Source organism: Pontibacter coccineus, from assembly GCF_030546575.1.
Lineage (GTDB): Bacteria > Bacteroidota > Bacteroidia > Cytophagales > Hymenobacteraceae > Pontibacter > Pontibacter coccineus.
This window is the reverse complement of sequence record NZ_JAUOTN010000011.1, coordinates 1-57,671: the sequence shown is the minus strand read 5'-3', so window position 1 is coordinate 57,671 and position 57,671 is coordinate 1. Positions and strand designations below refer to the sequence as shown.

General features: G+C 51.7%; 46 protein-coding genes (1 of these 46 running past the window's edge). 15 read left to right on the top strand and 31 right to left on the bottom strand.

Annotated features, from left to right (window positions below):
• The 6 genes from Q4E40_RS19790 to Q4E40_RS19765 form a co-directional block, all read right to left on the bottom strand.
• Window positions 1-139, bottom strand: the beginning of a protein-coding gene (locus tag Q4E40_RS19790; protein ID WP_303414853.1) for a SusC/RagA family TonB-linked outer membrane protein. It extends 3,074 nt beyond the left edge of the window; only the first 139 of its 3,213 coding nucleotides appear in the window; it begins with the start codon at window positions 137-139; its stop codon lies off the left edge, out of view.
• A 1,045-nt stretch (window positions 140-1,184) separates the two neighbouring features.
• Window positions 1,185-2,606: a SusD/RagB family nutrient-binding outer membrane lipoprotein gene (locus Q4E40_RS19785; protein ID WP_303414850.1), complete on the bottom strand. Its 1,422-nt coding sequence runs from the start codon at window positions 2,604-2,606 to the stop codon at window positions 1,185-1,187.
• A gap of 11 nt (window positions 2,607-2,617) precedes the next feature.
• The gene (locus Q4E40_RS19780; protein WP_303414847.1) at window positions 2,618-5,827 is read right to left on the bottom strand and encodes a SusC/RagA family TonB-linked outer membrane protein; all 3,210 of its coding nucleotides are present in this window, start codon (window positions 5,825-5,827) and stop codon (window positions 2,618-2,620) included.
• Between the two features lie 551 nt (window positions 5,828-6,378).
• On the bottom strand, window positions 6,379-8,532 hold the full coding sequence (feoB, locus tag Q4E40_RS19775) for a ferrous iron transport protein B (protein ID WP_303414845.1): 2,154 nt from the start codon (window positions 8,530-8,532) through the stop codon (window positions 6,379-6,381).
• A 12-nt stretch (window positions 8,533-8,544) separates the two neighbouring features.
• Entirely contained in the window at window positions 8,545-8,793 is a 249-nt protein-coding gene (locus tag Q4E40_RS19770) for a FeoA family protein (protein ID WP_303414841.1), read from the bottom strand.
• 683 nt (window positions 8,794-9,476) lie between these two features.
• Window positions 9,477-11,927 (bottom strand): bifunctional UDP-N-acetylmuramoyl-tripeptide:D-alanyl-D-alanine ligase/alanine racemase, encoded by a 2,451-nt coding sequence (locus tag Q4E40_RS19765; protein WP_303414839.1) that lies wholly within the window; start codon window positions 11,925-11,927, stop codon window positions 9,477-9,479.
• Between the two features lie 162 nt (window positions 11,928-12,089).
• On the opposite strand from Q4E40_RS19765, the gene Q4E40_RS19760 reads away from it, so the two are divergent.
• Window positions 12,090-13,040 (top strand): EamA family transporter, encoded by a 951-nt coding sequence (locus Q4E40_RS19760; protein ID WP_303414837.1) that lies wholly within the window; start codon window positions 12,090-12,092, stop codon window positions 13,038-13,040.
• A gap of 118 nt (window positions 13,041-13,158) precedes the next feature.
• Here Q4E40_RS19760 and Q4E40_RS19755 read toward each other — a convergent pair whose 3' ends face one another.
• The 3 genes from Q4E40_RS19755 to Q4E40_RS19745 all read right to left on the bottom strand — a co-directional run bounded on the left by Q4E40_RS19755 (window position 13,159) and on the right by Q4E40_RS19745 (window position 17,133).
• Window positions 13,159-13,473 (bottom strand): hypothetical protein, encoded by a 315-nt coding sequence (locus Q4E40_RS19755; protein WP_303414835.1) that lies wholly within the window; start codon window positions 13,471-13,473, stop codon window positions 13,159-13,161.
• Between the two features lie 89 nt (window positions 13,474-13,562).
• Complete coding sequence (locus Q4E40_RS19750; RefSeq protein WP_303414833.1) at window positions 13,563-16,148, bottom strand: DUF5686 and carboxypeptidase regulatory-like domain-containing protein; 2,586 nt, start codon at window positions 16,146-16,148, stop codon at window positions 13,563-13,565.
• Between the two features lie 142 nt (window positions 16,149-16,290).
• Window positions 16,291-17,133 carry a DMT family transporter gene (locus Q4E40_RS19745; protein WP_303414831.1) on the bottom strand — a complete coding sequence of 281 codons (843 nt, stop codon included), beginning with the start codon at window positions 17,131-17,133 and terminating at the stop codon, window positions 16,291-16,293.
• Window positions 17,134-17,294: 161 nt separating this feature from the next.
• On the opposite strand from Q4E40_RS19745, the gene Q4E40_RS19740 reads away from it, so the two are divergent.
• A complete protein-coding gene (locus tag Q4E40_RS19740; protein WP_303414829.1) occupies window positions 17,295-17,777 on the top strand; it encodes a regulatory protein RecX in 483 nt (160 codons plus the stop codon).
• A gap of 386 nt (window positions 17,778-18,163) precedes the next feature.
• Here Q4E40_RS19740 and Q4E40_RS19735 read toward each other — a convergent pair whose 3' ends face one another.
• The 7 genes from Q4E40_RS19735 to Q4E40_RS19705 all read right to left on the bottom strand — a co-directional run bounded on the left by Q4E40_RS19735 (window position 18,164) and on the right by Q4E40_RS19705 (window position 26,563).
• On the bottom strand, window positions 18,164-18,805 hold the full coding sequence (locus Q4E40_RS19735) for a DUF4230 domain-containing protein (RefSeq protein ID WP_303414826.1): 642 nt from the start codon (window positions 18,803-18,805) through the stop codon (window positions 18,164-18,166).
• 54 nt (window positions 18,806-18,859) lie between these two features.
• A complete protein-coding gene (locus Q4E40_RS19730) occupies window positions 18,860-19,759 on the bottom strand; it encodes a 1-aminocyclopropane-1-carboxylate deaminase/D-cysteine desulfhydrase (RefSeq protein WP_303414824.1) in 900 nt (299 codons plus the stop codon).
• Window positions 19,760-19,804: 45 nt separating this feature from the next.
• Entirely contained in the window at window positions 19,805-22,249 is a 2,445-nt protein-coding gene (locus tag Q4E40_RS19725) for a YfhO family protein (RefSeq protein ID WP_303414821.1), read from the bottom strand.
• Between the two features lie 206 nt (window positions 22,250-22,455).
• The gene (locus Q4E40_RS19720) at window positions 22,456-22,725 is read right to left on the bottom strand and encodes a DUF4834 family protein (RefSeq protein WP_303414819.1); all 270 of its coding nucleotides are present in this window, start codon (window positions 22,723-22,725) and stop codon (window positions 22,456-22,458) included.
• A 227-nt stretch (window positions 22,726-22,952) separates the two neighbouring features.
• Complete coding sequence (gene carB, locus Q4E40_RS19715) at window positions 22,953-25,766, bottom strand: carbamoyl-phosphate synthase large subunit (RefSeq protein WP_303414817.1); 2,814 nt, start codon at window positions 25,764-25,766, stop codon at window positions 22,953-22,955.
• A gap of 133 nt (window positions 25,767-25,899) precedes the next feature.
• A complete protein-coding gene (locus Q4E40_RS19710; RefSeq protein WP_303414815.1) occupies window positions 25,900-26,100 on the bottom strand; it encodes a helix-turn-helix transcriptional regulator in 201 nt (66 codons plus the stop codon).
• Complete coding sequence (locus Q4E40_RS19705) at window positions 26,090-26,563, bottom strand: hypothetical protein (RefSeq protein WP_303414813.1); 474 nt, start codon at window positions 26,561-26,563, stop codon at window positions 26,090-26,092. Before Q4E40_RS19705 ends, Q4E40_RS19710 begins: the two co-directional genes overlap by 11 nt.
• A 288-nt stretch (window positions 26,564-26,851) precedes the next feature.
• Between Q4E40_RS19705 and Q4E40_RS19700 the strand changes: the two genes are divergently transcribed.
• From Q4E40_RS19700 to Q4E40_RS19680, 5 genes are all read left to right on the top strand, one after another.
• Window positions 26,852-27,073 carry a hypothetical protein gene (locus tag Q4E40_RS19700; RefSeq protein WP_303414812.1) on the top strand — a complete coding sequence of 74 codons (222 nt, stop codon included), beginning with the start codon at window positions 26,852-26,854 and terminating at the stop codon, window positions 27,071-27,073.
• 264 nt (window positions 27,074-27,337) lie between these two features.
• The gene (locus tag Q4E40_RS19695) at window positions 27,338-27,736 is read left to right on the top strand and encodes a hypothetical protein (RefSeq protein WP_303414811.1); all 399 of its coding nucleotides are present in this window, start codon (window positions 27,338-27,340) and stop codon (window positions 27,734-27,736) included.
• A 171-nt stretch (window positions 27,737-27,907) separates the two neighbouring features.
• Window positions 27,908-29,272 (top strand): lysophospholipid acyltransferase family protein, encoded by a 1,365-nt coding sequence (locus Q4E40_RS19690; protein WP_303414810.1) that lies wholly within the window; start codon window positions 27,908-27,910, stop codon window positions 29,270-29,272.
• A 175-nt stretch (window positions 29,273-29,447) separates the two neighbouring features.
• The gene (locus Q4E40_RS19685) at window positions 29,448-29,927 is read left to right on the top strand and encodes a hypothetical protein (protein ID WP_303414806.1); all 480 of its coding nucleotides are present in this window, start codon (window positions 29,448-29,450) and stop codon (window positions 29,925-29,927) included.
• Window positions 29,928-30,019: 92 nt separating this feature from the next.
• A complete protein-coding gene (locus Q4E40_RS19680; RefSeq protein ID WP_303414804.1) occupies window positions 30,020-31,534 on the top strand; it encodes an HTTM domain-containing protein in 1,515 nt (504 codons plus the stop codon).
• Between the two features lie 45 nt (window positions 31,535-31,579).
• Here the strand turns inward: Q4E40_RS19680 and Q4E40_RS19675 are convergent, their stop codons facing one another.
• From Q4E40_RS19675 to Q4E40_RS19660, 4 genes are all read right to left on the bottom strand, one after another.
• Window positions 31,580-32,026, bottom strand: a complete 447-nt coding sequence (locus Q4E40_RS19675) for a hypothetical protein (RefSeq protein WP_303414801.1) — start codon at window positions 32,024-32,026, stop codon at window positions 31,580-31,582.
• A 138-nt stretch (window positions 32,027-32,164) separates the two neighbouring features.
• On the bottom strand, window positions 32,165-32,611 hold the full coding sequence (locus Q4E40_RS19670) for a hypothetical protein (RefSeq protein ID WP_303414797.1): 447 nt from the start codon (window positions 32,609-32,611) through the stop codon (window positions 32,165-32,167).
• A gap of 264 nt (window positions 32,612-32,875) precedes the next feature.
• The gene (locus Q4E40_RS19665; protein WP_303414794.1) at window positions 32,876-34,135 is read right to left on the bottom strand and encodes a zinc dependent phospholipase C family protein; all 1,260 of its coding nucleotides are present in this window, start codon (window positions 34,133-34,135) and stop codon (window positions 32,876-32,878) included.
• Between the two features lie 65 nt (window positions 34,136-34,200).
• Entirely contained in the window at window positions 34,201-34,992 is a 792-nt protein-coding gene (locus Q4E40_RS19660) for a phosphatase PAP2 family protein (RefSeq protein ID WP_303414791.1), read from the bottom strand.
• Between the two features lie 139 nt (window positions 34,993-35,131).
• On the opposite strand from Q4E40_RS19660, the gene Q4E40_RS19655 reads away from it, so the two are divergent.
• On the top strand, window positions 35,132-35,692 hold the full coding sequence (locus Q4E40_RS19655) for a DUF4864 domain-containing protein (RefSeq protein ID WP_303414788.1): 561 nt from the start codon (window positions 35,132-35,134) through the stop codon (window positions 35,690-35,692).
• Between the two features lie 28 nt (window positions 35,693-35,720).
• Here Q4E40_RS19655 and Q4E40_RS19650 read toward each other — a convergent pair whose 3' ends face one another.
• Window positions 35,721-36,200 carry a GNAT family N-acetyltransferase gene (locus tag Q4E40_RS19650; RefSeq protein WP_303414785.1) on the bottom strand — a complete coding sequence of 160 codons (480 nt, stop codon included), beginning with the start codon at window positions 36,198-36,200 and terminating at the stop codon, window positions 35,721-35,723.
• 91 nt (window positions 36,201-36,291) lie between these two features.
• A complete protein-coding gene (locus tag Q4E40_RS19645; protein ID WP_303414782.1) occupies window positions 36,292-36,786 on the bottom strand; it encodes a CHRD domain-containing protein in 495 nt (164 codons plus the stop codon).
• A gap of 163 nt (window positions 36,787-36,949) precedes the next feature.
• Here Q4E40_RS19645 and Q4E40_RS19640 point away from each other — a divergent pair, with 163 nt between their 5' ends.
• Window positions 36,950-37,540 carry a membrane-associated protein gene (locus Q4E40_RS19640; protein ID WP_303414779.1) on the top strand — a complete coding sequence of 197 codons (591 nt, stop codon included), beginning with the start codon at window positions 36,950-36,952 and terminating at the stop codon, window positions 37,538-37,540.
• A gap of 723 nt (window positions 37,541-38,263) precedes the next feature.
• Here the strand turns inward: Q4E40_RS19640 and Q4E40_RS19635 are convergent.
• The 4 genes from Q4E40_RS19635 to Q4E40_RS19620 all read right to left on the bottom strand — a co-directional run bounded on the left by Q4E40_RS19635 (window position 38,264) and on the right by Q4E40_RS19620 (window position 42,996).
• Window positions 38,264-39,361, bottom strand: a complete 1,098-nt coding sequence (locus tag Q4E40_RS19635; protein ID WP_303414776.1) for an efflux RND transporter periplasmic adaptor subunit — start codon at window positions 39,359-39,361, stop codon at window positions 38,264-38,266.
• A gap of 41 nt (window positions 39,362-39,402) precedes the next feature.
• Complete coding sequence (locus Q4E40_RS19630; RefSeq protein WP_303414774.1) at window positions 39,403-40,653, bottom strand: ABC transporter permease; 1,251 nt, start codon at window positions 40,651-40,653, stop codon at window positions 39,403-39,405.
• Between the two features lie 333 nt (window positions 40,654-40,986).
• Window positions 40,987-42,231 carry an ABC transporter permease gene (locus Q4E40_RS19625; protein WP_303414772.1) on the bottom strand — a complete coding sequence of 415 codons (1,245 nt, stop codon included), beginning with the start codon at window positions 42,229-42,231 and terminating at the stop codon, window positions 40,987-40,989.
• Window positions 42,232-42,276: 45 nt separating this feature from the next.
• The gene (locus Q4E40_RS19620) at window positions 42,277-42,996 is read right to left on the bottom strand and encodes an ABC transporter ATP-binding protein (RefSeq protein ID WP_303414770.1); all 720 of its coding nucleotides are present in this window, start codon (window positions 42,994-42,996) and stop codon (window positions 42,277-42,279) included.
• A gap of 309 nt (window positions 42,997-43,305) precedes the next feature.
• Here Q4E40_RS19620 and Q4E40_RS19615 point away from each other — a divergent pair, with 309 nt between their 5' ends.
• Complete coding sequence (locus Q4E40_RS19615) at window positions 43,306-43,878, top strand: hypothetical protein (RefSeq protein ID WP_303414768.1); 573 nt, start codon at window positions 43,306-43,308, stop codon at window positions 43,876-43,878.
• On the opposite strand, the gene Q4E40_RS19610 is transcribed toward Q4E40_RS19615, so the two are convergent.
• From Q4E40_RS19610 to Q4E40_RS19590, 5 genes are all read right to left on the bottom strand, one after another.
• Window positions 43,875-44,654: a pentapeptide repeat-containing protein gene (locus Q4E40_RS19610; protein ID WP_303414765.1), complete on the bottom strand. Its 780-nt coding sequence runs from the start codon at window positions 44,652-44,654 to the stop codon at window positions 43,875-43,877. The two genes, Q4E40_RS19615 and Q4E40_RS19610, sit on opposite strands and share 4 nt — an antisense overlap.
• A gap of 85 nt (window positions 44,655-44,739) precedes the next feature.
• Window positions 44,740-44,949 carry a hypothetical protein gene (locus Q4E40_RS19605; protein ID WP_303414762.1) on the bottom strand — a complete coding sequence of 70 codons (210 nt, stop codon included), beginning with the start codon at window positions 44,947-44,949 and terminating at the stop codon, window positions 44,740-44,742.
• Between the two features lie 140 nt (window positions 44,950-45,089).
• A complete protein-coding gene (gene lpdA / locus Q4E40_RS19600) occupies window positions 45,090-46,493 on the bottom strand; it encodes a dihydrolipoyl dehydrogenase (RefSeq protein WP_303414760.1) in 1,404 nt (467 codons plus the stop codon).
• Window positions 46,494-46,742: 249 nt separating this feature from the next.
• Window positions 46,743-48,326 (bottom strand): 2-oxoglutarate dehydrogenase complex dihydrolipoyllysine-residue succinyltransferase, encoded by a 1,584-nt coding sequence (gene odhB / locus Q4E40_RS19595; RefSeq protein ID WP_303414758.1) that lies wholly within the window; start codon window positions 48,324-48,326, stop codon window positions 46,743-46,745.
• A gap of 95 nt (window positions 48,327-48,421) precedes the next feature.
• A complete protein-coding gene (locus Q4E40_RS19590) occupies window positions 48,422-51,178 on the bottom strand; it encodes a 2-oxoglutarate dehydrogenase E1 component (RefSeq protein ID WP_303414756.1) in 2,757 nt (918 codons plus the stop codon).
• 275 nt (window positions 51,179-51,453) lie between these two features.
• Here Q4E40_RS19590 and Q4E40_RS19585 point away from each other — a divergent pair, with 275 nt between their 5' ends.
• From Q4E40_RS19585 to aspA, 5 genes are all read left to right on the top strand, one after another.
• Window positions 51,454-51,933 (top strand): very short patch repair endonuclease, encoded by a 480-nt coding sequence (locus Q4E40_RS19585; RefSeq protein ID WP_303414754.1) that lies wholly within the window; start codon window positions 51,454-51,456, stop codon window positions 51,931-51,933.
• A gap of 77 nt (window positions 51,934-52,010) precedes the next feature.
• Entirely contained in the window at window positions 52,011-53,738 is a 1,728-nt protein-coding gene (locus Q4E40_RS19580) for a M28 family metallopeptidase (RefSeq protein ID WP_303414753.1), read from the top strand.
• A gap of 328 nt (window positions 53,739-54,066) precedes the next feature.
• Complete coding sequence (locus Q4E40_RS19575) at window positions 54,067-54,297, top strand: hypothetical protein (protein ID WP_303414751.1); 231 nt, start codon at window positions 54,067-54,069, stop codon at window positions 54,295-54,297.
• 129 nt (window positions 54,298-54,426) lie between these two features.
• The gene (locus tag Q4E40_RS19570; protein ID WP_303414749.1) at window positions 54,427-55,611 is read left to right on the top strand and encodes a ribonuclease D; all 1,185 of its coding nucleotides are present in this window, start codon (window positions 54,427-54,429) and stop codon (window positions 55,609-55,611) included.
• 25 nt (window positions 55,612-55,636) lie between these two features.
• Window positions 55,637-57,046 carry an aspartate ammonia-lyase gene (aspA, locus tag Q4E40_RS19565; protein ID WP_303414747.1) on the top strand — a complete coding sequence of 470 codons (1,410 nt, stop codon included), beginning with the start codon at window positions 55,637-55,639 and terminating at the stop codon, window positions 57,044-57,046.
• Window positions 57,047-57,671 lie beyond the last annotated feature (625 nt).

Below are 57,671 nucleotides of genomic sequence, written 5' to 3'. Positions count from 1 at the left end.
TCACCAGGACTGTAACCCCTGGCAGCGGCTGTTTGGTAGTAGCGTCTGTCACCGTACCGGTGATCGCCCTGACTTGAGCCATAGCCTCATGGATAAAGGCCGACACAAGCAGCAGGCATAGCATTAGAATTTTTTTCATTGCGCTGTTTGTTTAGGTAAGAATTAAATCAAAATAGTTAAGGTGTTATTTATATCACTGGGCTGGCTAGCAGCTTCAGTCTGTTTGTTTTATATTAAATATTGAGCAAATGCTCACTCTATCTGTTAATCACCTCCTTCATCTATCTATTCCCTTCGCTTCTGAGATTTGATACTGGCCAATGATGCTGATAAAGAGCTTCTGTAACAGGTATGTGTGCTGACTTATCTAAAATGCCGGAACCGACATATCCAAGGGACAAGAGCACGACCCTCAACAGAAAAATCATCCGCAACAAATCATTGCATCAGACACCAGGAAAACTAAATTATATTAAATTATTTATCAAAATAAGGATATAACTGTCGTTAGGGCAGACGGTATAAGCCTGCAAACGACAGTCAGATAGCCTTAAAAGCAGGCTATGTTAATCGATAAATACTTAGGAAGCCGCTAGCTTTGCTGAAATTGGAAAGCGGCAGTAGGGCAAAAATAACTCTGAGAATAGTAGAGGTCTTTTCATTGTTTTAAATTGTTTAAGGTGAGAGATGCTCAATTTTAAAGAATGTTTTCGGCTTTCACAAATATTTAGTGCGTTTTTTGACCTCGAAAGCAAATCTTAAGAATTTTCACTGCGACTCCTAGGCACTTAATATAAGCTGAATCCGAGCAAAACGGCAAAAGCTCCTCCTTATACGGACATGTATTGGAAAAGATAAATTTATTCAATACTATAGTAGAAAAATTAAATTTTTAAACATAAGGCATACAAAATCAAGATTTTAGCTCTCTTCATATCAGGTATGACAACTTGATGAAGCTGACCTCCCTGCTAAGTTTCCTGTTTTAGTCGCAAAAAGCCAGCATTATCCTATGAGTAACCTCCGCCTTTCAACAGAAATCTCGACTTCCACAGCCTATTTAATCAAAGCCGACAATCTATAATTTGATATTTAGCTGGCTATAAAAGAAAAATGCCCCCGAACCCGGGGGCATTTTTCAATAGGTAAACTACTACTATAATAATCAGTCATGCATTAGTCCATCAATTCACATCCCAGAACAGCTTCGTGGAGCTTTCGTCTCCTCCTATAGCTGATGCCGCCGCTTCGCGGTTGTTCGGGTTCAGCGTCTGTTCATTAACAGGGTAGATCAATCTTGTTGGCACGATCAATCCTTCTACCGGAGGTGTCAGGGTTGGGGCATCCAATCTTCTCCAACTCAACCAGGCCTCATAACCGCGGTTAAAAAAGGCAATCCAGGCTTGTGTGCCAATCTTTTGTCTCCAGTCACCGGGAGCGGTCGCGTAGTTAACGGCAGGCTGAGCCAGATAGGCGGCTGCCTCGGCTTCTGTTCCTCCCCAGTACAGGATGGATGCCCTGATAGCTGCACTGTAATGTTCAGCGGCAGACCCGGCAATAAATCCTCTTTCTACAGCTTCAGCCAGCAGGAACTCTACCTCGGCATAATCCAGCAGCACACCCGGGAAATCAAGTGCGGCTATTTTCTCACTTACGGTGGAGTTTGCTTCATAATCGTTCGCAAAGCCAACTCGACCGCCTATAAACTGCCCATCAACATCTGTAAAGTACTGCGGTCTCCTGGGGTCATTCAGTGCATTCATCACATCAACCAGTGTACTGGATGCTATAAAGTCTTCCCTCGCTGAAAGTGGACCTTTGACGTTATCCGAAATAGGGTTGTTGTTCGGAGTTGCAGCCGTGTAGGGGAATAAGGCATTGTCCGCATTACTTGTGAACACATTTGGCGCAGCTTCTGCTACAAGCGTTCCGGCTTTAGCTGCGTCAACATCGGCTATCACCATGGCTAGCCGCAACTTCAGAGAGTTGCCAAACTTCACCCATTGCGCCATATCTCCATTATAAAGCACATCTCCCTCATCAAACCCGGGTTCCTCAACATTGATCAGTCCAAGCGCCATATCAAGACGTTCCAGTATATCGTTGTAAATCGCCTGGTCGTCATCGTATACCGGCTGCGTATTAGTCGGATCAAGCGCCTCGGTATAGGGGATATCACCGAAAGAAGTCACCAGAATAGACCAGGCGTATACCTCCATAATCTCAATTTGAGCCAACTGGTTGTTTTTCAGTACTGGGTCTATCGTCTCATTGGCAACTACCAGCCTTTTAGACTCTTTCAGGTCGGCCAGCACGTCCCGGTAAAGCGCATTCCAGAAGTTTTGCGGAATCAAACGACCCGTCATGTTATACCTGGGCTCCTCTACGTATTGCGTTGTAGCCCAGTGCTGCACATACAACCTGATGTTGTTCGTGTTAACGTTCGGAGTTGTCAGCACATCCGTCAGGCCCAGCAACGCGTTGGTAAACAGTGTGGCAGGCGGGACATCGGTTGCCCGCTTGCTGTCAATATTATATTCATCCAGGTCGTCTACGCACGCTGCCATAAACACCAGCGAGAATAAGCATATGATAAGTTTTTTCATCTCTCGATAGTTTAGAAATTAAATCTGACGTTAAATCCGTAGTTTCTGAAGGCAGGGTATGCGCCAGACTGATACCCCCTGGATGCGTTGCCCGAACTCAAGCCTTCTTCCGGATCAGAGTAATCCATGTTTTTGTGGATGATCCACAAGTTTCGGCCGATCAACTGTAGATCAACTCCTTTGATAAAGCCGAGGTTTTCCATTAGGGACTGTGGCAGTGCATAGGAAAGGGCAACTTCTCTCAACTTCACGAAACTACCGTCGAACACGTACATGGCCCTTGGGGCCTCTATACCACCGGCAGCATATCCAAAGGGAGTGGCTCCATTACCGTCTGTGTTCTCTGCGTAGACATCGTTAGGAGTACCATCCTCTTTCACGCCGGGCAGCAGTACACCACCGCCTTCAGCTACCGGAAGACGAGAAGGGTTTCCTTTGTCGTTCAAGCCGGCAGAATTCGGGTACAGACCTGTCGCCTCACCATACCATTGGTCAAGCGAGAACACATCTCCTCCGTGGCGCACATCAACCAAGAAGCCAAGCGTCACACCTTTAAAGGTCAGCGTGTTGTTAACCCCACCCGTCCAATCCGGGTTCGGATCACCAATAATGTCAGACGCGTTACCAGAGTTTATGTAGTACCCGTCGGAGTTGACGGTTTTTTGTCCGTTCGTGTAGACGAAGTCAGTGCCCCTAATCACACCAAATGGATGGCCAACAGCAGCGTTGAGCGACACACCTCCCTGGAAAGTGGCAAGCGGGATATTCTGAACATCCTGGTACAGGCTTTTGACTTCACTTCGGTTACGGGCGAAGTTGATGTTGATGTTCCATGAGAAGTCTCCTGTCTGAACCGGCGTTGCAAAGGCGGCTACCTCAAATCCTTTGTTTTCCACTTCCCCGGCGTTCACCCACTGCGCTGTGTAGCCCGTGGCACCCGTAGTAGACACGTTGATGATTTGGTCTACCGTGCTGGAGCGGTAATAAGTAAAGTCGAACCCAAACAGGCTATTGAAGAAGTCTGCCTCAATACCAGCCTCAAAGCTCTTGGTTCTCTCTGGCTTCAGGTTCTCGTTGTTTTTGGTATTCGGGATCGAGAAGAGTGGAATGGAGCCCAGTCCGGTTGGCTGTGTGTACACATCGAATATACTAAATGCCGGCGCACTGTTACCTACCTCTGCATAGTTTACTCTAAGTTTACCACCTGACAGCCACGGCAATTGAAGCAGATTAGAGAACACCACGTTACCTGCTATTGAAGGATAGAAGTAAGAGTTGTCTCCTTCCGGCAGTGTTGTAGATTTATCCCGACGGGCAGAAAGCTCCAGGAAGTAGGTTTCCATGAAGCCGATGTTGGCATTCGCAAAAATGCCGTCAACACCCACTCGCTCAAAGTTTTCAATAGGAGCCGTGATGGGGCTAACTGAGTTTGACAACGTGTACAGCCTCGGTACAACAAGGCCACCGTTGGTAGTTGCTCTGATATCTCTGAGTCGGTTTCTGCGCAGGTTGGTTCCAATCAAACCATTCAGGCTAATAGCCTCCGTAATATCCCTGTTGAAGTTTAGGAAGAGGTCATAATTGGTTTCGTTGAATTCTCTGTCATATCGCTCAAACTCGCTCACGTCAGCACTTCCTACGGCTACACGCTCTTCCTGCATATCTGTGGTCGTGTTATAAGTTACTCTGCCCAATAAGTTTAACCAGTCCGTAAACCTGTAGGTGGCAGATGCATAACCATAGAAGTTATCTCTGGCGTCATTAGAGTAGTTCTCGAATCTGGTCCAGTAGGGGTTATCAGAGTAAATAGGACCTGTATTTGCCGCATTCCAGTTCCAAGTAATGTTCTGACGGTTTCTGAAGTAAGCAGCTTCCTGCTCTTCAATATCTACGTTGGTCTGCCACCACTGCCTGAACTGCTGGTTAGGGTTACGACCCTGGTAACCTGTGCCATACCTACCCACACCTACTGTTCGCGAATAGTTGGCAGAAGCACTTACCGATAGCTTTTCAGTTGCCTCAAAAGTACCCGTAAAGTTGAACAGGTCTTTATCTAGCGTTGCGTTGGGCAGGTTTCCTTTAATATCGTTTCGGGTATAGCCTACATTGAAAGTAGTTTTATCGCCACCGCCACTCACCATGATACTCTGGTTAGAGTTCACGCCGGTCTCATAAAAATCACGGGGGTCATTTGCAGCAGCTACCCAAGGTCTTGTTTTGCCAAAGTTCGGGTGAAGCGGATCAATAGCGTCCCATTGGTATACCTGCAGGTTCGGGTCAAATCTCGGACCATAGGAAGCATCATCCTGAAAACGAACTACCGGCGCAACCCCACTGCCTAAGTCAGCTGATGTACGGAAGCCCTGGAAGTAGCCCGCCCCATACTCTTTCTGGTAGTCAACATAAGTGTTCCTGTCCATTGTGCTCCAGGTAACACCACTATTCACCGTAATATTCAGGCTGTTCTTTGCGCCTTTTTTGGTGGTGATCATGATAACGCCGTTGGCCGCGCGCGAACCATACAATGCTGTTGCGGCAGCGCCCTTCAGTACGTTCACAGACTCAATGTTATCAGGGTTCAAGTCCGCGGCAGCGTTACCAAAGTCGGTACCGGTCCTACCAGATTGCTGGTCGGCTGTGTTGGTGTTGGCATTACTTACCGGCACACCGTCAATCACAAACAGTGCCTGGTTGTTGCCTGTAATGGACTTGTTACCACGGATGATCACGTTGGTAGAGCCACCCATGGTGTTGTTGGAACGGATGTCCAGACCAGCCACCTTACCTGAGAGGGAGTTCACAAAGTCGGCAGGTCTTGTACGTGTTATCTGTTCACCACTCACCTGCTGGGCGGAGTATGCCAGCTCATTCTTGTTTCGCTCGATACCCAAAGCTGTCACCACTACCTCGCCCAGTTGTTCTGCGGCCAGCGGGAGTGCTACATTAATAGAAGTAGCGTCTCCAATGGGACGCTCAGTAGTACGGTAACCGATAAAACGGAATTCTAAGGTAGTGGCGCCGTCTGGCACCGTTATAGAGTAGTTTCCCTCGGTACTTGTGGCAGTACCTACGGTTGTTCCCTTCACCAGTACCGCTACCCCTGGTAAAGGCTGATTTGTGGAAGCGTCTGTTACATTGCCGGTAATGACCCTCCCTTGGGCCAGCACCTGTAGCTGCAATGCAAAGATCAGTAAGAAGCTTATTGCTAGAAGTTTTTTCATCGCTTTCTGGATTTAGTAAAAATCGGAGTATGGCTGGCTTATAGAACTATAGCCAATTATCCAGCGCCAGGAGGGCGTCTGTTCAGAAGAAGGTAGATGAGGATTCCCGGTGCCGTCAGGCAGCCGTTCAGTTGTAGGCGTATTATGCCGGAGCCAGAGTGGCATCCGTGAAGTGAAGAAATTTAAGCGATTGCAGCTAATCAGACCCTTTTAAGATAGCTTGCCAGGAACCCACCACACTCGGCCGCTGCATTTATTCCTGCGCCATATGTTATACCTATAGTGCAGAATATTTGTTATAACAATTTTAATTTAATTCTAAAGTTTTTAGCTACAGCGCAAATATTAAAAGCCAAATAATACAAAACCAAGGACAACTCACTTACTTTTATGATTTTGCGAAGCTAGCGCTCACACTACCAAATCAGCGGCGCCTAATATGACACTCTTTTAGACACCAGGCGGAGCAGACAAAAGCACTCCTTCAGGTATGGAAACAAAAAGCCCGCTCCTTTCGGGAACGGGCTTTGCAATTATTGGCAGGCTTGTAATTAACTCATCAACTGGAAAACGGCGAAGGCGGATACGTACGCAAGTCCCGTCATGTAAACCAGCTGCGCCAGTGGCCACATCCAGCTCTTTGTTTCGCGGCGCACAATGGCCAGCGTACTGATGCACTGCATGGCAAAGGCGTAGAAAATCAAGAGCGAGAAAGCACGTGCCGGCGTGAAGAACGGATTGCCATCGGCGTCCTTCTCTGACATCAGCTTGTCTTTGATCGTAGTCACGTTTTCTTCTTCGCCTATACTGTAGATCGTCGAGATCGTGCCTACAAACACCTCGCGGGCAGCAAAGGAGGTCAGCAGGGCTATACCTATCTTCCAGTCGTAGCCCAACGGACGGATGGCCGGCTCGATGGCATGACCGAATCTGCCCGCATAGCTCGACTCCAGTTGGTAAGAGGAGATCAGGTTATCGGTTTGCACGTCGCTCAGGCCTTTTACTTCGGCTTCGGCTACAGCGCGCTCCTCGGCGCGCTCGAAGCTGTCGCCGGGACCATAAGAGGCCAGCACCCACAGGATGATGGAAACCGCCACAATGATCTTACCTGCCTCCAGCACAAAAGTCCTGGACTTTTCAAAAATGGTAAGACCAACGTTTTTCCAGCGTGGCATGCGGTATACCGGAAACTCCATGATGAAGTAGCTGCGCTCGCGGGCCTTCAGCAATACTTTGAGCAGCAGCGCCGACAGAATGGCCGACAGGAAGCCCAGCAGGTATAGCCCCATCAGCACAATGCCCTGCAGGTTCATGAAGCCTAAGTAGTATACCTCCGGCACCACCAGGGCAATCAGCACGGTGTACACCGGTATGCGGGCCGAGCAGCTCATGAGCGGCGTCACAAAGATGGTGATCATGCGGTCTTTCCAATTCTCAATCGTGCGCGCCGACATCACAGCAGGCACTGCGCAGGCCACGCCTGAAATCAGCGGCACCACGCTTTTGCCGTTCAGACCGAATTTGCGCATGATCTTGTCCATCATAAAAGTGACGCGGGCCATGTAGCCGGTTTCTTCCAGAATGGCAATAAAGGCAAAGAGTATGGCAATCTGCGGTATAAAAATCAGCACGCCACCCAGGCCGGCAATCACGCCTTCGGTGAGCAGGTTGATCAACGGTCCGTTAAAGTTCTCCTGAATCAATGTGTTCAGCGCTGCTATACCTTCGTCGATCAGGTCCATGGGATAACTGGCCCAGGCAAACACCGCCTGAAACACCAGGAACAGCAGCCCCATGAAGATCAGGTAACCGTACACCCGGTGCGTCAGGATCTGGTCGAGTTTGTTGCTGAACTTCTCCTCTTCCTTTGCCTTATCTACCCGCACCACATCGAGCAATACCTCGTTGATGCGCACATAGCGGGCAATGGTCTCGTTGGCCTGCTCTGTGGTAGACTTAAACCCCTGCGTCTCCAGCAGCTGTGCCATCCATACCTTGTCATCTTCTGATAGAAAGCGCAGGTGCTTGTACTGGTGCGCATAGTGCAGAGCCAGGTAATCGTTGTTCAGGCTGAACCGCTCCTTTATCCCATCTACCATTGGCCTGAGCCTGGCCGGTACCTCGAAGAAAGACACTTCGGTGGCCGCCAGCTGTTGCGAGATCAAGATTTTGAGCGCCGCTATACCTATGCCCTTTCGGGCATTCATGGGTATAACAGGCACACCGAGGTCGCGCTGCAGCACTTCGATGTCGATCTTCACACCTTCAGCCTCAGCCACGTCCATCATGTTGAGGGCCAGCACAGCAGGTATGCGCAGGTCGGCCAATTGTGTGAACAGCAGCAGGTTGCGCTTCAGGTTAGAAGCGTCGGCTGTCACGATCACCAGGTCAGGGCGATTATTGAGTGCCGGATCGTAGAGTAGGTCGATGATCACCCGTTCGTCGAGCGACTTGGGGTACAAACTATAGCTGCCGGGCAGGTCGATGATCTGGGCCTTGAGCTGCGGCGTCAGTTGGCTAACGCCGGTCTTTTTGTCGACGGTAACGCCCGGGAAGTTGCCCACCTTCTGGTTAAGGCCTGTGAGTTGGTTGAAAAGTGAAGTTTTGCCCGAGTTCGGGTTGCCAATCAATGCAATTCTAGCCACCGGATGATGAGCAGTTGCTTTTTTGGCTTCTGGCGCTTCCGCCTCTATAGTAACAGCCATGTGGTAATAAATCTACTTCAGCAGAATGGTTTCAGCTTCGTCTAAACGGAGTGAGAGGGTATAGTCGTTCACGATGATGGTAACAGGGTCTCCGAAGGGGGCCTTGCTGTTCAGCTTCACCTCGGCACCAGGTATACAGCCCATCTCCAGTAGCTTTAGCGCCATTTCCGGGTCGTTAAGGCTGGAAATCTCCCCGCTCTCCCCGATCTTCAGATCGCGCACACTCTTCTGCTGTTGTGATTCCTGTACCCTGTTATGCACGATTTCCCTCCTTTTATTTAGACTGTTTATAAACAACTGCAAGATACAAGCTGTTCCCCGGTATTGCAAAAGAATAGGACTTATGATTTGAAGATAGGAGGATTTGGGGATGTGAAAATTTGAAGACGTGTAGATATGGAGATTTGTAGATATGGAGATGTGCTGATGAAGTTATGTGTTGATGGTTGAATTGTTGATTGCTGATCGTTAATTGTTGCCGGTGCACGATTGGGCAGGTATACCGGTGCACGATTCGGACAGGTCGCGACTCCATGCCGTCAACTGAAGCGATTGCTCTTCGGGACATCCGTGTCTCGAAGTTTTCTGCTGGGGATGTCCACATCCCCGTGTGCTGGTAAACGCGAAACAGGAAGTCCGCAGCAGATGAGGTTAGGGGTACTGCCGTCAAATGAAGGGGTTTTTGTCATTTCGAACACGCCCGAGACGTGAGTCGAAGGGGGCGAGCGTAGCTCAGAGAAATCTGAAATATTGCAAAAATGCTTAAATACCCCAGATCTCTCACTTTGTTCGAGATGACAGTTTAGCCACAGTATTTCCTAAGTTAACGGCATTGGCTCGCTACCTGTCCCTACAAACTACGAGATTACTGTGAAAGGCCACTACACCACCAGCATTCCCAAATTTTCACATCATCCTATCTCCAAACTTTCAAATCAGAGAAATCACTCTGAGAAGAAGATGCGCTTGACGCGGGAGCTGACGTTGGTGAGCAACTCGTAAGAGATGGTACCGATGCGCTGTGCCAGCTCAACCAAAGTAAGTTGCGGACCAAACACGGTCACTTCGTCGCCCACTGCGGCAGGTATACCGGTCACGTCCACCATGCACATATCCATGCACACGTTGCCGATGACCGGGGCGCGCTGCCCTGCAATGATCACTTGCCCGGCGCCGTTGCTGAAGCGGCGGTCGTAACCGTCGGCGTAACCGATGGCGATGGTGGCGATGGTCTTGTCGGTATCGGCTATACCTTTGCGGCTGTAGCCCACCGTTTCGCCCTGGCGGATGTGCTTGATTTGAGAGATGGTGGTTTTGAGCGTGCTCACCGGCTGCAGCGCCTCCTGCTCCGAACCGGTAGACTCCACCCCGTACAGGCCTATACCTAAGCGCACCATGTCCAGCTGGTGCTCCGGGAAGCGCACGATGCCCGCCGAATTGAGAATATGCTTGAGCAAGGTATAGCCGAGGCGCGCTTCTACCTCAGCGGCCAAAGCGGTGAAGTTATGCAGTTGCATGCGCGAAAAATCGTCGTGCAGAGCTTCGTCGGCTCCGGCCAGGTGACTGAAGGTACTCACCACCCGCACCTGCGGATGTTGCTCCAGCAAGGAGAACAGCTCGTCAAAATCTTCTTCCGTAAAACCCAGGCGGTGCATGCCGGTATCGAGCTTCAGGTGAATTTTGTAGCGGATATCAGGCTGGGCTGTTGCCAGAAAATCGCGGAGCAGCTCCAGGGAATAGATCTCGGGCTCCAGGCTGTACTGATGCAGCTTGGCCAGGCTGTCCGGCGAGGGGTTCATGACCATGATCGGCAGCGTGATGCCGTGCTCGCGCAGGCTCACGCCTTCGTCCACGTAAGCCACTGCCAGGTAATCTACACGGTGGAACTGCAGCAGGTTGGCTACCTCGAAGCTGCCGCTGCCGTAGGCAAAGGCCTTCACCATCACCATCAGTTTGGTGCCCGATGCCTGTTTGGAGCGGTAGTAGTTGAGGTTATGCACCAGCGCATCCAGGTTCACCTCCAGCACCGTGCCGTGCACCTTCTGCTGAAAAGCCTGCACGATCTTCTCGAAACCGAACACACGCGCACCCTTCACCAGCACCAGCTCATTGCGAAACTGTTCAGAACTGAATTGCTCTAAAAACGCGGTTGTACTCGCATAAAAAGCCGTATCGCCGCTAAACCTGGCGCCATGCGCCTGTATGGTTGGCCCGATCCCGATCAGGCGCTCCAACTGGTGCGCTTTGGTCAGGGCGGCTACTTCGCTGTAGAGTTTCTCCTCCGGCATACCTGACTCCAGCAGATCGGAAAGTATAAGCGTTCGCCGTCCCCGCTTCGGCTGACTGGCCAGCAGATTGAGCGCGATGGAAAGACCGGCGAGGTCGTTGTTGTAGGTATCGTCGATGAGGTAGCAGCCGTTGATGGCCTCTTTCATTTCGAGGCGCATGGCCACGGGCTGCAGCCGGTCCAGGCGGTCCTGTATAGCTGTCAGGTCAGTGCCGCGCTGCAGCAGCACCGCCAGGCAGTGCAGGGCATTTTCTACGGAGGCCTCGTCTGTGAAAGGGATGGCCAGGCTGTGCTGCTCGCCCCGGAAGGTATAGCTCACGATGGTTTTGTGACCGGAGACAGTGCTATGGCGGATTTCCACATCCGCTTGTTGGTAGCGCGACCAGGTGAACGCAGGTATACCTTGCGTTTGTACCGCTTCATGTATCAGCTCGTGATCCAGACAATAGAAGAGCAACCCGACCTTACCGAACAGCTGCATTTTCTCCGCCACCTTCTGCCGGTGGTCGGTAAAACCTTCGTCATGGGCGCTGCCGATGTTGGTGAATAGCCCAAGTGTTGGCTGTATGATTTGCTGCAGTTTTTGCATCTCGCCCGGCTGCGATATACCTGCCTCGAACAGCCCGAAGGTGTGGTTGGCATCCAGTTGCCATACCGAGAGCGGAACCCCAATCTGGGAGTTGTAGCTGCGCGGGCTCTTCACCACCAGTTCCTCCGGACTCAACAGCTGCGCCAGCCACTCTTTCACGGTCGTCTTGCCGTTGCTGCCCGTGATGCCCAGCACAGGTATACGGAACTGCGCCCGGTGCCAGGCTGCCACCGCCTGCAAGGCCTCCAGGCTACTGCGCACCTGCAGGATACCAGCCTCCGGGTATAGCTGCTCCACACCTGCTAATTCCTCCACCACAAACTGCCGCACACCCAGCATGTAAAGTTGCTCCAGGTATACGTGCCCGTCGTTGTGGCGGCCCCTGATGGCAAAAAAGAGCGTGCCCGCCGGCTGCGAGAGCTTGCGGCTGTCGGTGAGCAGGTGCACCACGGGGCTGTCCTGCCCCTGCTGCACTACGGCACCACCTGTAATGGCTTGAAGCTGGTGAAAGCTGAGCATACGAATCAATTTAAAGCTCAAAGATAATGTTTCGGATGAAGGGTTATGGCGAGCTGCTAAGAATTAAACCAGTCGGGAATTAATGTTAGGCCATCGATATTGAAAACTATATAGCAGCTTTTTCAAAATCAAAACGATACCTTTGCCCTCTTTTATTTTGAAATGGAAACGACGAACACCAAACCATATTACGCGGCAGGTATAGCAGCCTTTGTCATCTGGGGCTTTATCCCTTTCCCGCTCAAGGCCCTGGCCGACTACCCAAGCGGGCAGATCCTGTTCTTTCGGGTAACGTTGTCGGTGCTATTTCTGGTGCTGATCACGTTGGTTTTCCGGCGCAAATACCTGCTGCAGACGCTTGCCCAGGTAAAGGCCTCCAAGCCGCGTGAGGCGCGTAGGTTCCTGCTCTTTACTTTTCTGGGCGGCTCGCTGCTCACCATCAACTGGCTGACTTTCATTTACGTGATCAACCACATCAACATCCAGACGGGCTCTTTCTCATACCTGCTCTGCCCGATTCTGACGGCGGTGCTGGGCTTTGCCTTGCTCAAAGAAGAGTTGCGCCCAAACCAGTGGCTCGCTATCGGCCTGAGTGCGCTGAGTTGCGTGCTGATCGGGACGGGTGAGTTGACGAGTCTGCTGTTCAGTCTGCTGATCGCGCTGAGCTATGCCTTTTACCTGATCACCCAGCGCCTGCTCAAGGTATACGACAAGATCGTGCTGCTCACGCTGCAGCTGCTGCTCGCTTTTATTTTTATCGCACCATTTTACGAGCAGTTCAAAGGCAGCTCTGAGGTGGTGCTGGACGGGCACTTTTTTTTGATGACAGGTATACTGAGTGCTGTCTTTACGGTGCTGCCGTTGTTCCTGAACCTTTATGCCCTCAAAGAGCTCACGTCCGGCACCATTGGCATCCTGATGTACATCAACCCGATCATGAATTTTGTGATAGCATTCCTGTACTTTAACGAAGAAACCACGGCGGTAAAAGTGGCGGCCTACGTGCTGATCTTTATCTCCGTGATCATCTACAACATCAACCTCAAAGGCCGCAAGAAAACGGGCGCTGGCCTGGTGATTCCGCCTGTGGGCACTACGGCAGTTGTAAAGTAGCCGCTAGGTATAGAAACAAGGAGGCCATACCTGATCATTTTCAGGTATGGCCTCTTCTATTGCTATGCTCCTTACTTACCTTCGCTGCTTTTGTCGGCAGTTCGGCTAAGCTATAATTTTAAGGTTGCTGATTGGGGTTCTTTTGTTGTTGCTTTTGCTTGTCCAGCTCTACCCGCTGGCGCGCCGCAGAATCTACGTTGGAAGGCAGATTACCAAAACGGTCGGCCTGCTCCCCTGTTTCAGCCGTGTCGCCGATGGGGGCCGGGCGTGGCTTAGTCAGGTTTTGTGTCGATTCGCTCTTGTTCGTTATAGCTTCGGCGGTACTGGTGTCATCCACCGGGTCAGACTGTGGCCTTTCGCCGCAGCTGGTGCCCAATACTGCTACCAATGCCAGCGCCAATCCTGTTATAAATATATCTTTCAGCTTTTTCATGGTCGTTTTAAAATGGTTATGAACTGTGCTTTTTTAACGGCCATCCTGTGTATTTGGTTATGAAACAGCTCATGCGCCAGCGCTCTGGCTTAGAAGCCAAACCCGAACCGCAGTCCGGTGTGTACTTTTTGCTGCCCCTGGAACGAGGTGAAGAAATCGACGCGCAGTACTTTGAAGATGTGCTCTATACCTAACCCAAGCTCGACATAGTTATCCGACTCACGTGTATTGAGGTAGTGCACGCTCACCACCTCCTGCCACTTCAGGCGGCGGAAGAGCGGTATTTTGTTGAAAAGGAAACCGTTGAAGTGGTGCTCGTAATGCCCCTCCAGGTAGCGGTTGCTGGTGCTATACCTGTAGTAGTCGAGCAGCTGGAAGCCGGTATAGACGCCAGCAAAAATAGTGCGGTTGCCGTTGAAATGGCGGTAATCCATCAGCTGCATGTTCTCCTTGCCCCAAAAAGTGCCTCCGGTAAAGCTGAACTCACTACTGCCCAGCAAACCTAGGCTAAAGTCGTCGGAGATGCGCAGCGCCAGGGTCGTATACTTTACATCGCCGCCCAGCGCCTTGATGCCACCCCGGTAGCCGAGCGAAAACGTGGGCCAGCGCGATCCGATGTTGATCTTGCGGTCGGGCCGGGAGATGTAGTTCATGCCCGGCCGGAAAGCCACAGTGAAGGCGGCCGTCAGGGCTTGGTGCGGCTCAAAAGAGGCATCGGCCAGTTCGGCGTTCTCGGGCACATTGGAGGTAAAGCCGCCGCTGCTGCTTTCCCGGAAGGTATAGGTGGTGGCATTCTCCAAGGGCATGCGGTGACCGTAGTCCAGCGAGGTCAGGATCGTGACACCGTTGAGCACCTCCGAGCGGTAGTTCACCCGGGCGTAGTCGCGCTGGTAGAGCTTCAGGAAATTGCGCTGCATCAGCAGGGTATAGACCGTGTTGGCAAAAGGCGAAATCGGGTTGGTGGAGTTGATCTGGTCCACGAAGCGGCCACCCTCCACTGAAACCGAGCTCCGTTTGATCGGATCGAAGGTATAGCTCAGGCGCAGTTTGGCGTTGAGCTTCTCATTGGCGAGCCCGTAGCGGATGGTGGGTTCTATTTCGTATCGCCGGCGGTCTTCAAAATCCTGCCGGTATTCCATGCCCACGTTCAGCACGGTGCCTTCCACGGTGTTGTACTGCAGCACACTCGGCCCGCCCGTCAGGCTTAGCAGCGGGTCTATCCGGAAAAAGCGGCGCTCGTAGGTATTGTTGTAGGTATAGCCGCGCGTAAAAAAGCTCCCGAAAGTAGGCTTGTTCCGGATGCGGTCCACGGAGTCTTTGTATACTCTGGACTCCCGGATGACCTCCAGGCTGTCTTTGCGCTGGTAGTCAGTTTGCTCTTCCTCGGTAAGCGGCACCGGCCGGATTTCCGCCCAATAAGCAGAGTCGCGGGTGTTGGCCTCCTTCTCCACCACCAGCACCTCGCGGCTGAATAGCTTCTCATCATGTATGGCAGGCTGCTCTTCGGGTGTGGCTTCTACGGGTTCGATCACCCGGGCCCGCTGCCGCCGGGCAGGCTTCACCTCTACTGCCACAGCACTTTCCACCACTTCTGGCTCCGGCTCCACCACTGTTGGCGGACGGCTGTAGGCGGGCTGCACCTTATACCTGGAGTATACACCTGTGGCATAGCCGCCTCCCTTAAAGCCTAGTCCCGAAGCCTCGAAGGTGAAGCGCTGCGACACCGGCATCCACACCTCTTCCTGCACCGGCGCATATACCTGCCGCACCCGGATAAAGTCGACGAAATCGATGCCTGCGTTTTTGGTGAGCGTGAGGTCAGTGCTGTGGATGCGCCAGGAGCCGTCCACGATGTAGATGTTGCCCTGAAACACCGGGTCGTTTTTGCGCCGCGGGATGACTTTGATCTTGTTAATCGTGCGCCCGTTTTCCTCGAAAGTGCCCTGGTATTCGAAACGGTAGAAGAAGAGCGCATTGTTGGCCAGCGGCGACACAAAACCCCGCTCACTCAGCCCCTCCACCTTCAGCAGGTTATCATAAAAGCTGATATTCATCTCCGAGGCCTGGTTGAAACTAAAGCCCTGCTTCTTGCCGCTCACTTTCGAAGAGATCACGCGCTCGTTCACCTTGTTCGGCTTCTTGAAATGCAGCTCCGACACCGACTCCGACAGGTATACAATGCCTGTGTCCACATCCACCACCCGCACGCCGAGCACCTTGCCGGGCACCTTGTCCATGCGGGCCACGCCTTTCATGTACACGCGGGCGCTCCAGGCCTTCACTTCGTCGCGGTGGTACTTGCGCAGCCGGATGGCGTTGCGCATGATGCCGTAAGCCGGGTCTTCGTCGGCTGCCTTCACCACCACCTCTTTCAGGTTGAGCACCTCCGGCAGCAGCTGCACGTTCAGTTCCTGGGCGCCGTCCCCGATCGTCACGGTTTCGGTGCGGGCGCGGTACCCGACATACTTAAACTCCAAGGTATAGGTACCGGCTGGCAGTTGCAGTTGATAATTGCCCTGGTCATTGGAGGCGGTGCCGCTGGCCGTTTCTTTGATGTAGATGCTGGCAAAGGGCAAGCCTTGGTTGTTTTCGTCGGTGATGCGCCCACGCAAGGTTCCCGCCACGGCAATGGCCGGCAGCAGGTATAGCAAGAAGAGTAAAAAAACAGGGCGCATGTACGGTAGACTCTTGTCTTGATTGTTACAATTTAAGAACTAACGACAAAACCCGCCTATCGTGTTTAGCTTTTTTGGAATTTAAGCGTGTAGGACCTGTGTGCTATACCTTGGGCAGCCTGGTTTCGTGGGCCTCAATCTCTCACTGCGACAGTCGGTTTTTGTAGCGCACGTTCAGGATCACGCCCACCAGCACCAGCGCCATCCCTACATAGGTGGCCAGCTCAAAATGCTCGTCAAACAGGATAAAGCCCATCGCAAGGGCATAGATAATGCCGATGTAGTTCAGGTTGGCCACTTTGGAGATCTCCTCGGCCTGGTACGACATGGTCATGTAGTACTGCCCCAACTGCGTGAGGATACCCACCAGCAGCAGAATGCCCCAGTCCCAGCCCTCGGGCTGCACCCAGTTGAAGATGGAGTAAATACCTGCGATCGGGAGGGCCACCAGCGGAAAGTAGAACACGATCACGAGCGGGTGCTCCCGCGTGTTGAGCCGGCGGATGGAGCTGTAGGCCAGCCCTGAGAAAAGGGCACTCGCTACCCCCATCCAAACGTACAGCGAGTCGGCTGTAGCGTCGAGCCCCTCAATGACGATGATGCCCGCAAAAGAAATGGCGAAGAAGGCCCACTGCCAGGGTTTGACCTTCTCTTTTACGATGAAGACACCCAGGATGGTCGTGAAGATCGGCGAGAGGTACTGTAAGGTGGCGGCTGTGGCCAGTGGAAGGTTCTGCAGGGTATTAAAGAAAAGCACAAGCGCCGTAGAACCCGTCAGGCCGCGTATGATCAGCAGCCCCCGGTTATTGCCCCACACGCTCACTTTCTGGCGGCTCAGCGCGAAATAGCTGATGACCAGCGACACTACTGAGCGGAACAGAATGATTTCCATGGCAGGTATATGCGGTATTAGCTTCACGCACACGTTCATGAGCGAGAAAAACAACGTGGACAGCAGCATGTACCTGACTCCTTTTGAGAACATACCCGGGTAAATTTTTGAAGCCACAAAGGTGCGTGGAATTCAGATTAGTTGTGTGATTAAATTGTTGGATGGCTAAATTGCTGATTGTTTATTGCTGGTTGTTGAAATACCGCAACTCTTGCCGCACACAACTTGTTTCATAGAGAGACAAAACGAACGATTTGGAACGACAGAAAAAACAGAAAACCTATACCCCGAAAGAGGCCCTGATCAAGGCGGCGGCCTACTGCGCCTACCAGGAGCGCACGCAGCAGGAAGTACGTACCAAGCTGTATACCTACGGTCTGGAGCCCGATGATGTAGAGGAAATCATTGTGCGCCTCGGGCAGGAGAAGATGCTGGACGAAGAGCGCTACGCCCAGGCCTATGTGCGCGGCAAGTATGGTCTCAAGAAGTGGGGACGCCGCAAGATCGTGCAGGGCCTCAAAGCCAAAGGTATCTCCGAGTATTGTATCAAACAGGGCCTGAAGGAAATTGATTACGATGTGTATGAGCAGAACCTGCAGCAGCTACTCGAAAAAAAGAACGCCACCGAGAAAGAAAAGAACCCCTTCGCCCGCCGCCAGAAACTTAGCTATTACCTGATGAGCAAAGGCTACGAGAGTGACCTGGTGCAGGATGCGATTAAGAAGTTAGAAGGGTAGAAAGTTAAAAAAGTAGAAAGTTGTGATGTAACGACGTTACACCCCGCACTCGCTCGCCTCTACTGAGTGTCCGCCTTCTCGTTAAGTTCTAGCAAATTCTCCCCTTGAGGGGAGCGCAGAGGGGTGTTTACAGCAGAGAGGAAATCGCAAATGGGTAATTATTGGCTTTTCATCACCGCCTTTACACACCTATAATCCCCTCAAGGGGATAGTGCCCGGCAAAGCTTGACGCCCTACTTTCTTAATGGGGACAATCTGTTGCTTCTACATCCAAGGTATACGACCTAAAGAAGCCACCTCAACCCCTTTACAAATGGCGGGACAATCACCAGAGGCAAGTGAAGGCCGTAAATCCGTGCACCATCAACAATTTAACAATTCAAAAACTACCTTCTCTTCGGCATTTCCGGGTTCTGGATCCGGCGCTGCGGCACCAGCACTACTTTGCGGCCTGTTACTTCCTCTAAAATAGGCTTGAGGACTTTCTCGGCGTTTACCTGCGTCTGGCGCAGGATGCCGGAGTTGATGGCCGCTTCTTTCACATTGGATTCGGCATAACGGTAGCTTTCCTGCACAAGGTCCGCGTCCTGGAAATACGTGTTCTCCTTCGAAAAGACTTTGGACTTGCTGTGGTCTATTTTATAGTAGCAAAGCTCGGGTTCCGGTAAACTGATCTGCACCAGCGAATCACCCTGGAAAAGGATGTCCTGCTCAGTCAGTTTGGTAAAGTCAATACAGCCGACGGCCTCTCCTGTCACGATCAGTACTACCTTGGAATTAGGCACCCAGCGCGACACATCTTTCTCGTACTCCACCACATCTTTGAAGTTGAATCGCACCAGTTCCATCTTCCCAAGCTCTTCCACAGTGGTCAAGATGGTGTTGTGATTCACGATGACTTCAGGTTGTTTCTCGTCGGGACCAAAGGTGTCTTTCACTTGTCGCCAGACATACCAACCCACCACGAGTAGCAGGATGAAGGGCAGCAGACGGAACAGGGAGCGGATAAGGGGCATGAAAAAATACATTTCTTTGTTGATTGCTATTGCCTACACAGCAATTATGGTGCTAAAGTTCAAATCCTATACCTCCAGGCCCAGCCGCTCCTTAAAACCAGCATTGCCCTGCAGTCCGCCGGTATGCACCGCCACGATGCTACTGCCTTCCGGGAAGTAGCCTTTTTGGATCAGATCAACCAGGCCATAGAACATTTTGCCGGTATACACAGGCTCCAACGGCAAGTGGTGTTCCTGCTGAAAACTGCGCATGAAGTCCAGCAGTTCCGGCTTTACCTTGGCATAGCCGCCGAAGTGGTAATCGGTGATTAGCTGCCAGTTGTCGTAGTGCTGGCCGTTATACCTGGTGATGAGTTGCTCGATCTCCTCCTTTAGGAATTCTCCTCCTTTCAAAACGGGAAAGCCCAGCACCTGCCCTTTCCCATCCAGCCCGGCAATGATACCTGCCAGCGTGCCGCCCGTACCACTGGCACAGCAGATGTAGTCGTAGTCGATGGAGATGTCTGACACAATTTCAGTGCAGCCTTTTACGGCCAGCGCATTGGTGCCGCCTTCCGGTATGATGTAAGGATTTCCAAACTGCCCGGCCAGTTGCTCCAGGTATACAGCGTCGGACTTCTGCCGGTAAGCTTCGCGCGAGATGTAGTGCAGCTGCATACCTGCCGAGGTGGCGAAGCTGAGCGTCGGGTTGAGCGGCAGATGCTCCTCTCCCCGGATGATGCCGATGGTGCGGAAACCGAACTCCTGCCCCGCCGCCGCTACCGCCGCGATGTGATTGGAGTAGGCCCCGCCAAAGGTCAGCAGTGTGTCGTGTTGCAGCCGCTTTGCCTCCTGCAGGTTATATCGGAGCTTGCGCCACTTGTTGCCCGAAATGGTGGGGTGCAGCAAGTCCTCGCGCTTTACCCAAAGCGCTATACCCTGGTCCTCCCATACCTTGCTATGCAGCTGTTGCAGCGGTGCTTCCATGCGCTTTAAAACAAAGGCCCCGATCTCTAAAACCGGGGCCTCAATTTATACGATCACTTCTTTTTCAACTTCTTTCGGCTTGCGGCGCATCCCATAAAAGATGGCCCCACCCAGCACTGCCAGCAGCAGGATCGACGAGATCAGCGAGATGGTATTGCCAATCGCGTAGGACTTCGGCTCGAACTTGAACTGGATGGTATGCTTGCCGGCTGGCACTTCCATGGCACGCAGAATGTAGTTCACCCGGATGTGGTCCACCGGCTTCCCATCGAGGTAGGCTTGCCAGCCATCGGCATAGTATACCTCCGAGAACACTGCCAGACCAGCCTGCGCCGCATTCACCGCATAAGTCAGGGCATTTGGCTTGTAGTCCGTCAGCTCGATGGTAGAACCCTCAGCGTTATAAGTAGTCGCTGCTGTCTTGAACTTCGACGCGTCCACCACAGCAGTTTTGCTGGCGTCCAGACCGTTCAGGGCTTCGATCTCTTCATCCGGATTGTTCACCGTTTTTACTTCGCTCACGAACCAGGCATTGCCCAACGCGCCCGGCACACGCTGCACCGGCTGCTGCGGATCGCCTGTGATCACATAGCGGGTGTTGAGCATGCGCAGCACCTCCAGGTTGTTTTGCACGATGTGGCGGTCGATCACGTCCTGGTAGCGGCGCAACTTAGCGCCGTGGTAGCCACCCACTGACTTGTGGAAGTAAGAGGTGCGGGCATCGTTAAACGGATTAGGCAGGTAGAGCACGCGGTAATGCGGGTCTTTGTCCTGCAGGATCATCTGGTCGGCTTTGGTCGGCTGGAAGTAGTTCTCCACCACGCGCTTCTCAAAGTCACCATCGTTGAGGTAGCGCTTGTTCACGCTCCACAGGTCCACCAGTATCAGCAAACCTATACCTGCCATGGCCACCGTAGCCGAGAGTTTGTTTTTCAGATAGAAGTAGAGCAAGCCTACTGCCAGCGCGATAAACACAAACGAGCGCAGCGCATCGGAGCGCATCATGCTTTCGCGGTCGGCCCGGATGGCATCGAGCGGGAAGTAAGACTGCTGCAGCTGCGGATCGACAGTGCCGACAAAACTGGCCGAGCCGGCAAACACCCATACCAGCAGACAAACGCCGGCAGTTATACCTCCTGAAATCAGCAGTTTCTTATCCAGGTCTTTGATCAGGTCGCGGTCGCGGATGAGTTTGTAGAGCGCCAGTATACCTAGCAGCGGTATCGTAATTTGGGCGATGATCAAGGCAGACGATACGGCCCTGAACTTGTTATAGCCCGGGAAGTAGTCGAACATGAAGTAGTTGAAGGCCTCGAAGTTCTTGCCCCACGCTAGCACAATCGACAGGATGGTGGCGGCCAGCAGCCAGATGCGGGTTGGTTTGTGGACGATGAAAAGACCCAGCACAAACAGGAAAACGATGATCGCGCCTACATATACCGGACCGCTCGTCATCGGCTGCGGCCCCCAGTAAGTCGGCAGGCCCTGCTCAAGCGCCTGCTCTGCCTGCACTGGCGGCATACCCAAGCCCAGCAGCGCCTGGTAGCTTTGCGAGTCCTCGTCAAGGCGGGTGTTGCTGCTGCTTCCACCATAGAAATCAGGTATAAGCAGCGTCATCGTTTCGCCCACGCCGTAGCTCCAGTTAAAGGCATATTCGCGGTCGAGGCCGCTGGAGGTTTTGTCGCCGCTGTTGGCCACGCTCAGCTCTGACTTGCCGCGTATGCTATGCTGGCTGTACTCGGCCACCGTATAGAGTCTTCCGAAGTTAACGCCCACCGCCAGCACAGCCGCCACGGCTAGTATCAAACCACGCTTGATCAGGTCGGCGATTCTACCCTCTTTAATGGCATAGATCAACTCCACCACCATCCACACGAGCACCATCAGGAGCATGTAGTAGGTCATCTGGAGGTGGTTGAAGTGCAGGTTGAGGGTGAGGCCCAATGCAAAAATGGCAGCCCCTATCCAGACGTTCCGCCGAAGGGCGTAGAACATACCAGCCAGCACCAGTGGAATGTAAGCGATGGTAAGCGACTTGGTGTTGTGGCCGGCTTCCAGTATGATGAAGTTGTAGGACGTGAATGCAATGGCGATAGCGCCGATGACAGACAACCAGGTGTTGAGCCGCAGCGTGACCAGCAAAAAGTAGGCACAAAGCAGCGTGATAAAGATATTGCCCGCCATGGCCGGCATGTTGAAGGTCAGGATGCTATGGATGTAGCCCGACAGATCGCCGGGATAGCGGGTATTGATCAGGTATGAGGGCATGCCGCCGAACATGGAATTTGTCCAGAGGGTCTCTTCGCCGGTGGCTTCGCGGTAGTCCTGTATCTCTTTGGCGCCGCCCTTAAATTGCAGGATGTCGTGCTGCGCCATCGCCTTGTCCTCAAACAAGACAGGGGCAAAGTATACGGCAGTAAGAAGAAGGAAAATCAGAACCGCGATGAGGTGCGGGAGCACATCACGCTTAAAGTCAATAGAAGCTGTCATATCTTTCAGGAAACCTTAGAGCATGTTTAAAATTCATTTTTTGCGCTGCAAACTGCTCATAACTGAACCTGACTTTATGCTTTTCTCGTCGCATAGTGCTGCTATGCAACTCTAAAATCATTGTGTCAGAACCCATTCTGACCATTTTTCGCTTGCAGAAACGAAATTTAAATATGCTCTTTGAATAGAGCTGAAAGATAGGACTTTTATTTTATTTCTTCATAATCGACATACTGCCCGCCGTTGAAATCCTTGCGGTCAGGCTGCTCCGGCACATAGTCGATCTTGACATCGCCCTTTCGCCTGCCGTTGCCATTTGATTGCGGCTCAGGACGTGGCTGGTTCATGTTAGAGTAGAAGAAAGTGCCGTTGCGCAGGCTTTTCTTCACAAAAAAAGCCAGCAACCAACGAAACAGGAAAGGAGCAGCTAATCTAAGGAAAAGGATAACAAGTATGGTGATGAATATGAATTTCATGATAGTCGGTTAAGGTATAGCCAGCAAACGTCGGCCGTCTATTAGTTAACAAAAACAGTACCTATTCAGATACAATTCCCCTGCCAAAAAGTTTTTTCTGCCATTTCGGCGGGGGCTTGTGCAAAGGTAAGGATTTTGTATACGGCTTAAAAATGATGGTTGTACCCAAAATGCAAAAAGCCTTCCCCATAACGGAGAAGGCTTTTTGGTTTATCAGAAGCTACTTGCTACACGCTCAGGTATAGGTTGCGCTCAGAGTATACTTTCACAAAGTAATCATCCTGCAGGTTGTCGATGAAGTAGATCGCCTCGCCTGTGGACTTCATTTCCGGGCCGAGCTCCTTGTTCACTTCCGGGAACTTGCTGTGCGAGAACACCGGCACTTTAATGGCGTAGCCTTCTTTGTGCGGGTTGAAGTTGAAGTCCTTCACCTTCTTCTCGCCCAGCATGATCTTCGTGGCGTAGTTGATGTACGGTTCGCGGTAGGCTTTCGCAATGAACGGGATGGTGCGCGACGCGCGCGGGTTGGCCTCGATCACGTATACCTCTTCGTTTTTCACGGCGAACTGGATGTTGATGATGCCCACGGTGTCCAGTGCCAGTGCGATACGCTTGGTATAATCTTCGATCTTCCGGATCACGTTCTCGCTCAGGTCGAACGGAGGCAGCACGGCGTAAGAGTCACCGGAGTGGATACCGGCCGGCTCAATGTGCTCCATGATGCCGCAGATGTGCACGTCCTCGCCGTCGCAGATCGCGTCGGCCTCAGCCTCTATGGCGTGGTCAAGGAAGTGGTCGAGCAGCACCTGGTTGCCCGGATGGTCTTTCAGCAGGTCGATCACGTGGGCTTCGAGTTCTTTCTCGTTGATCACGATCTTCATGCTCTGACCACCCAGCACGTAGCTTGGACGCACCAGCAGCGGGAATTTCAACGTTTTGCACAGCTCCAGGGCCTCTTCCGCTGTCTCGATCACGCCGAACGGTGGGTATGGTATCCCAAGGTCGCGCAGCAGCGAAGAGAACGAGCCGCGGTCCTCGGCCAGGTCAAGCGCTTTGTAGCTTGTACCGATCACCTTGATGCCGTAGCGGTCCAGCTTCTCGGCCAGCTTCAGGGCAGTCTGTCCGCCCAGCTGCACGATCACACCTTCCGGCTTCTCGTGCAGAATGATGTCGTAAATATGCTCCCAGAACACCGGCTCGAAGTACAGCTTGTCAGCAATGTCAAAGTCTGTCGAAACCGTTTCCGGGTTGCAGTTGATCATGATAGTCTCGTAGCCACACTCTTTGGCCGCCAGCACCCCGTGCACGCAGCTGTAGTCGAATTCGATGCCTTGACCGATGCGGTTCGGGCCGGAACCCAGCACCACAATTTTCTTCTTGTCGCTCACCACACTTTCGTTCTCACCGTCGAAGGTGCTGTAGAAGTACGGCGTTTTGGCTTCGAATTCGGCGGCACAGGTATCCACCATTTTGTACACACGCTGTATACCTAGTTCCATGCGCACGGCATGTACCTCGCTTTCGAGGCAACGCAGGATGTGCGCGATCTGGCGGTCGGCGTAGCCTTTTACTTTGGCTTCACGCAACAGCTCGCCCGGCAAGGTGGCCAGGGTATATTTCTCCATCTCCTTCTCCAGCATATCGATTTCCTCGATCTGCGACAGGAACCAAGGGTCGATCTTGGTCAGGTTCTGGATGGTGCTGGTCGGTATACCGATGCGCATGGCATCTTTGATGCAGAACAAACGGTTCCAGCTCGGGTTTTTCAGGTTGTAGATGAGTTCATCGTAATTGGTCATCTCCTTGCCGTCAGCACCCAGGCCGTTGCGCTTGATCTCGAGGCTTTGGCAGGCTTTCTGCAGCGCCTCCTGGAAGGTACGGCCAATGCCCATCACCTCGCCCACAGACTTCATCTGCAGACCCAGTGTGCGGTTGGCGCCTTTGAATTTATCGAAGTTCCAGCGCGGAATCTTCACGATCACATAATCCAGCGCCGGCTCAAAGTAAGCCGAAGTGGTCTTGGTGATGGCGTTCTTCAGTTCGTCGAGATTGTAGCCGATGGCCAGCTTGGCGGCGATCTTGGCAATTGGGTAACCCGTGGCTTTAGAGGCAAGTGCTGAAGAGCGGGATACGCGTGGGTTGATCTCGATGGCGATGATGGTGTCGTCTTCCGGGCTCACGGAGAACTGCACGTTACAGCCGCCGGCAAACTGCCCGATGCCGTTCATCATTTTGATGGCCAGGTCGCGCATTTGCTGGTAGATGGTGTCGGGCAGGGTCATAGCGGGCGCTACCGTGATGGAGTCGCCGGTATGCACGCCCATCGGGTCGAAGTTCTCGATGGAACAGATGATGATGACGTTGCCGATGTTGTCACGCAGCAATTCGAGCTCGTACTCTTTCCAGCCCATGATGCTTTGCTCCACCAACACCTCGTGCGTAGGCGAAGCGTGCAGGCCGCGGGTCAGGGCTGCGTCGAATTCCTCAGGGGTATTAACAAAACCGCCCCCCGTACCTCCAAGGGTAAACGAAGGGCGAATAACGAGTGGAAAACCGATTTCCTGCGCTATCTCTTTGCCTTCCAGGAATGAGGTAGCGGTTTCTCCCTTGCAGACATTCACACCGAGCTCGAGCATCTTCAAACGGAACTTCTCGCGGTCTTCGGTGGTCTCGATGGCATTGATGTCCACACCGATGATGCGAACGCCATACTTTTCCCAAACACCGGCCTTGTCGCACTCGATGGCCAGGTTCAGGGCCGTTTGTCCGCCCATGGTAGGCAGCACGGCGTCAATCTTATGTTTCTCCAGAATCTCAATGATGTACTTCTTCTCAAGCGGCTTGAGGTACACATTATCCGCTGTTACACTATCGGTCATGATAGTGGCGGGGTTTGAATTGATGAGCGTCACTTCGATGCCTTCTTCACGAAGGGAGCGTGCCGCTTGCGAACCGGAATAGTCAAACTCGCAGGCCTGGCCGATAACGATGGGGCCAGAACCAATAATCAGAACGGATTTAATACTGGTGTCTTTAGGCATTTGTATGGGTAGGTATAAATTGCCCAAAGTTACCGCAAAATGTTGGGGCTCACAAACGAAATCTGCACTTAGCAGCCATCTTTTTACAACACGGGGCACCTGCTATACCTGAGCCAGAACCGCCTGCGGCCCGCTAATCGCCCTCTTCGAGTATAAAAAGCTCGTTTACAGTCAGGCCAAACAAATCCGACATTTTCAGGGCTAGCAGCGTGGAAGGCAGGTATTTATTCTTTTCGATGGCGTTGATTGTCTGCCGGCTCACACCCAGAACCTCGGCCAATTGCTCCTGGGTCATGTCTTTTTTGGCCCGCTCTACTTTAATGTTATTCCGCATCGGCAGCAAGCGATTTACGGGTTTGGTGAAGCTTATACCTGAACGAAAGGTAGGTATAGAAAAGCAGCAAGGCTAGCGCGCCCAGCATCCCCCCGATGTCAGGCATCCCGATGCTGGCACCCCGCAGCAGCCTAAACACATTGTAAAAAAATGGAAGCATAAGTATCCCGACGATCAGGTAGTACACGCCATTCATAAAGGCTTGGTAGCGCAAGTGCTGCACCATTTCGTCTTCATCCTTTTCTTTAGAAAAATTGAGTAGCGCCAAGCCAATAATAATCGGATAATATACCATCAGGTAGGACCACTCAGCAAAAAAAGACTGTCGGTCTGTAATCAACCCTACACTAAGCAGCGCCATACTCAGAAGCGCCATAACAGGAATACCGATGATCAACACCCAAACACCATAGCGCTTATACCTATAGGGCAGCAATTTTACTTCTGGTAGCATCTCTTTCATAAATTTTTTTTTTTAGATGTACGAATCTATTGACTAAAAGTAAATAATATTTTACATTAAGCAAATTATTTTTTACATCGCTGAGTTTTCTACCCACTGGAGCAGAGGCCATTAGTGCTAGGCAAGGTCATTGCTGGCTATACCTGCGCTGTATACCTGTCGCTCCCGTGGTGCCCTGTTTCTCCGACAATAGAAAGTGAATTGCGGGAACATCTTGCCCTAAAACAGCCTCTATAAAAACCTTGCGCCTACGCTACGTACATAAGGTATAACCTAACATAAACAACCATGGAAACACCACGCGAAGACGATATCATTACCAACTCCGATGAAAGCGAGCGTCTGCCTGACGAAAATCCGGAGCCACTTGAGGGCGTCAAGAAAGAAGAGCACGATATTTTAGACGCGGAGCCGGAAGGCGTAGAAGAAGGAGGCAATGTCGCAGCCAAAAAAGAGGAAGACACCCGCAAACTGGACGGCAGCAACGCCAACAACTTAAGAACGAAATAAAAAATTCGTGTTTGCGAAAGCCGCAGATAACAGCACCTGACGCTACTATCTGCGGCTTTTACACGTAGTTGTAGCCCATTTTACCGTTTCAGAAGTCGAAACAGGCTTATTTTATAAACGATAGCTGCAGAATCACGAAAACAGCAGCGTAACATAGCATTATTACAATATTGGGATAAGGTTTTTTTATTCTGGGAAAGGTTGACTCTGCTATAATTATTCATTATTATTAGGCTGAGATTCACCGGTTTAACGCCATGCATTATGGTTTACTTCCAGACAGATTATCTGCTCCTAGAGTATCATGTAGCCAGCCATGTGCTGCTGAGTCAGTGGTACGGCAAGTGCAGCAGCCTGCAGTACAGGCAGGCGCTTATCAAACTGATCAGGCTTGCCCGTGAGTTGGGAGCGCCATATGCTATTACCGACAGCCGCCTCCTCACCCCCCTTGACCCCGATGACCTGGCCTGGACCCGCGATGTATACGCCCAGGCCTTCAGCCAGCTGCCGCTTAAGCGCTCCGCATCCCTCAATCCCTTCGACCCTGCTGCCAACCGGCAGTTCCAGCAGGTATTTGTCAACAACCTTTCCCCGCTCCCCTTCGAAACCCGGGAGTTTGACGATCTCACCTCCGCTTACGACTGGCTTACTTCTGAGGAATAAGCGACAGTTCCGGTTTTTTTCTCCTGCCCTCACAGCAGGTAGCCATGCCTTGTTCCGAGCTTTTTCTTCTGCTTTCTCCATCATCTGCCTGTTAAAGATATTGCTTATATTGTCCGGCTAAATGCAGGCCTATACCCCCATGAGGCCGCTGCACATACCTGATAAGCGCCCATGCTATACCTTGTTTTAAAGCTGATCTTACGTACAGGCCTGTGGGTGTTCTTCCGGAGGTTTGTGGTGCGCAACCGCCATTTGATGCCAACGCGTGGCCCGCTGCTGGTGGTGGCCAACCACCCCAACACGTTCATGGATCCGATCGTGATCGCTTCGCTGCTTCCTCAGCAGGTATACTTTATCGCAAAGAGCACGGTGTTCAGTTCGCCGCTGCATAACTGGCTCTTCCACCGCATGAACCTGATTCCGATCCACCGAAGAGAGGACAAGCCAGGTGAATCCGTAGACAATGAAGCCGCATTCAAGGCCAGCTACCAGGCCCTGGCATCCCGCAAAACGCTCCTTATCTTTCCTGAAGGAACCAGTTTTAATGAAAGGCGCCTGCGCAAGCTCAGGACAGGCACGGCCCGGATGGCGCTGAGTGCCGTCACGCAATTGCCTGAGGTGGCTGACCTGCAGATCCTTCCGGTGGGCCTCAACTACTCCGACCCTACCCGCTTCCGAAGTGATGTGTTTGTGAACGTGGGAAAGCCTATTGCCGTCGCCCCTTACTTAAGCCAGTACCAGCAGGATGAGAAGGGCACCGTCAATGAACTGACGGACCACATACGGCAGCAGCTCGAGAAGCTGATCGTCATAACACCCACCGACGATGAGGACACGCTTGTACGGCAGATAGAGCAGGTATACAAAGAAAAACTGGCGGCGCAAACGCCCATCGAAGCGCCCCGCCACGTGCGCGACTTTCTGCTGACAAGGGCCATTATGAAAGGGCTGGCGCACTTTCTGGAAACGCAGCCGGGCCGCGTTGAGCGGTTCAGGGAGAAAATGCGGTCGTACACCCGGCAGCTTCAGGAACTGGACCTGCGGCGCCTCCCGACAGTGGAGGAAAATAATGTGCTGCTTCGTCAGACGCTCGCCCGCACCCTGTTGCTAACACTCACCATGCCGCTATACCTGTACGGGCTTATCAACAACTACCTGGCCTACGTTATACCTTCCAAAGTGGCCAATGCGCTAACAGAGGAGCAGGAGTTCAGAGCACCGATCATGCTGTCGGTGGGCATTTTTTCGTTTCCGGTACTGTATGCGGTGCAGGCGGGCATCCTGTGGCACTACTGGCCCAGCACCCTATACCTGTTGCTATACCTGATCAGCCTGCCTCTGTCGGGTTTTTTCGCGCTCCGATACTGGAACACGCTGCTGCGCGTGCGGGAGCACTGGTTACTGCTGCGCCTCTTCCTGAGCAACAGTCCGGTAGCGGAAAGCCTGAAACAGCAGCGCCAGGAGCTGATAAAAGAACTGGAAATAGCCAGAAAAGAGTACTTACACCAACAGGCTGGTAGTCAGCGCCTTGGCTAAAACCATGTCCGCTCCTTTTCATCTATACCTGCATACCTGTTCCGGAAAACCTGCATCTGGTATCAAAACGGGTCTTATCCGCTCTATTTCCACAAAAAAAGCTATCCAATTAACACTAGTTCCGTAAACAGGATACTGAAATCTAATTTTTACAGTATTACAAACAACAAGAACTATGAAAAAGACATTTGTAAACATGCTCGCTCTATCATTTGTAGCGGCAACGGTAATGACCGGTTGTGCAGATACCACTACTACTGGTACTGATGCAACAGATACCGATATGAACGGCACAACTACCGGTACGACAACTACTGGTACTACAACCGGTACAACCACTGGCTCCACAACCGGCACGACGACAGGTACTACAACCGGATCAACCACAGGCACCACCACTGGTACAACTACAGGAACAACCACTGGCACGACGACCGGCACAACTACTGGTACGACGACAGGTACAACAACCGGAACTACAACAGGTACTACTACGGGAACCACGACGGGTACTACAACCGGTACGACTACGGGTACTACAACCGGCACAACTACAGGTACAACCACTGGTACTACGACCGGCACAACCACTACCGGCGGTACGACCACCGGCTCCACAACCGGTACGACCACAATGGGTACAGCTCCGAGATAGCAGCAGGGATACTTCTGATCACATAAGCAAAAAGGCAAGCACCTCCCGGTCTTTGCCTTTTTGTTTTATTCAACCCTTATACCTGAAACACCATGAATCAACTGCAACGATACCTCCATCGGGTTTTTACAGTTGACCTCCGTGCACTGGCCATTATGCGGATATGGGTAGCCGGCATCATCCTGACCGACCTGGCCATACGGGCTACCGACCTGGAGGCGCACTATTCCAACATGGGCGTTTTGCCACTGCACGTACTGCACCAGTTTGGCTGGAACCCTTACTATTTTTCCTTTCATACCCTGAGCGGACTCTGGCAAGTACAGGCCCTGCTCTTCCTGATTGCGGCAGCGTTTGCAGTATGTCTGCTGCTGGGCTACAAAACCCGCACGGCCACCATCGTCAGCTGGGTCCTGCTCGTCTCGCTGCAAAACCGGAACACTTTTATAGCACAAGGCGGGGATGACCTGCTGCGCATGCTGCTCTTCTGGGGTATGTTTCTTCCATGGGGTAGATTCTACAGCTATGATGCCACCAAATCTGAAGCTCCCCCGCTGCAGCAGACTACCTATTTCAGTGCGGCTACAGTGGCCTATATCCTACAGATCTTCCTGGTTTACTTCTGCACAGCGCTGCTTAAAAGCTCACCGGAGTGGCACACCGAGGGCACCGCGCTGTACTACGCCCTCAGCCTCGACCAGATCCTGATGCCTGTCGGCAAGCTCATCTACCCTTACCCAGAGCTGCTGAAGTTCATGACGCTCAGCGCCTGGTACACCGAGTTGCTGCTCCCCTTTCTACTCCTGATCCCATTCTATAATCATATTTGGCGGCTCGTTGTCATAGGCGTGCTGTTTGTATTCCACATCAGCATCAGCCTGACCTTGTTTGTTGGTTTGTTCTACCTCATCAACATTGCCTCCATCTCCGGTTTGCTCCCGCCACAGGCCATGAACTGGGCCGAGCGGAAGTTCTTCACTTCATTCAGAAGACCCTTATCAGGTCAGTTTCAGCGCATATTCAAAGGCTTTAAGAGCCCGGCTCAGCTACGGCTACAGATCAGCCTGCAGAAGCCGCTGCTTTCCAAGAGTCAGCTGCACTACGTCCGGGAGGGATTCGTGACTTTTGTATTGATCTACTGCATCTGGTGGAACCTGGCAGGGGCCACTACGCGGGTGCCCGCTATGACGGATTCCACTACCTGGTTTGGCAACCTGCTGCGCGTAGATCAACGCTGGGGTATGTTTGCGCCGGCTGTTTTTAAGGATGATGGCTGGTATGTTTTGGAAGGTCATGCAGCCAACGGCCAGCTGATTGACCTGAACCGCGAAGGGAAGGAAGCGGACTACGCCAAGCCTGCCTCCGTCATGAGCATGTTTAAGAATGACCGCTGGCGGAAGTACTCCGAGAACTACCTGTTCGTGAACTACGCCTTTCTAAGGCCCTACTACTGCAACTACCTGGTGCGCCGCTGGAACGAAGCGCATCCTCAAAACCCCATAGAAGAACTGCAGGTTATATACATGAAAGAGTATACCCAGCCCGATTACCAACCGGTTACCCCACAAAAAGAAGTGCTCTGCATCTGCGCTAATCTACCGCAGTAGACTAATCACAAATACAGAGCACCACCTAATATCTTACTTCTCGTATCAGCAGTTTTTGTCGTCGCAGGCGAGGGCACTGCCCACGGCAGCGGCTACCAGGCCACCCAGCAGGTATAGCCCCACTGTCATGGCGCGTGTACTGTTGGTGCGGTTGCTTGGGTCAGAGCCCAAACCCATCGGGCCGGGCAGTAACACAGCGCCTGCCCCTGCTCCGGCTCCCAGGAGACTTCCACGCAGCCAGGTATCTTTACCGGCGCCGGCCAGGCTGTAGTAGAGTGAGTTGGATATCACATCGCCCACCATCGCCCAGGTGCGCAGGGTATCATCAGCAGGAGGCTGTGCTCCCGCTTTCTTCATAATTTTAGAGATAGCCCGCATCCCCAGCACATCCATGCGGGGTGCCTCAGGTACTAGTCTGCGCAGGGTCTCGTGTGCGATCGTTAAGGTAACGGCCCCTGCCAGCCCGCTTACCAGTGCTTTGCTTACGTCCATAGTATTTGCTTCTTCATAGAGTTATTGAGGTCAGTTCTGTTGCTATACGCAAAATTCGCCGGTCTGCTATAGCCGTACGAAACAAAAAGCCGGGCTGATCACCCGGCTTTTTGCCATGTAGCTTTATCGTTGAGGCAACTATCTGTTGCTTCCCTTGTTCTTGTTCAGGTTTCTGTTCAGCCTGTCCTGTGAGCTTGCATTTCTGGAGCCCAGGTTGGCTGATTTGTTTTTGTTCATCGAGTTCATGGCTACCCAGCCTGCGCCCAGCGCCAGCAGGGAACCACCCACTACCTTCTGGGTAGTGCTCAGACCATTCACTTTGTTCATGGTGCTGTTGCCAAACTCCTGCAGCTTTCCTGTCAGGTTGTTCAGGTTTTCCTTCTTGAACGTGTCCATCCAGTTCGATTTGCCTGAAGCAGAAGACTGGCTGCTTCCAGATGCGTTTCTGGAAGATGACTGGCTTCCGCTGTTGTAGTTGGAAGCTGAAGACTGGCTGGAGCCCATATTGGATGTATTTGATTGTGAGCTGCTCTGAGCTGAAGGGTTCTGATTCGATTGCGAATTCTTATTCGTTTTGTTTTCCATAGTTATGTTTGTTTTAATTAAACACATGCACACCCTGTCATGCGTCCACAGTTGGCCTTTTATGCAGGGTGTCAGACTTATATGTATCGCGTTTTAAGGCTTAGGGTTTCAGTTGGCTCTCATATTCCCCGGTGCGCACAAGTTCGACACGCTATAATCATATGCGCAAAAGCAGGTGAATGATCTGCCAAAGCAGCATTTAGGCGTGCGTTTAATTTGTGTCATCCCTGCCATACGTGCCAGCATAACTACCGGGCCCTTTGATTACAACTGATAGGCCTGCAGCTTTTTCAGAGCTTCCTTTAATTCGGGACGTTCGTCCTTTTCCACCTCCTGCATCGCATTTCGGGGCTGATAGAATTGCAGGATATCCTGTCGCAGCGCGGGGCTCGCGTTCTTGAAATCAGATTTGGCAAGTTTATGCAGCAGCTCGGCATAAGTCTCATCCGTGAGTTTGTAGCCGCCGGGTTTTGTAGGCTCTCCTGTGTCGAGCTGCCTATTGGCAAGCTTGAGCTGGTCCTGTTGCCGGAGCTGCTTAATGAGAGCTGTGTAATGCTCGACGGTGGTGTTAAAGCTGTGATAGAAAAGTTTTTCGGCCTCCGGGGTGGGCGGTTTGAAGGCAAGCGTCTGGAACGGCCCTAATTTAGGGAGCACCCTGATGATCCAGGCTGCGAAGCGGGCAAATAGGTTGGGCCTGTCATAGTCTGTGCCCCAGGTCCGGTTGAACTCAGCGCGCTTCATGTGATACTGAAACTTGCGCCGGGTTATACCTGGGTTTGCCTCCTGTATATCCCCCTTTTTGGCCTGCCAGGCAGCCTTGGTCAGGTCCGGCAGAAAGCCGCGTATGGTATAGCGGTAGGTCCCGATCGCCAGCGGCACGTTCATAAACACATCGTTCAGTTCAAGTCCGTACGTCTCCAGAAAGGCACGCTCCAGCAGCTCTTTCGACACCTTAAACCCGATAAAAGCATGGTATTCCTCGGGTGCGTAATTGCCCCGCGCCACCTGCAGCACATCAAACCCGAACTCCGTTTTGATATGCGATGCGGCATCTTCAGCGTAGGTTACTTCTTTTCCAAACTCCGCTCCAACCTTCGGGTATACCAGGGCCACCGCTTTATTGGTGCCAAGCGGGTGCCCGTGTATATCGGCATTGTAGTGCGACAGGGCGCCAAGCGCAAAACCATATTCCTCTATCGTGGTAGAGGATTTGATAAGGTTCTCTACAAAATCACCGCTGCGTACATAGTGCGTCAGGTCTGTGAAGAATGTGTTGCCAAACGGAAAGTAGCCCATGTCCTGCACAATGGAACCGCCATAGACGTGTGCGTGGGCCTTTTGCAGGTCCTCGTCCGTAGCCTTGGGAAAACGCTTGCGAAGCAGGGGCTCAATAGAGTCTTTCCAGGCGGCATCGATAATGGCCTGGTGCGTAAGCACACCGTAAGCGCGCGCGGTTGTCGCCGTTAGTGACAGGTATAGGAACAGGGCCAGCAAGCCTGACCTTGAAAGGGTGCGATAGTTCATGATTGCAGGTATGCGTCAGGTGTTGTACGCAGAAGCTGCCAAAGAGATAGGATAAGGACTATATTCTAGGGAGAGGCATGCAGCTTTTTCCGGGCTCTGAAGTAGGCCATCACCTCCACAATGCTGATCCCCAACAGCACCCACATGGCGCCCAGCAGAAAGCCCGCCAGTACATCTGAGAGAAAGTGCACCCCCAGGTATATTCTGCTGAAACCTATCAGTAAGATCAACGCACCGGATCCGGCCAGCACTACATGGCGCAGGCGTCTCTTAGGCAAGTGGCGGTATCCGAAATAGGCGAGTATACCCCAAAGCGCCATGCTGGTGGTGGCATGCCCGCTCGGAAAAGAAAAGTTATGCTCCGGATAGAAAGCCACCTCGGTGGGACGGTCACGGCTGATGAACTTCTTGCCGTACTGCACCGATAGCCCGGTTCCGGCCATGGTCAGCCAGAAAGCCAGCACCGCAGTGTAGCGCCGGTTGTATAAAAACACGATGGTGGCCAGACCGCCGACGGCAAACACTGCTTCCCGGGTGCCCAGTTGCGTGAGGGCATAGAACGTCTGGCTCAGCCACTCGCTTCGCATGCCATAGAGGAAGGCCGTAAACATTCTGTCGACATGCACCACCCCCTCTGATTCGATGACATCTTCGGCAAGCTCGGAGAGCAGCGCAGCATTGACTCCTATAACCAGCACCAGAATAGTGAGGGGCAGCCCAACAAAAGTAGTGGTGTCGAAACGCCGCAGCAGGAAACCGGAGAGCCCCGGAAATTGCCGGTAAAAGCGCTGCACGAGTGGCTGCTTTGCCAGCCAGCTGCGAATCGAGAGGAAGAGGTATGTCAGAAAATGGCGCATAAAGTAAAAATCCAATTTTTATACGCAATCTTCTCAATTTGATAGATGCGCACGAGCCTTTACCCGAAAAAAATATCCGTTCACATGGCAAAATGTTTTATTAACAACTTATTAGCCCTATATAAAGTACATATTGAACATGAGAGGGTTTGAAAACATATACGACAAACTCCTGCTCGGTGTAGGGGTCGTATTGCTGGTGTTGCTGTGGGTACAGTTTCCGGCTATGCCCGAGATGAATGCGGAAGATAATATACGCTATACCTCGGACGAAGCCAGGACGGTTATGAACTCAAAAGCCCGGTTTCTGAAGCCCTCTACTGCACTTTCTCCCCGCGAAGTCATCAAGATACAGCTCCATGCCCTTCAACGAAACGACATGACGGATAGCGGCATCATCACAGTTTTTAATTTCTCGTCGCCTACCAGCCGTGTAAGCTTAGGCCCGCTTAACCACTTCCGGATGATGGTGCGTGACCCAGCCTATAGCCCCATGCTCAACTTCGTTTCATACAAAACCGGAAAGATGGTGATAACAGACAATACGGCCTACCAGCTCGTGGTCATCAAGGGGGCGAGTGGGGAGCAGGTACCCTATTTATTCATACTGGCCAAGCAGCGGAAAGGCATGTACAAAGGTTGCTGGATGACAGTGGGTGTTGCCCGCCAGGATATAAACAGCCAATCCAGCCTGATCTAAAGGCTATACCTCTACCCCTATACCTTCCTTACAAAGGCAACTCCATTTTGATGTCGGCTCGTTCGTAAATGCTCGGCGGCATCGGCACTTCCACAAAGCCCAGTCGACGATACAGGTTCAGGGCCGTGTCGAGCCTGCGGTTCGACACCAGGTATACCATGCGGGCACCCACCTCACGGGCTTTCCGGATGGCTGCCTCGCCTAAAAGCTTTCCAATCTTCAGGCCCTGCGCTTTAGGGGTCACCGCCATCTTGGCCAGTTCATATACGCCGTTGCCATCATTAATCAATGCACAGGTACCTACGATCTCACCCTGGTAGCTGGCCATCAGAATATGCCCGCCCTTGTCGATGATGTAGCTTTGCGGATTGCCCAATGATTTATGGTCGGCCTCTTCCATTACAAAATAGCGGGTGATCCACTCCTCGTTCAGGGCTTTGAACGCGCCGGCGTGCTGGGATTCGAAATCGAGTATCTGGACGGTAGCTTCGGTAGTAGCCAATTGCATAAAGTATTCTGATTTAATGCAAAGGTACACCTATACCTGCCTTATTGTCAAATGGGCGGTCATAAAAGGGCTTCACCACATTGGCACCTCCTTAGTTCTCACCACGCAACAATTGCCCGCGTAACTCGCCGTTCGGGTATGTGGTGCTGTGTACGTTCAGATACCACCTGCCGTCGAGCAACTGCTCTTCTTCGGTTTGGGTTAGCTCCCGCGTCTTGCCTGTCACTGAGCCTGTATGGCTTGTGGGGTAATTTTCGACCGGTATCACGACAGGAGCGCTCTCGGTGGCAAGGGCCGGACCATGAAAGTGTATGCCAACTGTGTTGTCGGCTGCGTTGCCGAGTGTCCAGCTAAAGTTATACGTCAGTACCCGGGTGCTCCGGTCGTAGGTCGCGGTGAGGGAACCCGAACCACTTGTGGCAACGGCTGGCACCTCGTTGTCACCGGACAGCTCCACATTTGTGAATGCAACCTCACTTTCTAGTAAGTCGTCCTCATTATCGTCGTCGCAGGCGTAGGCAAAACCGCTCAGCAATACCAAAAAATAAACTACTGCCCTCCTGACACTTATATCCTCACGTTTCATAAGCCAACATTTTAAATTATTATAGATCAAACCCTTATATTGTTTTACTTGTCTGACAGTCAATGGTTAAGCCTTAGGTATAATTTGGTGCTTCACCCCGACTCTTTCTATCCTTTCGCAGCTAAGTCAGGTATAAGATGATCGATCAAACGCTACTGTTTTCATGTCTGATACCATTCCGCTCTGGTTGCCGATAAGCTATACCTTGTTTCTGCTGGTGCTGGTGCCAGTATACTGGAAACATTACGGGCCGGGCAATTTCCTGTGGTTTTCGGATGTGGCACTGTTCTCGGTCGGCATCGTGCTCTGGACGGAAAATCAACTTTTGCTGAGCATGATGGCGGTGGGCGTGTTGGGGCTGGAGCTTGTCTGGAACGTAGACTACTTCGGGCGGCTGCTCACTGGCAGGGAGTTACTGGGCCTGAGCAATTATATGTTTCATCCGGACAAGAGCCTGTTTTTGCGAGGTCTCTCGCTGTTTCATGTCTTTCTGCCAGCCATCGTGATCTGGCTGTTGATAGAATGGGGTTACGATACCCGCGCCATCTGGTACCAGACGGCATTGGCCTGGGTCGTGCTGCCGCTCAGCTATTTCCTCACCGACCCTAGAGAGAACGTGAACTGGGTGTTCGGCTTTGGCAGCGAACCGCAGCAGGCTATACCTAAAGGACTGTACTTTGCACTGGCTATGTTGTTTTTCCCGATCTGTATTTACCTGCCTTCGCATTTTGCGCTGCAGTGGTTGTTTAACTGAGTTGCAGGACTTTCCTCTAAAAACAGGGGAGGAAGCTAATTCACTTGAAGAAAAGGAGATGTGCACGATTAACATCCCCCTGCCCCCTTCGAAGGGGGACTTCTGACTACTACCACCTTATAGGTATAGCTTTGTAGCTTCTGCAGTTTGGGCTGCTACTGATTTAACTCACCCCTGCCCCTCCTTATCCTTTAAGAGGGCCCCTACCCCCAGGCGGGGATTCGTAACTGCCAGTTTACAGGTATAAGCGCTGTAGTTACAGTCACACACCACACGAAACGCTGGCACGCATCGAAAAACTAATTTGCCCCAGAGGCTACAAAGGTATAGCATCAGCCCGGTGCACTTTTACGATACTCCACTGTTCGAGCGTTCAGCGAGTTTGGAGGATCTTGACTTTTTTTGCTTACTTTTTTTATCAAGAAAAAAAGTAAGTGCCCGCCGCACAGGCGAAGCTACAAAGCAATAAAGGTTGCTATACCTATGAGCACCACTACGTCAGTTAGAAACTGGCCTCATACTAAACCACAGGTTGCGCTGACGCTAAACTTGCGGTATGCTATACCTATACCTGGGCCAGAGGCCCCACCATAGCCGTCACGAGCGAGGACGCTCGCGCCATTAGCTCCGCTATACCTCCGATAAGAATAACAGAGCAACCACTTATCCAGGCATAAAAAGAGCGGGCTTAGCCCGCTCTTTTCTCTCACCTTAAACAAACAATTAAATATTCTGCGTCGCGTTCGCGTCCGGCACCTTCACTTTCTCAGAGGTCTTCAACCCGGATACTACCTCGATGTTAATGCCATCCGACAAACCGGTTTTCACTTCGCGCTTCTCAAATACCTGCGGAGCGGTTTCCACTTCTACAAACGACTTGTCTTTCTCGAACTTGAGCAGACTCTCTTTCACCGCCATTACTTTCTCGCGCTTGTCGAGCACGATGTCGGCGTTGGCGCTATACCCTGCCCGGATAAAGTCCTTTTCGTCGAGCAGCACCTTGGCGCGGATCGGGAATTTGATGGAACCCTCTTCCAGCACGCCTTTCGGGGCGATGTACTCGAGCTTGGCATTGAACACGCGGCCTTCAATGGCACCGATGGTCAGCAACAGGTCCATGTCTTCTTTCAGCTTGCCCACCTCCGACTCGTCGATCTTGCCCTCAAATATCAGGGTGCGCATGTCGGCCACGGTGGCGATGGAAGTGCCCTCATTGAAGTTGTTGCGCTCGATGATGGAAGTACCCACTTTTACAGGCACGTCCAGCAGCATGCCGTCGATGGTGGAGTAGACCAGATTGGAAGCCTGCCCGCTGCGTTTAGAGGCGCCTTCGCGCACCAGTTGCAGGTTGCTCTCCGCCGATTGAAGGGCTTCGCGCTTCAGGTCGTGGTCGGCCTTATACCTTCTGAACTCCTGCTCGGCGATTACTTTCTGGTCGTAGAGTTGCTGATAGCGGGCCAGTTCGCGCTTGGCTTCGTCGAAATTGATGCGGGCGGTTTCCAGCGTATTCTGGGCGTTGTTTACGTTCACAATGTTCGGCACGATCTTGATCTTGGCCAGCAGCTGCCCCTGCTTCACGATCTGCCCGGCCTCCACGTAGAGTTCCTCCACAATGCCCGATACCTGCGACTTCACCTCCACCTCTTTGCGGGGCACGATAGAGCCGGTGGCCACCGTTTTTTTCACGATGTCTGTCTCAAAGGGCTCTTCTGTTTTGTACACGATCGGATCGGTGTTGGCCTTGTTGTAGAAGTAGCGGCCCAGCCAAACAGACAAGGCCAGCATAACGATCACGAACAGTCCGATAAAAACCTTTTTCATAGTAGTTGTTCAATTATAATCTTGTTGATTCGACGTTCCTATTACTCTTCCTGCAGGGCGACTACCGGATTCACGCGGGCAGCCTTGGTGGCAGGTATAAGACCGGCCAAGGCGCCGGCCACTACCAGTAGCACAGTTGCCGTCACAGCCACGGCCGGGTTCACTTCCGGCGGACCGAAAAAGCCTGCCTGCACGTTGTTATCCACCATAAAGCCTTCGATGGCAGCGATGAGCCCGGTGCCAGCCAGCAAACCAATGTAGCCGGCAAAGCCCGTGATCACAATGGATTCCTGTATGATCAGGCTCACGATGGACAGGGGCGTTGCGCCCAGGGCCTTGCGTATACCGATTTCTTTGGTCCGCTCCTTCACTACGATCAGCATGATGTTGCCTACCCCGATGATACCGGCTACGATGGTGCCGATGCTCACCAGCCAACTAAAGCCCGCTATACCTGCAAACAGCCCCTGCACATCCTGAAACTCTTTCTCCACATTCGCTGATCCGAAAGCTTTCAGATCTGTCGGGGCCACTTTGTGCCGTTTCATCAGCAGGGCCTTCACTTTCTCCTCCACCACTGCAGCAGGTATACCTGACTTTGGCGTCATGGCAAAGAAATTCACTTGATTAGGCTGGTTGAAAGCCTGCTGCAGGGTAGTGTTCGGTATGTAAATGGTCTGGGCGTCCTGCACTACGTCTTCGTCTTTGCCGAGCGGCTTAAACGTGCCCACCACCTGAAAATAAATGCCTTTGATGCTGATGTACTTGCCGATCGGGTCTACCCCTTCTGCAAACAGCAACTCCAGGGTGCGCGGCCCTACCACGGCTACTTTGCGGCGCTCCACTATGTCTTTCTGGTTGATAAAACGGCCACTCACCACATTGGTCGGCTTCACCTGCAGCACTTCCGGCGTTTCGCCATTCACGGTAAAAGCCGAGCTTTTGGTACCGTATACCACCGAGAAGCTGCCCTGTAGCTGGTTACTCGGCGCAATCACCCCCACCTCCGGCACAAAGGCACGGATGGCGTCTATGTCGTCGTTAGTCATCTGGATGAAGCGCCCCGCTTTCAGGCCCATGTAAGGCACACTCGTGCGCTGCGTCCACACAAACACGGCATTCTTGGCCACATTGAACTCAGACGTGATCCCTTTCTCTAGCCCTTTGCCCGCCCCTAGCAAAAGCACCAACATGAAAATGCCCCAGAACACCCCAAAAGCCGTCAGCGCCGTACGCAGCTTGTGCTTCTTTACGGTGTTATAAATCTCGGTCCATTTATCAATGTCGATCATGCTTTAGTTTTGATGGAGTGGTTTAGTGATTTAGTGAGGTTTTTAGTTTTTGAATGAGTGGTTGAGTGAATGTTTATTTCTTTTTGATTGAATTATTAAGCCTTTAGTGAGTATTCGTTTGGTTGATTTTCGGTTTAATGTTTTGGGTTATTGGGTTAATGATTGGGGCGTGGCTATAAGTAATTATCGTGCTCACAATTCATCTAAAATGAAAGACCATTCGATTCAGTAGTTTTATCTTCAATTAGCCACCTGTTAAATCAAAAATAAAAATCGCTCAAACACTAACTCGCAAATTCCATCGCTCAATCACTCATTCACTAAATCACAACTCTAACTTGCCCTCAGCGCCTCTATCGGTTTGATGCGAGCCGCTTTCAGTGCGGGCATCAGGCCGGCCAGGGCCCCGGAAATCACCAGGATCAGGGTAGCGGCCAGCGCTACACCGGGGTCCACTTCGGGACTAGCGAAGAAAGGCGCCTCCGCCCCCGACGATTCCATCAGATACTCCAGACCTGCGAGCACACCGGTGCCTGCCAGTAAGCCCAGGTAGCCCGAAAAGGCCGTGATCACCACCGACTCCTGCAGAATCAGGCTCACGATGGAAAACGGCGTTGCCCCCAAAGCCTTGCGCACACCGATCTCGCGGGTGCGCTCCTTCACGATGATCAGCATGATGTTGCTCACGCCCACGATGCCGGCAATGAGAGTGCCTATACCTACAATCCACACAAATATCTTGATGCCATTGAAGAGACCCATCACTTTCAAAAACTCCGCCTCTGTGTTTTCCACCCCGATGGCCATTTTGTCTTCGCTGGAGAACTTATGCCGTTCGGCCAGCAGGTTGCGCAGCCGGGCCTCCATGTCTTTGGCACTCACGCCGGGTTCGGCCACCAGTGCCATCATCTGTACCTGGTTGGGCTGGTTAAAGGCGGCCTGCAGGGTCGAGAAGGGGATGTAAGCCCGCTCCTCACGACGACTGCTGTTGTTGCCGCGCATCTTAAAAGTGCCCACTACTTTAAAGTGTATCCCTTTGATGTTGACGTACTCGCCCACCGGGTCGCCTTCTCCAAACAGCACTTTGCTCACCTGATCGCCAATCACGACCACCTTGCGTTTTTCACGCTCGTCGATTTCGTTGAGCAGACGGCCTCTGAACGGTATCTCGCCGTTTATTTTCAGGAAACCCGGTTCGGCACCAAACACCTGGTAAGAGCCGTTCTGGGTTTTGTAATTGATGGTATACTCTCCCATCACCCGGTTGCGCGGCGATAGCAACTGCACGTTTTCCACATCCCTGTGCACCGACGCCAGGTCCTGATTGGTCAGTTTTATCTCACGGCCTGGCGACATACCTTGGTGGGCCAGCGCAGTCTTGCCGGTCCAGACGTAGATGCTATTCTTGGCTCCGGCTCCGAAGCGGTTGTATACCCCGTTCTCCAGTCCTTTGCCGGCGCCCAGCAACAACACTAGCATAAAGATGCCCCAGAACACCCCAAAGGCGGTCAGGAACGTACGCAGCTTGTTCTTCTGCATCGTCCCGAGTATCTCCTGCCATTTGTCTAGGTCGAACATGTGTTGGATTGCTGGTTGTTAATTATTGATTGTTGTCGGTATACCTTAGCTTTTCGCCGCCACCGCTTCTGCTGCCAGAACTGCCTCTTCGGCACTGTGGTCGCTGTTCACGATCAGGCCGTCTTTGAGCCGGATGACGCGGTGCGTCTGGGCCGCGATGTCGTTTTCGTGCGTCACGATTACCACCGTCATCCCTTTGCTGTTCACGTCTTTAAAGATGTCCATCACATCATAGGAAGTCTGCGTGTCGAGGGCGCCGGTCGGTTCGTCAGCTAGGATAAGTTTGGGCTGTGAAATAAGCGCTCTGGCGATGGCCACCCGCTGTTTCTGCCCGCCTGACATTTCGTTGGGGGAGTGTTCTGCCCAGTCTTTCAGGCCCACCCTGTCGAGGTACTCCAGGGCCAGTTTGTTGCGCTGCTTGCGGCCAACGTTCTGATAGTAGAGCGGCAGGGCCACGTTCTCCATCGCGTTTTTGAAAGAGAGTAGGTTAAAAGATTGAAACACAAAGCCCAGAAACTTATTGCGGTAATAGGCCGCCTTTGCAGCCGACAAGTTTCGGATGGGCGTGCCTGCCAGGGTATAGCTGCCGCTGTCGTAGTCGTCGAGGATGCCGAGGATGTTGAGCAAAGTGGATTTGCCGGAGCCCGAAGAACCCATGATAGACACCAGTTCGCCTTCCTCAATGTGCATGTCGATGCCCTTGAGCACGTGCAGTCTGTTGCGCCCCACCGCGTAGTATTTGTGTATATTTTCCAGCTGTATCATAGGCGGCAGTCCAAAATGATGGCAAATAAATTACTGCTAATTGCGGTGCAAGGTGCTCTATATAGAGCTAAGTTTCTGAGATACTATACCTACAGGAGGTTTGTATCGATTGACAGGTATAGTTTGTCTATCAAATCGATTACCTCTCTTCAAAGCAGTTTCAGCTCTAAAACTCTTATTAAAGTTAAAACGAAACGCAATACCTCACTATTTTGCTTCAATCATGATAAAGATGAAATAGTGGGGCGAGAGGTTGCCTGCGCTTTGGAAAATAATTTACCCGCTATACTTTCCCTTCGTAGAAAAGCTATGCTACCACCGGATCTGCCACAGCCTATTCTCTTTCATCCTTTGAAGCATCACCTGGGTTACATCCGGGAGTTCATACAGGCGCATAACGATGCAAACGACTCTCTTCTGCAGGCACAACTCAAGACGCTTGGCAGTTCACAGCCCGACTTATACCTCGGCCCGCTTTCACCACAGCAGATCGCCCACGAAACCATCGCATACCTGCAGGCGCACCGTGCCCTCGAGCCGGGTGCTTACCGGCTATACCTGTCGGGCAGTGAAGCAGAATATCAGATGATCAGTTTGTCTGACGAAAGCGAGTGGGTGCTGCGTTGGGGCGTAGTCGAAGGAAGGTACGTGCATCTGCACCCGGCCAGGTATAGCCGGCACACCCTGCGCGTAAAAGCCAACGCACTCAAGTCAGCTATAGCAGTGAGCGTGGCTGCTCTGAGGTATAAGCAGCCGCTTAGTTTGGCGCTGGTTAACCAGGTGCGCACCCAATGGCTTGGGCTGGCACCTATACCTGAGTTGTTACCGGGTGGTACCTTGTCAAGATTGGTCTACTTGCTCGAAGGCAAGGAAACTAGTTAGTTGGCAGTTCGGCTGAAGACCATTCGGTTATTGACTTTTGTGTACTTAAAGTCCTCCTCGCCTCTAAACATGGCCTTTTGCAAGTGCATGTTATTTGCCACTTTGGTATACTTAAAGTTGGCCAGGCCTCTAAAGTCTGCTGCCTTGAAGTCAGCGTCTCCACTAAACTTGGCGTATTTGAAGTTAGCCTCTCTTTTGAAAGAAGCATTCCCAAAGCTTGTCTGCTCAGGAAACGTCACATATTTGAAATTGGCTTCTTCCGCAAACTTCGTTGTACTGTAATCGGCTGATTTCGAAAACTTACTATACTTGAAATTTGCCTCATGCCGGAAATTGCTGCCTGCAAACGATACATCTTCTTTAAACTTCGAGTATTTGAAAGCGCTGTATCCTTCAAAGACACAATTCTCAAAACGTACCGCCTTGTCGAAATTAGTGTTATATACTTCGTTTTTCCTGTTAAGAATCTTTATGTCCTCGTTATCCGAATTGTAATAAGCCAGCACATCATCTTTGAACGTGCAGTCAATAAAGGTCAGCGGTACTTTTACGGTACTGATATACTCATCTGTACTATTCTTACCGTCAGCTTTTTTCTCGAGGCGCATGTTGTCCAGGCGCGTCAGATCCAGCACCCCCACAATCTCAGCATTTTTATAGGTCACAGCCTCACCACGGTTTATTTTGGCGATAATTTCAGAGGCCTTCACGCGCGTTTGTGCCCAGGTCAGGAAAGGCACTGCCAGCAGAAACAGGAGTAGAAATGATTTTTTCATGGTTTTGAGGTATAAGGTTTGAATGGAATATCAGCTTATACCCTCTAGATGAAGCAGATCCAGGAAAGGTTGCCTGACGGTATTTTTATTCTTCTAGAAACTGCACAATGGTGCGCACCACGATCCAATAGATCAGGAAAGCTAACATGAAGACGGTGCCGAACAGCAATGCCTTTTCCAGCAGGCTGGAGCTGATGATCTGACAGGTATAGCTTGCAAGCAAAAAAGGCAGCAGAACGCCAAGTCCCATCATGATTCTTAATGCTTTATCGAAAGATTGCTGCGGATCGTTCATAGCTATCTAGGTTTAGGGCTTCATGTTTTAATACAACGTAAAACCTCCTAAAAGAGTTATCATCGCTATATAGTTATAAAACAAAACAGCATCACCTTTTTTCGGGCGATGCTGTTTATACTAGGATTGTATGAACTCGATTAGATATGCAGGGCGCGGTTCTCTGTAGCTGCCAGACAGGCCTCTTTTATGGCTTCTGTATAGGTTGGGTGCGCATGACTCATGCGGGAGATGTCCTCTGCCGAAGCACGGAACTCCATCGCCACAACAGCCTCCGCGATCAGGTCGGCTATGCGCGGACCGATCATGTGCATACCCAGGATCTCGTCTGTTTCCTTGTCAGCCAGCACCTTCACAAAGCCGTCCGTGTCCATCGACGCCTTGGCGCGACCCGACGCTTTGAATGGGAACGAACCGATTTTGTAGGCACGGCCCTGCTCTTTCAACTGCTCTTCAGTGAAGCCCACGCCTGCCACTTCGGGCCAGGTATACACCACACCCGGGATCAGGTTGTAGTTGATGTGCGGCTTCTGACCTACGATCGTCTCGGCCACGAACACACCTTCTTCCTCGGCTTTGTGGGCCAGCATCGCGCCACGCACCACGTCACCAATGGCGTAGATGCCCGGCACGTTGGTTTCCAGGTGATCGTTCACGGCAATCATACCGCGCTCGCCCATCTGCACGCCAGCATTCTCCAGACCGAGGCCTTCGGTGTACGGCTTGCGACCCACTGATACCAGTACATAGTCGCCGTCAAACGTAATGGTTTCGCCTTTCGGATTCTCAGCCGTTACCGTTACTGTTTCGCCTTCATTGGTAGCGCCGGTTACTTTGTGGTTGAAGAAGAACTCGAAGCCCAGTGTTTTCTTGAGCACACGCTGCAGCTCTTTGCCCAGCGCACGGTCCATGGTCGGGATGATCGAGTCCATGTACTCCACCACCTGTACTTTGGTACCCAGGCGGGCGTACACCGAGCCCAACTCCAGACCGATCACACCACCACCGATCACGATCATTTTCTTTGGCACCTCTTTCAGTTCTAAAGCTTCTGTAGACGTGATGATGCGTTTTTTGTCGATTGGCAGGAAAGGTAGCGAAGTTGGCTTGGAACCTGTTGCGATGATCGTCTTGTCTGTCTCGATCTGCTGCTCCTGGCCGTCTATACCTGCAATCTTGATCGTGTTCTTGTTCACGAACGAGCCCAGGCCATAGTAGGTGTCGATCTTGTTTTTCTTCATCAGGAAGGCGATGCCGTCGTTATTTGACTTCACCACACCCGCCTTGCGATTGATCATCTGCTGGATGTTCACCTGCAGGTCATTCAACTCAATGCCGTGCTCCTTAAAGGTATGCGCCGCATTGTGGTAGTGCTCCGATGAATCGAGGAGTGCCTTGGAAGGTATACAGCCCACGTTCAGGCAAGTACCGCCCAGCACATTGTATTTCTCTATGATAGCAGTTTTCAGGCCCAGCTGCGCGCAGCGGATCGCCGCCACGTAGCCCCCAGGACCAGAACCGATTACGGTTACATCGTATTTCATCTGTCTATATTTTAGGGAGAGGTATACCTCTCGTTTTGTTTTTAATTCTTTGCTAAAGATTAACCCACACCTGCCCCCAAGGAGTGGAAACAGTAGCAGGGAGGTCCCCCTTTGAAGGGGGTAGGGGGATGTTTTACACCTCGCAGGTAAACACCCCTATAGTCCCCTCAAGGGGACACTTTCTTCTATAATCGCAATAAAAAGGAGGAGCAAACTTTAACGCTTACCCCTCCTCCCTTATCTCAAAAATTATACGCCAAGAAGCAATCTCATCGGATCTTCTAACAGTTCTTTAACTCGAACTAAGAAGCTTACTGACTCACGACCGTCGATGATACGGTGGTCGTAAGAAAGCGCCAGGTACATCATCGGGCGGATCTCCACTTGTCCGTCCACGGCAACCGGGCGCTGCACAATGTTGTGCATACCCAAAATGGCCGACTGCGGTGCGTTGATTATCGGCGTTGACATCATAGAGCCGAACACGCCACCATTAGTGATCGTGAAGGTACCGCCTGTCATCTCCTCAATTGAAAGTTTTCCATCACGTGCCTTCTTGGCCAGACGGATCACCTCTTTTTCAATACCGTCCAGTGTCAGGCTTTCCGCGTTGCGGATAACCGGTACAACCAGGCCTTTCGGAGAGGAAACAGCGATGGAAACATCCACAAAATCATTGAAGATCATGTCATTGCCATCGATCTGGGCATTCACAGCTGGCCACTCCTGTAGAGCAACTGTACACGCCTTCGTGAAGAAGGACATGAAACCTAAGCCAACTTCGTGCTTCTCCTTGAACTTGTCTTTGTACTTGGCACGGATGTCCATGATCGGCTTCATATCCACCTCGTTGAAGGTAGTCAGCATGGCCGTGTCGTTTTTCACCTGTACCAGGCGGCGGGCAACAGTCTTACGCAGCGAGCTCATTTTCTCGCGGCGCTGGTTACGCTCACCTGCAGCGGCCGGTGCGGCAGCGGCAGTTTCCTGCTTGGCAGCTGGAGCCGGAGTGGCTGGTTTCGCAGCTGATTTCTGAGCACCTACGGCGTCTTCCTTCGTAATGCGACCGTCGCGGCCTGTACCTTGCACATCGGCTGGGTTGATGCCTTTCTCGGAAAGAATCTTACCGGCAGCTGGTGATGGTGTGCCGGAAGCATATGTCTGTGCGCCTGACGGAGCGGCAGCGGCTGGCTGAGAAGCCTGCTGTGCGGCAGGAGCGCCTGGCTGAGCGGCTGGTTTCGCAGCGCCTGCACCCTGTACAATGCGGCAAAGCAATCCGCCGATCTCTACCGTGTCGCCTTGCTGGGCTACGATCTGTAGCGTACCGGCGGCTTCGGCTGGCAACTCAAAGGTCGCCTTGTCTGACTCCAGTTCAGCGATTACCTCGTCCATTTCTACATGGTCGCCGTCGTTTTTCAACCAGCTGGCAATCGTTACCTCCGTAATGGACTCACCTACAGTTGGCACGCGCATTTCTTTGGTTTCGCCAGCACCCTGTGCAGCGGCCGGAGCGGACTCCTGTGCAGCCGGAGCGGCAGTTGCAGTTGGGGCAGCAGTTTCTTGTTTAGCGGCTGGGGCAGCAGGAGCGCCACCGGCTTCGCCGTTTTGCTCGATGCGGCAGATCGTGGCACCCACCTCAATGGTATCGCCTTCCTGCGCAACGATGCGTAAAATGCCTGCGGCTTCTGCTGGCAGTTCGAATGTGGCTTTGTCAGATTCCAGCTCCGCAATCACCTCATCCATCTCCACCCGGTCGCCATCTTTCTTTAGCCACTGGGCTATGGTTACCTCAGTGATTGACTCACCTACGGCAGGCACTTTAACTTCTAAGCTCATATTTTCTATCGATTATGAATTACAGTTTTGACTTACGAGTGAATAATGAATAATGACGAATGAGTAATTAATCATTCGTCATTATTCATTATTCATTAAATAGCAAATGCGCGTTCAATCAACTCCGCTTGCTCCTTGCCATGTATTTTGTTATACCCTGTCGCAGGCGAAGCGCTTGGCTTACGGGCTACCAGATCTTCTACGCCGTTGCGCATAACACGCAGCACGTACATCCAGCCACCCATGTTTTCCGGCTCTTCCTGTACCCAGTATACCTTGGCGTTCTTGTACTTGCTCAGTTCGGCCTCCAGCTGCATTTTCGGGAACGGTGCCAGTTGCTCCATACGGATAATGGCTACGTCCTTGCGCTTGTTCTTCTGCTGTTCTTCCAGCAGGTCGAAGTATACCTTACCAGTGCACAGCAACACTTTCTTCACCGATTTTGCGGATGCATAATCGTCGCCGATCACTTCTCTGAAGCCTCCTTTGGTGAATTCTTCTATAGGAGACACCACGCTCGGATGACGCAGCAATGACTTCGGCGCCATGTTGATAGCCGGCTTGCGGAAAGGCAGGGCCAACTGACGACGCAGGAAGTGGAAGAAGTTGGCTGGCGTTGTAATATTCGTCACAAACATGTTGTACTCAGCAGCCAGTTGCAGGAAGCGCTCAGGGCGAGCATTGGAGTGCTCAGGTCCCTGCCCTTCGTAACCGTGCGGCAACAGCATCACCACCCCGTTCATACGCTGCCACTTCGACTCCGTGGCGGCCACAAACTGGTCGATCATTACTTGTGCTCCGTTGGCGAAGTCACCAAACTGCGCTTCCCAAATAACGAGTGCGCTCGGGTTAGCCATCGAATAGCCGAACTCAAAGCCCAGCACGCCATACTCTGACAGCAGCGAGTTGTAGATCTCCAGTTGGCGCTGCTCATCCTGTATATAATTTAAGCTGTTGTAAGGAGCGCTTGTGTTGGCGTCGCGGAGCACAGCATGGCGGTGCGAGAACGTACCGCGCTGCACATCCTGACCGCTCAGGCGCACGATCTTGCCCTCTGTCAGCAAAGAGCCGTAAGCCAGCAGTTCGGCCGCAGCCCAGTTCAACTGACGGGTCTCAAAGAACATCTCTTTGCGGTCTTTCAGCAACTTCTCGATTTGCTTGAGTGGCTTGAAGCCCTGTGGCACCGTCGACAGCGCTTTGCCCACACGTTCCACCACCTCAGGAGCTATACCTGTTTCAGGCGACTGGTTGAAGTCTTCCGGGTTGGAGCGGCGCAGTGTCTGCCATTCCTTCTCCATCTGCTGGTAGTTATAAGGAAGGGGCTTCTGCTTTACCATGTCCAGGCGGTCCTGCAGCATCTGACGGAACTCTTTGTCCATCGACTGGGCCAGTTCCGCATTGATATCGCCACGGGCAATCAGATTCTTGTTGTATACCTCACGTGGGTTCGGATGCTTCGAAATCAGGTTATAAAGGTGTGGCTGCGTGAATTTCGGCTCGTCTGCCTCGTTGTGGCCATGACGGCGGTAGCACACCATATCGATGAAGATGTCGTTGCCGAACATCTGACGGTACTCGGTGGCCAGACGCACGGCAAACACCACTGCTTCCGGATCGTCACCGTTCACGTGTAGCACCGGCGCGTCGATGATCTTCGCCACATCCGTACAGTAGATAGAAGAGCGGGCATCTTCAAAGTCAGTGGTAAAGCCTACCTGGTTGTTGATCACAAAGTGAATTGTTCCGCCTGTCTGGTAGCCTTTCAGCTTGGCCATTTGCGTCACCTCGTACACAATACCTTGTCCGGCCAGGGCGGCGTCGCCATGGATCAGGATTGGTACGATCTGCTTCGGATCGCGCTCATACATGCAATCGATCTTGGCACGCACGAAGCCTTCCACTACCGGATTCACCGCCTCTAAGTGCGATGGGTTTGGTGCCAGCTTCAGATTAACGGTGTTGCCGGATGTAGGGGTCACCACCTCTGAAGAGAAGCCCATGTGGTACTTCACGTCACCATCGCCCATGGTCAGGTCTGGTGTGGCAGTGCCCTCAAACTCGGAGAAGATCTGCTCATAGGTTTTGCCCATGATGTTGGCAAGCACGTTCAGGCGACCACGGTGCGCCATACCTATCACCACTTCCTTGGCTCCCAGATCGGAGGCCTTGTCGATGATGGCATCCAGGGCAGGGATCGTTGTTTCGCCGCCTTCCAGCGAGAAGCGCTTCTGACCCAAGAATTTCGTGTGCAGGAAGTTTTCGAATACTACCGCTTCGTTCAGCTTGGAAAGAATGCGCTTTTTGTATTCTATACCTGGGTTGAAGGCCGGGAATTCCTTTTCAATTTTGTTTTGCAACCACTTGAGCACCTCCGGGTCGCGGATGTACATGTACTCGAAGCCGATCGGCCCTTCGTAAATCTGCTGCACCGTCGCCACGATGTCGCGCAGTTTGGCAGGTCCGATGCCGATCACCTCGCCTACCTGGAACACAGTGTCCAGGTCCGCTTCTGACAAACCGAAGTCTTTCAGGTCCAGCAGGGCTTTGCGGTCTTTGCGCTCACGCACCGGGTTGGTTTTAGAACGCAGGTGGCCGCGGGTGCGGTAGGCATATATAAAGTTGCGAACAGCTACTTCTTTATCTGATTCGCCGGCTGATGTGCCTTTGGCCGGGGCGGCTACTGGTGCACCTTCAACCTCATGACCGTTTTCGTTGTAGGCTGTCGAAAAATCAAAGCCTTCGAAGAATTTGCGCCATCCAAAGTCAACTGACTCCGGATCCTCCTGATAAGCTTTGTACAGCTCGTCAATGTAGGCTCCGTGCGCATTTGCGATATAGGTATATTTATCCATAACTAATGTTTACGGCTGTGTTTAGAGGCAAAGTTAAGAGTATTTACAACAAATCAAACTTTATACATTCGCATAAGCAAATACTCCTGTTAATCAAGATGATACTTTTAAATACATTATTTCTATATAGGGCTGGATTGAGAAAAGTAAACTTCTTTAAGGGCCTGATTTCAGTACTTGGTTTTCTGTTTTCACATTATAAAATTGAATCCTGCCATTATCCGGCACTTTCATAAAAGACTGTTTGTTTACGTGTAGAGCATACCTCTCCACAATTGACCGTCAGAAAAAAAGTCAAGAAACATACAGCAAAGCCTGCACCACTCACAGCCCAGGAAAAGGTAAGCAGGTATATGCGCGGCAACAAAAGCCGGGATACAAAGCCCGAACTCCTGCTTCGGCGCACCCTCTGGCACAACGGCCTGCGCGGTTACCGGGTACACTGGCACAAAGCTCCCGGCAAACCTGACATTTGTTTTCCCGCCCGCCGACTGGCTATTTTCGTGCACGGCTGCTTCTGGCATCGCTGCCCGTATTGCCAACCGGCATTCCCCAAGTCAAACCTACGATTCTGGGAGGAAAAGTTTACCAATAACCAATTGCGCGACGAACACAACAGGATGCTATACCGGGAAGCTGGCTGGCAACGGGTAGTTATATGGGAGTGTCAGCTGTACCAGGACCTTTCCGCCTGCCTCGAGCTTATCAAAACACTGCACCGGGGCGTTCCTGCCAGCTGGGAAGTGGCGGCCTGATCGAAATCCAGGCGGCCGTAACCATCGGTAGGAATAAAAGTATTATCTTCAGTACCTTAACATACTAACACAACCCTATGAAAAAAAATATGATCGGCCTGGCTGTGCTCGGCCTGCTGGCTTTTGGCTGTAACGAAAACGCCCGGGATGTAGCAGACAGCGACAAAGACAGCACCGCTGTTGCCAGCGACACGACTGGCCTGCTTACCGCTCAGCAGAGCATCAATGCCAACGATCTCCTGCAACACATTAAGGTGCTTGCCTCGGATGCATTCGAAGGCCGCAGTCCCGGCACGGCCGGCGAAGACTCTACTGTCAACTACCTTACCAGCGAGTTTAAGAAGCTGGGCTTACAGCCGGGCAACCCGAACGGCACGTTTGTGCAGAAGGTTCCTATGTTTGGCTTCACTGCACAACCTCAGGCAAACTTTACGGCAGGGGGCAAAACCGTCAATCTTTCTTTTCCGGATGATTACGTGGCTGTGTCGCGTCGCTTTGTCCAGGATGTGAACGTCAACAATTCTGACCTGGTATTTGTGGGCTATGGCATCGTGGCCCCTGAGTATGGCTGGGACGATTACAAAGGGGTGGATGTAAAAGGCAAGACCATCGTGATGCTCATCAACGATCCGCCTATACCTAGCCAGAACAATCCGGAGCAGTTGGACAGCACCATGTTTGGCGGCAAGGCCATGACCTATTACGGCCGCTGGACCTACAAATATGAAATCGCAGCCGAGAAGGGCGCTGCCGCTGCCATCATCATTCACGAAACCGGTCCGGCTGGCTATCCTTACGAAGTGATATCAGGAAGCTGGAGTCGGGAGAACTTTGACATCAGCAATCCGGGTAAGAACATGGACCGCCTGGCGGTAGAATCCTGGATAACGGAAGACAAAGCCCGCGAACTGTTTACAGCCTCCGGCAATAACTTCGAAAAGCTGAAGAGTGCCGCTGCTCAAAAGGGCTTTAAGCCTGTGCCACTTAATGCAAAGGCAAACTTCACGATCAAAAACCAGCTGCGCGAAGTGGAGTCGCGGAACGTGATCGCCAAGCTGGAAGGGTCTGATCCGCAGCTCAAAGATGAGTATGTGGTATACACGGCGCACTGGGACCACCTGGGCAAAGACGAGAAACTGCCCGGTGACCAGATCTACAACGGCGCCATGGACAACGCCAGCGGCACAGCCGGGCTCATCGAACTGGCAAAAGCCTTCACGCAACTACCCGAGAAGCCGAAACGCTCTATTCTGTTTTTGGCCGTGACTGCTGAAGAGAAAGGCCTGCTGGGATCCAAGTACTATGCTTCTAATCCGCTATACCCGCTCACCAAAACACTGGCGAATATCAACATGGACGTGCTCAACCCTTATCACCCTACCGAGGATGTGATCGTGATCGGGTATGGCAACTCTGATCTGGAAGATATACTGGCAGAAGAGGCGCACACGCAAAACCGCCGGATCGTTCCGGAGGCATCTCCTGAGAAAGGCTCTTTCTACCGCTCCGACCACTTTGAGTTTGCCAAGCAAGGTGTGCCCGCCCTCTATGCCAAGTCAGGTATAGTGGCCCGTGACCAGGCCGCCGACTTCATTACCAAAAAGCAGGAAGAGTACACAGCCGAGCACTACCACAAAGTAAGTGACGAAGTATATGACGACTGGAACCTGGACGGTGCTGTGGAAGATCTCCAGCTCTATTTCCGGGTGGGCTACCGGGTGGCAAATGGTACTACTTACCCGGCATGGCGAGAGAAATCTGAATTCAGGGCCAAACGAGAGAAGTCGTTATCTGAAGTTCAATAATAATCCAAGCTCTTCATAAGAAGCCTTCCTGGAATGTCAGGAAGGCTCCTTTTTTAGCGGTCATTCGTAGTAATTGCTTCCACTAAAGCAGAACCGTTTTAGCTGGCACCAAATAAGCAAAGTTCTATTTTACACCTTACCCACCGCCATAACCTTGTGGTTATACCTATTGACACCCCAATCTTTCGCCATTATAAATCGCTATCTAACAGTATATTACGATCCATTCACAGGGATTATTTTAAAAAAAACTAATCCCAAGGGTTACCTTTCCGTATAAACCGAATAAATAAGTACAAATTTACTTGTTTAACAAAATTTGAAAATCATGAAAAAGACAATAAAATTTGCATTCGCTGCCTTCGCTTTTTTTGCTTTCACAGCTTGTGGTACTGATAACAACACAGCCACAGAAACTGATCGTATTGACGAAGTAGAGACATCTGATATTGATGTGGATGCAGACATGGACGTAGATACCGACACTACTACAGTTATGGACAGTACCGTAAATGATGGTGTGGTAGACGAGATCCCGGAAGAAAAACCTATTCAGTAGTATACATAATTACTTAGTTCAAAAGCCCCCTTTCGGTTTGCCGGAAGGGGGCTTTTGTATACCTGATCTGGTAAATAAAAATAGCATGTGACGTATGGATATGGCTTAATACTTGTTTAAATTTAGCCAATGGAAAAATTATCTTTAGAAGAGGACGGCGTGGCAATAGTGCTGGTGGCATCTGATACGGATTTACGTCAGGCTGTGCAGCAATTGGAGCAATGTGAGGAACTTGCCGTTGACCTTGAATTTGATCAGAACCGCTATACCTATGGCTTTAACCTTTGCCTGATACAGATTGCAGATGGCAAAGGAAAATGCTTTATCATAGACCCGTTTTACATAAATGATTTGAAGCCTTTTTTCCATTTAATGGAAAATCCGGCGATCACAAAGATCATTCATCACTCCAATAACGATATCCTGCTGCTTGATAAAATGGGGTGCTCCGTAAAAGGTATAGTCGACACCGATGTGGCTGCTAAAATCCTAAACTATGAGCGCTCTTCATTAGCAACCGTTCTTAAAGAGGAATTCGGGAAAGAGATCGATAAGTCACAGCAGTCAAGCAACTGGAATAAGCGGCCCCTCACGGAAGACCAGCTCCGCTACGCAGCCATTGATGTGATCTACTTGCACAAGGTAAAGTCTAAGCTACTACAGGAGATAGGAAAGCTCGGGCGTATGCACTGGCTCGAAGAGGAAGACTTCCTGTTGGAGCAGCTTAAGTATACGGAGTCAGAAAATCCGCACCTGCGTCTCAAGCACTCCTACCGTCTTAACTACTACCAGCAATACCTTCTTAAATGGCTTTATACCTTCCGGGAGAACCTTGCCAAACAGTTTAACAAACCGGCTCACTTCGTAATCCCGAATGAGGCGTTGGTCGAATTGGCCAATAACCCGAATACAGATGTACACGAATGGTTGAACCACACCAGAGGCATACATGGCAATCTGAAGAAGCCAAAGAATGAAAGGTTGCTAGAAGATGCTTTACAGGAAGCCAAAGAAGCAGCCAAGGCCAACCACATCAGCCACGATTATCCGGAACATCGTTTCCAAAGACCTTTGCGTACTCCTGAGACAGAGCGTCGCAAAGAGTTGCTGACAGCGGTGCAGCAGGAAATAATGGCCAGGTATGGGGAGTACGCCTCTAAACTGATCATAAACCAGAGCCTGATCACGGATTATAGCCAAAATGGTAAGCTACGCTGCAGTAAGAAGTATGGCAGCGACATTGTACTGGGAGTTGCGCAGGATCTAGGTATAGAAATACATGTTTCAACTGCTCCCCAGCATTCGGGTGAGTAAATAAGTTTGTCTTTAAGCATATAGCATGGAAAAAGTAAGGATTGAACACGACTTCCTGGGAGAAAAAGAAATTCCCTATGGAGTCTACTATGGAATTCAGACGACGCGCGCTCTAGAAAACTTTCATATAACGGGCACACCTATCTCAAAAGAGCCTCTTTTCATAAAGGCCTTCGCCTATGTAAAAAAAGCCGCGGCACTTGCCAACCACAGATGTGGCATATTGAGCAAAGAAACAACGGATGCTATCGTTTATGCCAGCGACAGACTGATTGCCGGAGAGTACTTGGATCAGTTCGTAACAGATATGATTCAGGGTGGTGCCGGCACTTCAGTAAACATGAACGTGAATGAAGTGATTGCCAATGTTGGTCTGGAGTATTTGGGTCACGCGAAGGGGACTTATAATATCCTTCATCCTAACAACCATGTGAACTGCTCACAATCTACGAACGATGCTTACCCAACAGCATTCAGACTGGCACTCTACTGGAAAATTCAGGCTTTCATAGAAAGTCTCGAGGTCTTACAACAGTCCTTTGGTCGCAAAGCGGAGGAGTTCAAAGAAGTGTTGAAAATGGGCCGAACGCAACTGCAAGACGCTGTGCCTATGACGTTAGGGGCCGAGTTCCACGGCTATGCCACGACTATCCGTGAAGATATTCAGCGCCTGCATGAAGTGAAAATGCTGATCTGCGAGATTAACATGGGGGCAACAGCCATCGGTACTTCCATCAACGCGCCACAGGGCTATCCACTACTGGTAACAGACATACTGCGAGAGATAACTGGCGTACCTGTTGTGCTTGCTGAAGACTTGATTGAGGCAACCTGCGACACGGGAGCATACGTGCAGGTATCCGGGGTGATGAAGCGCTGTGCGGTAAAGGTATCTAAGATCTGTAACGATTTGCGTTTGCTCTCTTCAGGTCCGCGTGCCGGCCTCAATGAAATCAACTTGCCGCGCATGCAGCCAGGTTCATCTATTATGCCAGGTAAGGTTAACCCTGTTATACCTGAGGTAGTGAATCAAACGGCTTACTACGTAATTGGAGCAGACATGACAGTGACTATGGCAGCAGAGGCTGGCCAGTTGCAGCTTAACGTCATGGAACCGGTAATAGCCTACAGCTTATTTAATTCATTAACCTTCCTGGAGAATGCCTGCTATACCTTGCAGAGCAAGTGCATTGACGGTATTACAGCCAATGTTGAGATTTGCCGCAATATGGTAATGAATAGCATCGGAATTGTTACTTCACTAAACCCGATTTTGGGTTACGAGGAGTCAGCATCTATTGCAAAGGAGGCTCTGAACACTGGTAAATCCATACATGAAATTACAGTGCTTGAACGTAAGGTAATTACACAAGCTAAATGGGATGAGATCTTCTCAATGGAGAACCTTATAAACCCTAAGTTCATCAATGTGTAAGGAAAGTCATTTACCCATCTCAAAAAAGCGGCTACCGGTTATTCCTGTAGCCGCTTTTTTTGAAGTAAAGTTTCTTTGAGTTTGATAAGACAGAAAATCGAGTTGTGAGATTACTTGAGTATTATTTAAAGAGAGCCATTCTGTATCCAAGTCCTTGTGTAGTGAGCTCCCTCTCCTACATATTCGTTTAGCTGTCCTTATATTACCGCTAACTATCAAAAGCAGAAGGCCGCCCCATCAGGGGCGGCCTTCTGCTTTTGCTTTTGAAGCTAGTCCTTCGGTGGTTGACGGGAGCGCCGGGCAGTGCCATCCTTCACGTGAGGGCTCCGTTCAAGCGGGCGCCGGTCCCTGGCGGCGGCCCTGGTGAACGTGCCTTGCCGGTCCCTTGGCGTCCGACTGCCGACCGAAGCGTACTCCACTACCCGGCCCCACAAAGTGTCTGGCCTTTGCCTGGTAGCTGTGGGGGGGCGGTCTCCACCAAGCCGGGGACTATATCTAGCCGTTTACCTTCCTAACAGTTCCTTCCTTCCGGCTGTCTGCTGTTAGGCTTGGCGTGTAGTATAAATGAGTCAGCCCCTGACTCTTTGCGGGAATCAGGGGCTGAGGGGTTGGGGTTGGCGGCCAC

Coding starts and splice junctions, on each gene's coding strand:
- Q4E40_RS19665 (WP_303414794.1), bottom strand. CDS start 34,135: ATGAACTATCGCACCCTTTCAAGGTCAGGCTTGCTGGCCCTGTTCCTA.
- Q4E40_RS19755 (WP_303414835.1), bottom strand. CDS start 13,473: ATGAAAAAGCTGAAAGATATATTTATAACAGGATTGGCGCTGGCATTG.
- Q4E40_RS19705 (WP_303414813.1), bottom strand. CDS start 26,563: ATGAAAGAGATGCTACCAGAAGTAAAATTGCTGCCCTATAGGTATAAG.
- Q4E40_RS19570 (WP_303414749.1), top strand. CDS start 54,427: ATGGAAAAATTATCTTTAGAAGAGGACGGCGTGGCAATAGTGCTGGTG.
- Q4E40_RS19765 (WP_303414839.1), bottom strand. CDS start 11,927: ATGCTCAGCTTTCACCAGCTTCAAGCCATTACAGGTGGTGCCGTAGTG.
- Q4E40_RS19650 (WP_303414785.1), bottom strand. CDS start 36,200: ATGCAATTGGCTACTACCGAAGCTACCGTCCAGATACTCGATTTCGAA.
- Q4E40_RS19695 (WP_303414811.1), top strand. CDS start 27,338: ATGGTTTACTTCCAGACAGATTATCTGCTCCTAGAGTATCATGTAGCC.
- Q4E40_RS19750 (WP_303414833.1), bottom strand. CDS start 16,148: ATGCGCCCTGTTTTTTTACTCTTCTTGCTATACCTGCTGCCGGCCATT.
- Q4E40_RS19675 (WP_303414801.1), bottom strand. CDS start 32,026: ATGGACGTAAGCAAAGCACTGGTAAGCGGGCTGGCAGGGGCCGTTACC.
- Q4E40_RS19685 (WP_303414806.1), top strand. CDS start 29,448: ATGAAAAAGACATTTGTAAACATGCTCGCTCTATCATTTGTAGCGGCA.
- Q4E40_RS19580 (WP_303414753.1), top strand. CDS start 52,011: ATGAAAAAAAATATGATCGGCCTGGCTGTGCTCGGCCTGCTGGCTTTT.
- Q4E40_RS19680 (WP_303414804.1), top strand. CDS start 30,020: ATGAATCAACTGCAACGATACCTCCATCGGGTTTTTACAGTTGACCTC.
- Q4E40_RS19780 (WP_303414847.1), bottom strand. CDS start 5,827: ATGAAAAAACTTCTAGCAATAAGCTTCTTACTGATCTTTGCATTGCAG.
- Q4E40_RS19670 (WP_303414797.1), bottom strand. CDS start 32,611: ATGGAAAACAAAACGAATAAGAATTCGCAATCGAATCAGAACCCTTCA.
- Q4E40_RS19700 (WP_303414812.1), top strand. CDS start 26,852: ATGGAAACACCACGCGAAGACGATATCATTACCAACTCCGATGAAAGC.
- Q4E40_RS19610 (WP_303414765.1), bottom strand. CDS start 44,654: ATGAAAAAATCATTTCTACTCCTGTTTCTGCTGGCAGTGCCTTTCCTG.
- Q4E40_RS19760 (WP_303414837.1), top strand. CDS start 12,090: ATGGAAACGACGAACACCAAACCATATTACGCGGCAGGTATAGCAGCC.
- carB (WP_303414817.1), bottom strand. CDS start 25,766: ATGCCTAAAGACACCAGTATTAAATCCGTTCTGATTATTGGTTCTGGC.
- Q4E40_RS19720 (WP_303414819.1), bottom strand. CDS start 22,725: ATGAAATTCATATTCATCACCATACTTGTTATCCTTTTCCTTAGATTA.
- Q4E40_RS19745 (WP_303414831.1), bottom strand. CDS start 17,133: ATGTTCTCAAAAGGAGTCAGGTACATGCTGCTGTCCACGTTGTTTTTC.
- Q4E40_RS19640 (WP_303414779.1), top strand. CDS start 36,950: ATGTCTGATACCATTCCGCTCTGGTTGCCGATAAGCTATACCTTGTTT.
- lpdA (WP_303414760.1), bottom strand. CDS start 46,493: ATGAAATACGATGTAACCGTAATCGGTTCTGGTCCTGGGGGCTACGTG.
- Q4E40_RS19620 (WP_303414770.1), bottom strand. CDS start 42,996: ATGATACAGCTGGAAAATATACACAAATACTACGCGGTGGGGCGCAAC.
- Q4E40_RS19645 (WP_303414782.1), bottom strand. CDS start 36,786: ATGAAACGTGAGGATATAAGTGTCAGGAGGGCAGTAGTTTATTTTTTG.
- aspA (WP_303414747.1), top strand. CDS start 55,637: ATGGAAAAAGTAAGGATTGAACACGACTTCCTGGGAGAAAAAGAAATT.
- Q4E40_RS19690 (WP_303414810.1), top strand. CDS start 27,908: ATGCTATACCTTGTTTTAAAGCTGATCTTACGTACAGGCCTGTGGGTG.
- Q4E40_RS19635 (WP_303414776.1), bottom strand. CDS start 39,361: ATGAAAAAGGTTTTTATCGGACTGTTCGTGATCGTTATGCTGGCCTTG.
- Q4E40_RS19785 (WP_303414850.1), bottom strand. CDS start 2,606: ATGAAAAAACTTATCATATGCTTATTCTCGCTGGTGTTTATGGCAGCG.
- Q4E40_RS19590 (WP_303414756.1), bottom strand. CDS start 51,178: ATGGATAAATATACCTATATCGCAAATGCGCACGGAGCCTACATTGAC.
- Q4E40_RS19655 (WP_303414788.1), top strand. CDS start 35,132: ATGAGAGGGTTTGAAAACATATACGACAAACTCCTGCTCGGTGTAGGG.
- Q4E40_RS19630 (WP_303414774.1), bottom strand. CDS start 40,653: ATGATCGACATTGATAAATGGACCGAGATTTATAACACCGTAAAGAAG.
- Q4E40_RS19615 (WP_303414768.1), top strand. CDS start 43,306: ATGCTACCACCGGATCTGCCACAGCCTATTCTCTTTCATCCTTTGAAG.
- Q4E40_RS19575 (WP_303414751.1), top strand. CDS start 54,067: ATGAAAAAGACAATAAAATTTGCATTCGCTGCCTTCGCTTTTTTTGCT.
- Q4E40_RS19735 (WP_303414826.1), bottom strand. CDS start 18,805: ATGTATTTTTTCATGCCCCTTATCCGCTCCCTGTTCCGTCTGCTGCCC.
- Q4E40_RS19660 (WP_303414791.1), bottom strand. CDS start 34,992: ATGCGCCATTTTCTGACATACCTCTTCCTCTCGATTCGCAGCTGGCTG.
- Q4E40_RS19725 (WP_303414821.1), bottom strand. CDS start 22,249: ATGACAGCTTCTATTGACTTTAAGCGTGATGTGCTCCCGCACCTCATC.
- feoB (WP_303414845.1), bottom strand. CDS start 8,532: ATGGCTGTTACTATAGAGGCGGAAGCGCCAGAAGCCAAAAAAGCAACT.
- odhB (WP_303414758.1), bottom strand. CDS start 48,326: ATGAGCTTAGAAGTTAAAGTGCCTGCCGTAGGTGAGTCAATCACTGAG.
- Q4E40_RS19710 (WP_303414815.1), bottom strand. CDS start 26,100: ATGCGGAATAACATTAAAGTAGAGCGGGCCAAAAAAGACATGACCCAG.
- Q4E40_RS19730 (WP_303414824.1), bottom strand. CDS start 19,759: ATGGAAGCACCGCTGCAACAGCTGCATAGCAAGGTATGGGAGGACCAG.
- Q4E40_RS19625 (WP_303414772.1), bottom strand. CDS start 42,231: ATGTTCGACCTAGACAAATGGCAGGAGATACTCGGGACGATGCAGAAG.
- Q4E40_RS19605 (WP_303414762.1), bottom strand. CDS start 44,949: ATGAACGATCCGCAGCAATCTTTCGATAAAGCATTAAGAATCATGATG.